Annotated in this window: 42 protein-coding genes and 1 pseudogene; 29 read left to right on the top strand and 14 right to left on the bottom strand. The window is 28.6% G+C overall.

The window, feature by feature from the left end:
- Positions 1 to 154: 154 nt before the first annotated feature.
- Together BHW04_RS09330 and zupT are read right to left on the bottom strand one after the other, a co-directional pair.
- Entirely contained in the window at positions 155 to 988 is an 834-nt protein-coding gene (locus tag BHW04_RS09330) for a GNAT family N-acetyltransferase (RefSeq protein ID WP_302699436.1), read from the bottom strand.
- A 131-nt stretch (positions 989 to 1,119) separates the two neighbouring features.
- A complete protein-coding gene (gene zupT / locus BHW04_RS09325) occupies positions 1,120 to 1,899 on the bottom strand; it encodes a zinc transporter ZupT (protein WP_302699435.1) in 780 nt (259 codons plus the stop codon).
- A gap of 104 nt (positions 1,900 to 2,003) precedes the next feature.
- On the opposite strand from zupT, the gene BHW04_RS09320 reads away from it, so the two are divergent.
- Complete coding sequence (locus BHW04_RS09320) at positions 2,004 to 2,789, top strand: Cof-type HAD-IIB family hydrolase (RefSeq protein ID WP_302699434.1); 786 nt, start codon at positions 2,004 to 2,006, stop codon at positions 2,787 to 2,789.
- 152 nt (positions 2,790 to 2,941) lie between these two features.
- On the opposite strand, the gene BHW04_RS09315 is transcribed toward BHW04_RS09320, so the two are convergent.
- A complete protein-coding gene (locus BHW04_RS09315) occupies positions 2,942 to 3,478 on the bottom strand; it encodes an NUDIX hydrolase (RefSeq protein ID WP_022211658.1) in 537 nt (178 codons plus the stop codon).
- Positions 3,479 to 3,633: 155 nt separating this feature from the next.
- Between BHW04_RS09315 and BHW04_RS09310 the strand changes: the two genes are divergently transcribed.
- The 12 genes from BHW04_RS09310 (at position 3,634) to BHW04_RS09255 (ending at position 17,741) form a co-directional block, all read left to right on the top strand.
- Positions 3,634 to 4,968, top strand: coding sequence for a CoA-disulfide reductase (locus BHW04_RS09310; protein ID WP_302699433.1), 1,335 nt, complete (start codon positions 3,634 to 3,636; stop codon positions 4,966 to 4,968).
- Between the two features lie 168 nt (positions 4,969 to 5,136).
- On the top strand, positions 5,137 to 6,801 hold the full coding sequence (locus BHW04_RS09305; protein WP_302699432.1) for a ribonuclease J: 1,665 nt from the start codon (positions 5,137 to 5,139) through the stop codon (positions 6,799 to 6,801).
- Positions 6,802 to 6,902: 101 nt separating this feature from the next.
- Positions 6,903 to 8,342 carry a DEAD/DEAH box helicase gene (locus BHW04_RS09300; protein WP_302699431.1) on the top strand — a complete coding sequence of 480 codons (1,440 nt, stop codon included), beginning with the start codon at positions 6,903 to 6,905 and terminating at the stop codon, positions 8,340 to 8,342.
- 185 nt (positions 8,343 to 8,527) lie between these two features.
- Entirely contained in the window at positions 8,528 to 9,742 is a 1,215-nt protein-coding gene (locus tag BHW04_RS09295) for an ROK family transcriptional regulator (RefSeq protein ID WP_022211654.1), read from the top strand.
- A gap of 35 nt (positions 9,743 to 9,777) precedes the next feature.
- The gene (gene galT, locus BHW04_RS09290; RefSeq protein ID WP_022211653.1) at positions 9,778 to 11,304 is read left to right on the top strand and encodes a UDP-glucose--hexose-1-phosphate uridylyltransferase; all 1,527 of its coding nucleotides are present in this window, start codon (positions 9,778 to 9,780) and stop codon (positions 11,302 to 11,304) included.
- Between the two features lie 114 nt (positions 11,305 to 11,418).
- Complete coding sequence (locus tag BHW04_RS09285) at positions 11,419 to 12,843, top strand: spore germination protein (protein ID WP_302699430.1); 1,425 nt, start codon at positions 11,419 to 11,421, stop codon at positions 12,841 to 12,843.
- Between the two features lie 106 nt (positions 12,844 to 12,949).
- Complete coding sequence (locus tag BHW04_RS09280) at positions 12,950 to 13,504, top strand: ECF-type riboflavin transporter substrate-binding protein (RefSeq protein ID WP_302699429.1); 555 nt, start codon at positions 12,950 to 12,952, stop codon at positions 13,502 to 13,504.
- A 139-nt stretch (positions 13,505 to 13,643) separates the two neighbouring features.
- Positions 13,644 to 15,350, top strand: a complete 1,707-nt coding sequence (locus BHW04_RS09275; protein ID WP_302623200.1) for an ABC transporter ATP-binding protein — start codon at positions 13,644 to 13,646, stop codon at positions 15,348 to 15,350.
- Positions 15,347 to 16,174 (top strand): energy-coupling factor transporter transmembrane component T family protein, encoded by an 828-nt coding sequence (locus BHW04_RS09270; protein WP_022211649.1) that lies wholly within the window; start codon positions 15,347 to 15,349, stop codon positions 16,172 to 16,174. Before BHW04_RS09275 ends, BHW04_RS09270 begins: the two co-directional genes overlap by 4 nt.
- A gap of 80 nt (positions 16,175 to 16,254) precedes the next feature.
- Complete coding sequence (locus BHW04_RS09265; protein WP_302699428.1) at positions 16,255 to 17,130, top strand: radical SAM/SPASM domain-containing protein; 876 nt, start codon at positions 16,255 to 16,257, stop codon at positions 17,128 to 17,130.
- 77 nt (positions 17,131 to 17,207) lie between these two features.
- Positions 17,208 to 17,366, top strand: a complete 159-nt coding sequence (locus BHW04_RS09260) for a DUF1540 domain-containing protein (protein WP_022211647.1) — start codon at positions 17,208 to 17,210, stop codon at positions 17,364 to 17,366.
- A 219-nt stretch (positions 17,367 to 17,585) separates the two neighbouring features.
- Positions 17,586 to 17,741: a zinc-ribbon domain-containing protein gene (locus BHW04_RS09255; protein WP_186834737.1), complete on the top strand. Its 156-nt coding sequence runs from the start codon at positions 17,586 to 17,588 to the stop codon at positions 17,739 to 17,741.
- Between the two features lie 79 nt (positions 17,742 to 17,820).
- On the opposite strand, the gene BHW04_RS09250 is transcribed toward BHW04_RS09255, so the two are convergent.
- Entirely contained in the window at positions 17,821 to 18,372 is a 552-nt protein-coding gene (locus BHW04_RS09250) for a hypothetical protein (protein ID WP_302631553.1), read from the bottom strand.
- 298 nt (positions 18,373 to 18,670) lie between these two features.
- Here BHW04_RS09250 and pulA point away from each other — a divergent pair, with 298 nt between their 5' ends.
- The 3 genes from pulA (at position 18,671) to BHW04_RS09235 (ending at position 22,725) form a co-directional block, all read left to right on the top strand.
- Positions 18,671 to 20,653, top strand: coding sequence for a type I pullulanase (gene pulA, locus BHW04_RS09245; protein WP_302699427.1), 1,983 nt, complete (start codon positions 18,671 to 18,673; stop codon positions 20,651 to 20,653).
- A gap of 89 nt (positions 20,654 to 20,742) precedes the next feature.
- On the top strand, positions 20,743 to 21,546 hold the full coding sequence (locus BHW04_RS09240) for a DUF4037 domain-containing protein (RefSeq protein ID WP_302699426.1): 804 nt from the start codon (positions 20,743 to 20,745) through the stop codon (positions 21,544 to 21,546).
- A 123-nt stretch (positions 21,547 to 21,669) separates the two neighbouring features.
- Positions 21,670 to 22,725 (top strand): aldose epimerase family protein, encoded by a 1,056-nt coding sequence (locus tag BHW04_RS09235; protein WP_302699425.1) that lies wholly within the window; start codon positions 21,670 to 21,672, stop codon positions 22,723 to 22,725.
- Between the two features lie 75 nt (positions 22,726 to 22,800).
- On the opposite strand, the gene BHW04_RS09230 is transcribed toward BHW04_RS09235, so the two are convergent.
- Genes BHW04_RS09230 through BHW04_RS09215 form a run of 4 tightly spaced genes read right to left on the bottom strand, consistent with a single transcriptional unit; the run spans position 22,801 to position 25,877 of the window.
- Entirely contained in the window at positions 22,801 to 23,247 is a 447-nt protein-coding gene (locus tag BHW04_RS09230; RefSeq protein ID WP_022211642.1) for a Fur family transcriptional regulator, read from the bottom strand.
- Between the two features lie 46 nt (positions 23,248 to 23,293).
- A complete protein-coding gene (locus tag BHW04_RS09225) occupies positions 23,294 to 24,136 on the bottom strand; it encodes a metal ABC transporter permease (RefSeq protein ID WP_302699424.1) in 843 nt (280 codons plus the stop codon).
- A gap of 2 nt (positions 24,137 to 24,138) precedes the next feature.
- Complete coding sequence (locus tag BHW04_RS09220) at positions 24,139 to 24,927, bottom strand: metal ABC transporter ATP-binding protein (protein ID WP_302699423.1); 789 nt, start codon at positions 24,925 to 24,927, stop codon at positions 24,139 to 24,141.
- The gene (locus tag BHW04_RS09215) at positions 24,924 to 25,877 is read right to left on the bottom strand and encodes a metal ABC transporter substrate-binding protein (protein WP_302699422.1); all 954 of its coding nucleotides are present in this window, start codon (positions 25,875 to 25,877) and stop codon (positions 24,924 to 24,926) included. The genes BHW04_RS09220 and BHW04_RS09215 overlap by 4 nt, the downstream gene beginning before the upstream one ends.
- A 229-nt stretch (positions 25,878 to 26,106) precedes the next feature.
- Between BHW04_RS09215 and BHW04_RS09210 the strand changes: the two genes are divergently transcribed.
- A complete protein-coding gene (locus tag BHW04_RS09210; protein ID WP_022211638.1) occupies positions 26,107 to 27,399 on the top strand; it encodes an NCS2 family permease in 1,293 nt (430 codons plus the stop codon).
- A gap of 135 nt (positions 27,400 to 27,534) precedes the next feature.
- Here BHW04_RS09210 and BHW04_RS09205 read toward each other — a convergent pair whose 3' ends face one another.
- Complete coding sequence (locus tag BHW04_RS09205) at positions 27,535 to 27,972, bottom strand: MarR family winged helix-turn-helix transcriptional regulator (protein WP_022211637.1); 438 nt, start codon at positions 27,970 to 27,972, stop codon at positions 27,535 to 27,537.
- A 178-nt stretch (positions 27,973 to 28,150) separates the two neighbouring features.
- On the opposite strand from BHW04_RS09205, the gene BHW04_RS09200 reads away from it, so the two are divergent.
- The 4 genes from BHW04_RS09200 (at position 28,151) to BHW04_RS09185 (ending at position 36,585) form a co-directional block, all read left to right on the top strand.
- Complete coding sequence (locus BHW04_RS09200) at positions 28,151 to 30,403, top strand: ABC transporter ATP-binding protein (RefSeq protein WP_302699421.1); 2,253 nt, start codon at positions 28,151 to 28,153, stop codon at positions 30,401 to 30,403.
- Entirely contained in the window at positions 30,396 to 32,234 is a 1,839-nt protein-coding gene (locus tag BHW04_RS09195; RefSeq protein ID WP_441294424.1) for an ABC transporter ATP-binding protein, read from the top strand. Before BHW04_RS09200 ends, BHW04_RS09195 begins: the two co-directional genes overlap by 8 nt.
- Before the next feature lie 275 nt (positions 32,235 to 32,509).
- A complete protein-coding gene (locus BHW04_RS09190; protein WP_302699420.1) occupies positions 32,510 to 34,660 on the top strand; it encodes a YhgE/Pip domain-containing protein in 2,151 nt (716 codons plus the stop codon).
- Between the two features lie 167 nt (positions 34,661 to 34,827).
- Positions 34,828 to 36,585, top strand: a complete 1,758-nt coding sequence (locus BHW04_RS09185) for a helicase-related protein (protein ID WP_022211633.1) — start codon at positions 34,828 to 34,830, stop codon at positions 36,583 to 36,585.
- Positions 36,586 to 36,686: 101 nt separating this feature from the next.
- On the opposite strand, the gene BHW04_RS09180 is transcribed toward BHW04_RS09185, so the two are convergent.
- From BHW04_RS09180 to BHW04_RS09165, 4 genes are all read right to left on the bottom strand, one after another.
- Positions 36,687 to 36,872, bottom strand: a complete 186-nt coding sequence (locus BHW04_RS09180) for a hypothetical protein (protein WP_022211632.1) — start codon at positions 36,870 to 36,872, stop codon at positions 36,687 to 36,689.
- Positions 36,873 to 37,007: 135 nt separating this feature from the next.
- Positions 37,008 to 38,927 carry a ribosomal protection-like ABC-F family protein gene (gene abc-f / locus BHW04_RS09175; protein WP_022211631.1) on the bottom strand — a complete coding sequence of 640 codons (1,920 nt, stop codon included), beginning with the start codon at positions 38,925 to 38,927 and terminating at the stop codon, positions 37,008 to 37,010.
- 181 nt (positions 38,928 to 39,108) lie between these two features.
- Positions 39,109 to 39,726, bottom strand: a complete 618-nt coding sequence (locus tag BHW04_RS09170) for a DUF4397 domain-containing protein (RefSeq protein WP_186834693.1) — start codon at positions 39,724 to 39,726, stop codon at positions 39,109 to 39,111.
- Positions 39,727 to 39,738: 12 nt separating this feature from the next.
- Positions 39,739 to 40,398: a hypothetical protein gene (locus tag BHW04_RS09165; RefSeq protein WP_302699419.1), complete on the bottom strand. Its 660-nt coding sequence runs from the start codon at positions 40,396 to 40,398 to the stop codon at positions 39,739 to 39,741.
- A gap of 177 nt (positions 40,399 to 40,575) precedes the next feature.
- Between BHW04_RS09165 and BHW04_RS09160 the strand changes: the two genes are divergently transcribed.
- Positions 40,576 to 41,868: an aminotransferase class V-fold PLP-dependent enzyme gene (locus BHW04_RS09160; protein WP_302699418.1), complete on the top strand. Its 1,293-nt coding sequence runs from the start codon at positions 40,576 to 40,578 to the stop codon at positions 41,866 to 41,868.
- 84 nt (positions 41,869 to 41,952) lie between these two features.
- Complete coding sequence (locus BHW04_RS09155) at positions 41,953 to 42,357, top strand: carboxypeptidase-like regulatory domain-containing protein (RefSeq protein WP_022211627.1); 405 nt, start codon at positions 41,953 to 41,955, stop codon at positions 42,355 to 42,357.
- Positions 42,358 to 42,408: 51 nt separating this feature from the next.
- On the opposite strand, the gene BHW04_RS09150 is transcribed toward BHW04_RS09155, so the two are convergent.
- Positions 42,409 to 43,599: a 6-phosphofructokinase gene (locus BHW04_RS09150; protein ID WP_302699417.1), complete on the bottom strand. Its 1,191-nt coding sequence runs from the start codon at positions 43,597 to 43,599 to the stop codon at positions 42,409 to 42,411.
- A gap of 221 nt (positions 43,600 to 43,820) precedes the next feature.
- Here BHW04_RS09150 and BHW04_RS09145 point away from each other — a divergent pair, with 221 nt between their 5' ends.
- From BHW04_RS09145 to BHW04_RS09120, 6 genes and pseudogenes are all read left to right on the top strand, one after another.
- A complete protein-coding gene (locus BHW04_RS09145; RefSeq protein WP_022211625.1) occupies positions 43,821 to 44,375 on the top strand; it encodes a manganese efflux pump MntP in 555 nt (184 codons plus the stop codon).
- Between the two features lie 215 nt (positions 44,376 to 44,590).
- Positions 44,591 to 47,179: a 3'-5' exonuclease gene (locus tag BHW04_RS09140; RefSeq protein WP_302699416.1), complete on the top strand. Its 2,589-nt coding sequence runs from the start codon at positions 44,591 to 44,593 to the stop codon at positions 47,177 to 47,179.
- A 91-nt stretch (positions 47,180 to 47,270) separates the two neighbouring features.
- Positions 47,271 to 48,041 carry a hypothetical protein gene (locus BHW04_RS09135; RefSeq protein WP_302699415.1) on the top strand — a complete coding sequence of 257 codons (771 nt, stop codon included), beginning with the start codon at positions 47,271 to 47,273 and terminating at the stop codon, positions 48,039 to 48,041.
- Between the two features lie 16 nt (positions 48,042 to 48,057).
- Complete coding sequence (locus BHW04_RS09130; protein ID WP_302653068.1) at positions 48,058 to 48,846, top strand: Fic family protein; 789 nt, start codon at positions 48,058 to 48,060, stop codon at positions 48,844 to 48,846.
- A gap of 21 nt (positions 48,847 to 48,867) precedes the next feature.
- Positions 48,868 to 49,152, top strand: coding sequence for a histidine kinase dimerization/phospho-acceptor domain-containing protein (locus BHW04_RS09125; RefSeq protein ID WP_368072957.1), 285 nt, complete (start codon positions 48,868 to 48,870; stop codon positions 49,150 to 49,152).
- Positions 49,153 to 49,184: 32 nt separating this feature from the next.
- Positions 49,185 to 49,467, top strand: a pseudogene (locus BHW04_RS09120) (transposase); the annotation flags it as partial.

The following is a 49,467-nucleotide window of genomic DNA, read 5'->3' as shown; positions in this document are numbered from 1 at the left end:
GAAAAATATAGCATAGAACCGATGTTAGTTCTATGCCTTTTAGAATACTTAAAATTAAATTCCCGAAGGGAGCGTGGCGAAAGCCACTTTTTTATATTAGTATTATACTAAATAATTATTATAAATCAAAAGTGAAAAAATTATTAAGAAAAAATTAAATAATATTTGCGTTGCAGCACTTTTCATAAAATTCAATAGGACCTGCGTTTTTTATAATTACTATTGAATCACCTCTTAGCTTCATATCCCATAGACATTTGTTCAAAAGGATTTTACCAATAGAGTGTTTTCTAAAATCTTTCAGTACACCAATAGGACCAAATATGCTAGTACCTAGAATATCATATGAACTAAAACCAATTATGTGGTCATTAATTAGTACAAGATAAATTGGTATATTATTTGAAGGAAAGATAGATACCAATGAATCAGCCCATATAGAATTAAAATTTTCTTTTACAAAATCATATATTATATATTTATCTTTATTCAGTGCCTTTCTTATAACAAAATTCTTATTTTGTTTATTATTAAATGAATAAATATTTCTTAAGTCAACTAGTAAGTCTTTGGAGGTGTTACAAAACTTTTGTAGATAATGAAGCTCTTCTTTGGTAAGGGCAGCAGTTACTTCACTAGGTATTTTTATTAATGCTTTTAGAACATAAATTTCAGTGAGATACGTTTGTTTTCGTTTATTCATAATTTGCAAGGATTCAGTTAGAATTTCTAAAGTACTGTCACTTATTGTTGTGATGAAAAATTGATTTTTATTCCCTTCAATATTTCTAGGGAGATTTAGAGCCATTTCTTTATACTTATAGAGCTTATGAAGAAAATGGTTATTTAAATCCTTTATGATGCCGGTATTTTCTAAGATCAGAGCTATAAATATATCTATGGGAAATATGACTTTTCGCTCATTTAATGAATTTTCTGTAATATTAAATATTTTAAGAAGCTTATCGGTAATATTAAAATTATTCATAAATTACACCTCTTTTATAATTGATAATGGACTTTTATTCAAAATTATCACAATTTTGTGTCTTGATTATTTATAAAATCAAAGTATTGATAATGGATTTTTATTCAAAATTATCCATTATCAACTATCAATTACAAAAGTATATGGCTTATTGGCATAATGGAAATGCCAAGGAAAATAGATAACAATGATAGTTTTATGTGACCGTATGAGCGTGATGATGGAATAAGTTCTGCCAGTGATATATAAATCATAATGCCACAGACTACAGCAAAAATTATGCCAAGAATAAGTTCATTAATAAATGGTTTTAAGAATAAAAAGGATAAAAATGCTCCTAGTGGTTCAGTCATTCCAGACCAAAAGGAATATTTAATTGCTTTATATCGACTACCAGTTGAAAAATATATAGGCATAGCAATGGCAATACCTTCAGGAATATTATGCAAAGCTATAGCAAAAGCAACAGATATTCCTAGACCAATATCTTGGTATCCAGAAACAAAGGTAGCAATTCCTTCAGGGAAGTTATGTAGCATTAAAGCAATTGTAGATACTAAACCAACCCTTAATAGACCATAGTTTTTATTGGTCTCTTTGAGAGAGTTTTTTTCATCATCAGGTAAGAAACTATCAATTAAAAAAGCAATCAATCCACCAATAAGTAAAAAGAGAATAGACCAAATCACTCCTTGAAATTCCCCATGATATTTAGAGATAGATTCTTCAGCAGTGGGAAATAAATCTGTAAATGATACGGTAATCATAACTCCTGCCGAAAATCCTAAGGAGAATGTTAAAAATTTTTCATTTTTTGTTTTATTAAAGAACACTATGATAGCTCCAATAACTGTAGATAATCCTGCTAAAGTAGATAAAAGTAAAGGAATAAAAGAATATTTATCAATCATTTTAATGTACCCCATTGTAATTTATTACATAAGTATATTATGATTAATATATAAAAAAAAGAAGTTAATAATAAATATTTCGTAAAGATAAAGGAGAGCAGTTTATGATAAAGCTTATTGCATCTGATATGGATGGAACATTAATTAATAGTAGTCACCAAATATCATCAGGAAATTTAAGTGCTATAAGAAGAGCACAAGAATCAGGAATAGAATTTGCTATAGCTACAGGTAGAGATTATTCTATGGTTAAACCATTTTTAGATAAGTATGAGTTGAAATGCGAAGCTATAGCAGTTATAGAAGAAATATTAAAGGAAAGCAGTATAGTTGATATATATACTAGTGAAGGTATTTTTACTACAAAATATTCAAAGGAAGATTTTGATAATGCTGTAAATAGAATTAAAGAATTTAATAAAGAAATGACAAAAGATAATATAATCAAATTATTAACTGAGATAAGAGAAAAAATGATAGAGTTTCATATAGAAGATATTGATAAAATGATAAGTTCAGAAATTGTATTTTATAAGATAATAACTTCTCATAAAGATAAATATATTATAAGAAATTTGAAGAAGAAAATAAATGAAATAGGTGGTTTAGCAGTTGCTTCAACTTCAGAATATGATATAGAAGTAAATGATATACAAGCACAAAAGGGATTAATATTAGCAAAAGTAGCAGAGATGAAGGGCATTGAAAAAGATGAGGTTATGGTCTTAGGAGATAGCTTTAATGATTATTCAATGTTTACTGAATTTAAAAATTCATATGCAATGAAAAATGCAATAGATGAGATAAAGAAAATAGCTACATATGTAACAGAGACAAATAATAATGATGGGGTTGGCAAGGCTATAGAAAAAGTATTAAATATGCAGTAATTTTTATGAGACATTTATAAGGATATATATTAGTAAGACATGGATAAACCATATAGAATACAGATGATGAGCCAAAGGTAGAAAAACTTTAACTTAACAGAAAAGGCAATGGATAATTAAAAAATGGATGATTATAAAGCTTTTACAAGCTTTTAATAATTATCCATTATCATAGTGTATGCTAAAGCCGTTATTGTTTTAGCATCAATTATTTCACCGCTTTTAATCATATTCTTAACTTCTTCAAGAGTAAAAATTTCTACTTCTGTAAACTCATCAAAATCTTCATGTTTTTTTGATAGAGAAAGATTTGTTGCTTTATAAATATAGAGTAATTCATCACAATATCCAGGAACAATAGCAACAGTTCCAAGATGAAATAATGAAGAAGCTTGATAACCTGTTTCTTCTTCTAGCTCTCTATAAGCACAATTTTCAGGAGATTCATCAGAAGATAATTTTCCAGCAGGAATTTCATAAATGACCTTATCAATAGATTTTCTAAATTGTCTTATTAAGATTATGTGATTTTCATCTACAAAAGGAATTATTCCACAAGCACCAGGGTGTTTAATAATATCTCTGTTAGCTTCATTGCCATCAGGCAGTTGAACTTTTACCTTAGTAAATGTTAGATAATCACCTGTATAGACTATTTCTTCACTTAACGTTTTTTCATAAAGATTCATGTAAAAAGACCTCCATAAAATTATATAAAGATTATATCATGTTAGAAAAAATAAGGATATAGAAAATACTCCAAAAGTAAATGTAAAATATGTTGCTATATTTGGGGAAATAGATATAAAATAAATCATAAATATAAAAACGAAGGATGGTGCATATGAAAGTTATAATTATTGGTGGAATTGCGGCTGGAATGAGTGCTGCTGCAAAATTAAAAAGAATGTCACCTAATGATGAGGTAATAGTATATGAAAAAGGAGATATAGTTTCATTTGGAGCTTGTGGACTGCCATATTATGCAGGTGGATTTTTTGATGACTCTAATGAAATGATAGCAAGAACTGCTGAAGAATTTAGAAAAACAGGAATAAACTTATTTACTAATCATGAGGTTTTAGAAGTAGATTTTGATAATAAAAAATTAAGAGTAAAAGATTTAATTCAAAATATGATTATTGAAGAGAGATATGATAAGCTGATGATTGCTAGTGGTGCTTCAAGTATAATTCCACCTATTAAAGGAATAGATTCAGAAAATGTTTTAACACTTAAATCAATGGATGATGGTAATAAATTAAGAGCATTAATGGAAAATGAAAACTTAAAAAGAGTTACAGTAATAGGTGCAGGATTTATTGGTGTTGAAGCCGTAGAAGCAGCTAAAAAGAGAGGAAAAGAAGTAACAGTTGTTCAACTACAAGATAGAATTTTAGCAGAGGTTTTCGATGAAGAAATAACTAATTTATTAGAAGAAGAAATCAGAAAGCATGATGTTAATTTATTATTAGATGAAACTGTTATGGAAATAACTACAGCTGGTAAAGCAACTAATATTAAGACTAATAAAAGAGAGTTTGAAACAGATATAGTTATTGTGGCTACAGGATTTAGGCCAAATACTGCTTTTGTGAAAAATGAAAAATTAGAAATGCTTAAAAATGGTGCAATAGTTGTTGATAAGTATGGAAGAACTTCAATAGAAGATGTATATGCAGCTGGAGATTGTGCAACAATCAATAGTGTAATAACTAATAAGCCTGTGTATGTGCCATTGGCAACTGGTGCTAATAAACTTGGAAGAATTGTTGGAGAAAACTTAGCTGGTGCCAATAATGAATTCCAAGGTTCTCTTGCATCAAGCTGTATAAAGGTTATGGATATGGAAGCAGCTAGAACAGGACTTTCTGAAAAAGAAGTTAAAGCTTTAGGATTTGATTATAAGACTAAGTTTATTACTGATATGAATCATACTAGCTATTATCCAGGACAAACAAAGATATATGTTAAACTAATTTATGATGCTCATACAAAAGTTATTTATGGAGGGCAAGTTGCAGGATACAAAGATGCAGTTCAAAGATGTAATGTAATAGCTACATGTATATTTGCTAAGATGACAACTGCACAATTAGGAATGCTTGACTTAAGTTATGCACCTCCATTCTCAAGAACATGGGATGTATTAAACGTAGCAGGTAATGTAAGTAAATAAAAAGTAGTAGTTAGTATTAATTAATTATTTTAGTATTTGTTATATGTACAGTTGTTTTCTTTCATTGAATATTCATAAAATTAAATATAAAGAATTAAATAATTAATAAAAACAAATAATAAATATAAAGTAAGAATGTTTAGTTATATTAGTTCGAAAGGTGATTATATGATGAAAGAAGGTACAATTAGAATAATTCCACTTGGTGGATTAGGTGAAATAGGGAAAAATATCACAGCCATAGAATATGAAGATGAAATAATAGTAATAGATTGCGGAATAGCTTTTCCAGATGAAGATATGTATGGAGTGGATTTAATAATTCCAGATATAACTTATTTAGTTAATAATAGAAAAAAAGTTAAAGGATTCTTTTTAACCCATGGACATGAGGATCATATAGGAGCTCTGCCATATATACTTAAACAGTTAAATGTTCCAGTATACGGGACAAAACTCACATTAGGTTTAGTAAAATCAAAATTAGAAGAGCATAATATTTTAAATGAAAGCACTCTTATAAATGTTGAAGTAGGAGATATGGTAGCCTTTGATAAGATAAAGATAGAATTTATTAGAGTTACTCATAGTATTGCTGATTCATGTGCATTAGCAATATATACAGAAGTAGGTACAATTCTACATACAGGAGATTTTAAAATTGATTATACTCCTATTGATGGTAAGGTAATAGATCTCCAGAGAATTTCTAATTTAGGTAATGAAGGAGTTTTGTTATTGATGGCAGATAGCACAAATGTTGAAATTCCTGGATATTCGCCATCAGAAAAATCAATAGAAAAGACTTTAAATACTCTTTTTGCCAATAGTAAAGGAAGAATTATAGTTGCTACATTTGCATCTAATATTCATAGAATGCAGCAAATAATACATTTATCTCTTAAGTATAAGAGAAAGGTATCTTTTAGTGGTAGAAGTATGGAAAATATATCAAATGTAGCAAGAGAGTTAGGATACTTACATATACCAGATACAGATATAATAAATTTGGATGATATATCTAAATACTCCAATGAACAAATAACAATAATAACCACAGGAAGCCAAGGAGAGCCTATGGCAGCACTGGCAAGAATAGCTTTTTCAAGCCATAGAAAAATTAGCATAGAGCCCAAAGATACATTTATTATTTCTGCATCCCCCATACCAGGAAACGATAAATTGATATCTAAAGTTATTAATGAATTATTTAGAAGAGGAGCAGAAGTTATTTATGATGATCTAGAGGAAGTACATGTGTCTGGTCATGCTTATAAAGAAGAATTAAAGATGATTCATACCATAGTGAAACCTAAATACTTTATGCCAGTACATGGTGAATATAGGCATTTAAAGCATCATGGAGATTTGGCTGTAGATATGGGAATGCCTAGAAAGAATGTCTTTATTTTAGAAACAGGTCAAGTTTTAGAATTAACTAAAGATAGTTGTAAAAAAGATGGAAAGGTAAGGGCAGGGGCAGTATATGTAGATGGACTAGGAGTAGGTGATGTTGGCAATATAGTACTTAAAGATAGGAGAAATCTAGCACAAGATGGTATGGTTATAATAGTAGTTACCATAGAAAAAGAGACGTTAAGTATTGTTTCAGGACCTGATATTGTTACTAGAGGATTTGTATATGTTAAGGAATCAGAAGAGCTGATAAAAGTTGTAAAATCATTAGCAACAGAAGAGTTAACAAAGTGTTTAGATAAGGAAATAATTGAATGGTATGTATTAAAGGGCAATGTAAAGAGAACTGTAGAAAATTATATTTATGATAGAACTAAAAGAAGACCTACCATTATACCTATAATAATGGAAGTATAATCAATGATAAGGAGTGAAATATTTAAGAAAGATATCTCACTTCTTTTATTTTTAGGTTATACTAGATAGATGAAAATATATTTAATGAAGAGGTAAAGATAGTGGAAAATGGATTTGAAAAATATAAAATAAGTGAAGAAATTAAGAAATCTATAGATGCTATGGGGTATAAGAATCCTTCTGATGTGCAGAAAAGAGTTATTCCTGAAGCATTAGAGGGTAAGGATATAGTGGTGAAATCACAAACAGGTAGTGGAAAGACAGCAGCTTTTGCCATACCAGTATGTGAAAAGGTAATATGGGATAATACTAAGCCGCAAGCCTTGGTATTAACGCCTACAAGAGAACTTGCCATACAAGTTAAAGAAGAAATTCAGAGCTTAGGTAGATTAAAAAGAATAAGAGTGGCAGCTATATTTGGTAAACAGCCTTTTTCAGAGCAGATAAGAGAGTTAAAGCAAAGAACTCATATAGTGGTAGGTACTCCAGGTAGGGTGATTGACCATATTGAAAGAGGGACATTTGACATAACAGGTATAAACATATTAGTAATAGATGAAGCAGATGAAATGCTAAATATGGGCTTTGTTGATCAGGTAAAATCTATTGTTTCAAAACTTAATGATAAAAGACAGACAATGTTATTTTCAGCAACAATGCCAGAGGAAATTCTAGATTTAAGTAATAGTTATATGAATAATCCTGAAAATATTGAAATTAAGGCTCAAAAGCTGATAACTGATAAAATTACCCATGAGTTATATAAAATAAATGAAGAAGATAAATTAAATGAACTGCGTAAGGTATTGATAAAAGAAATACCAGAAGGGGTAGTTGTGTTTTGTAAAACAAAGGAAAATGTAGATAAAGTAGCAGAAAATCTTAAGAGAAAAGGATATTCAGTTGATAAGATACATGGTGGAATGATGCAAAAGGATAGAATGGCTACCATGGAAAGATTTAAAAAAGGATTCTTCAGAATACTTGTGGCTACAGATATTGCAGCAAGAGGAATCGATGTTGAAGGTCTTACTCATGTAATTAATTATGATCTTCCAGTGGAAAAAGAAGCATATGTACATAGAATAGGAAGAACAGGAAGAGCAGGATCTAAAGGAAAGGCCATAAGTTTAGTAAATCAGTATGAAGGTAGACTTTTAGGGCAAATCCAAGAGTACATAGGCTTTGAAATTAATGAGATTGAGCCAATATCAAATAATGAAATAAGAGAAAAAGAAGCAAGTGCCAACAAGCTAAAAACAAATCCTAAGGCTAAAAAAAATAAGACTAAAGAAGTAGAAAAAGCAATCACTAAGATATATTTAAATGGTGGTAAGAAAAAGAAAATAAGAGCAGGAGACATAGTTGGAGCTATTTCGAGAATTGATGGTGTTAATTCAGAAGATATAGGAATTATTGATGTACAAGATATTGCTTCCTATGTGGATATATTAAATGGCAAAGGTAATAAAGTTCTAAATGCTTTAAAGGATATGACCATAAAAGGAAAGAAGCTTAGGGTAGAAAGAGCCAAGAAATAATTATGAATTAGTTAGAGAAAAATAAAGAAGCTAAAAATTTTCAGCTTCTTTATTTTTAGGTTATATGAAAAATTTATTGACAGTTTATTGGAATAAGTATAGAATTTAAGTAAGTAAACAATTTCATGAATATTTTTTTATATACTTTATTAAAATAATTAACAAAGGTTTATGAGGTGGAGATATTGATAAAGGGTAGCTTTGAATTAATGAAACAATTAAATATTTCCGTTGTTTTAAAAGCTGTAATGGGTAATGGAGCTTTATCAAGGGCAGATATTGCAAAGATTACAGGACTTACTCCCGCCACCATAACCAATATTACGAAAGAGCTAATGGAAAGAGGATATCTAGTTCAAAGTAGGATTGGTGAATCAAGTGGAGGAAGGCCACCTATAATCTTAGAATTAGATCCAAATGCTCGCTATATAATAGGTGTTAGCATTGGAGTTGGAAAAATAGAAGTAGTAATAAGTAATATTATAGCTGAGATACTAATTAAAAAATCAGTGGATTTAGAAAATCAAGATAGAAATAAAGATAATGTATTATCAATAATAGTAAATTTAGTAAATGAGATAATAGATGAAAGTGGTATCCATAAAGAAAAGATTATAGGTGTGGGGATTGCTATGCATGGTATAGTAAATTCTTATACAGGTATATCAGAATATTCTCCTTACTATGGTTGGAGAAATATAGATATAAAAAAGGAGTTATCAGAAAAAATAGAGTATCCTATTTTCCTTGATAATGATGTGAGGGCCATAGCTTTAGGAGAAAGTTGGTTTGGCATAGCAAAAAGCAAGGAAAATTTCATAGTGATTAATGTTTCCAATGGTATTGGAGCAGGAATAATTATAGATAATAAACCTTATTATGGAGTTAATTTTAGTGCTGGTGAAATTGGGCATATTTCCGTAAGAAATGATGGAAGAAGATGTAATTGTGGAAATTATGGTTGTTTAGAAACAATTTCTTCTAATAATAGTATAGTAGAAAAAGTAGTAGAGTTATTAAAAAATGATTTTCAAAGTATCTTATTAAAAAAAGGTAGCATTGAAAGGATAACAATTAAGGATATATGTGATGCAGCCAAAGAAAAGGATTCTTTGGCAGTGAATGCAATTGCTGAAGCAGCTATGTATATAGGAATGGTAATTTCTAATTTGATTAACATATTAAACCCAGAATATATAATAATGGTTGGTGAAATATTTAAAGATAATTCTCATGCAATAGAGATTATTGAAGAGGAAGTAAGCAAAAGAGCATTAAAGCTTTCGGCTGAAACTGTGAGGATTACAAAATCTTCATTGGGAGAAGATGCAGCAACCATAGGTGCTGTAACTTTAGTTATTAAAGAATTGTTTGAAGGTGAAAAAATAGTTTTTAATTAAATAATATATGGTATTTAGAACATGGAGGAACAAAAATGGTGAATGTGGCATATGAAATTGAAAGATTAATTAAATTTGCAGTTAGGAAGAAAATGATAACAGTATGGGATATAATTCCTGTAAGAAATTCATTAATGGCTGTTTTAAACGTTGAAGAACCTTTTCAGGGAGAAGTAAAGGATGATGCTCGTGAAACTCCTGTAGAAATATTAGAAAATATTTTAGATTATGCTTATGAAAAAGGAATAATTGAAGAAAATACAACAACTTATAGAGATTTATTAGATGCTAAAATAATGGGATTAGTTATGCCTACAGAAGGACAAGTTGTTAAGAAGTTCTATGAAAAGGCGGAAAAGAATAGTATAGAAAAAGCAACAGATTGGTATTATGATTTAAGTAAATCATCAAATTATATAATGACTGAAAGAGTAAATAAAAACTTATGGTGGCTTGCACCAACAGAATATGGTGATTTAGAGATAACTGTAAATTTATCTAAGCCAGAAAAAGATCCAAAGGAGATAGCTAAGGCTAAGCTGATGAAAGCAGCTACATATCCTAAATGCCTTCTTTGTGTAGAAAATGTAGGGTATCAAGGACGTTTAAATCATCCAGCTAGACAAAATCATAGAGTAATACCTTTAGAGCTTCAAAATAAACAATGGTATATGCAATATTCACCATATGTTTATTATAATGAACATTGTATAGTTTTTAGTGGAAAACATGAACCAATGAAGCTTACAAAAGATTCCTTAACTAGGCTTGTTGAGTTTATTGATAAATTCCCACATTATTTTATAGGATCTAATGCAGATCTTCCAATAGTAGGTGGCTCAATACTTACTCATGATCATTATCAAGGTGGAAGACATAAGTTCCCAATGGAAATGGCAGCTATTGAAAAGACTTATACAAATCATAAATTTGAAGATGTTGAGATTGGAACTGTAAAATGGCCAATGACGGTAGTGAGATTAAGTTCTAATAATAAGGATAGAGTAATAAATGCTGCAATGGAGATATACAATAGTTGGAAGGAATATTCTGATGAAGAAAATGATATTTTAGCATATTCAGGAGATGTTCCTCACAATACAGTTACGCCTATTGCTAGGAGAAATGGTGATGCTTATGAAATGGATATAGTCTTAAGAAATAATAGAACTACTGAAGAATATCCAGATGGAATATTCCATCCTCATGGGGAACTTCATCATATTAAGAAAGAAAATATTGGGTTAATTGAGGTTATGGGATTAGCAGTATTGCCAGGAAGATTACAAAATGAATTAGAATTAATAGCAGATTTATTATGTGACAACACTAAATACAATAAAGAAGAAGCATTAAATAACCCAGCATTAGATAAGCACGTTCCATGGATAGAAGAGCTTATAGAGCAAAATAGAAATGTCTCATTAGAAGAAGCTAGAAGAATAGTGAAAGAGAGTGTTGGACAAATATTTAGTAGAGTTCTTGAAGATGCAGGTGTATTTAAGAGAACTGAAAAAGGACAAAGGGGACTTGAAAAGTTTATAACTGAAAGTATATATTAATGATAAGTGCAGCAAAAAGCTGCACTTTTTTTCAGTGGTAATTGAAAATGGATAATTTAGTTTAAAAATAAGCATACTAAAGATAATACTAAAGATTTAGGGGGTATGCGTAAGATGAAGTTAACTGATGATTTAAATAAAAATATAGAAATCATTGAGAAAAATCTAAATGTAGGAAATACATTTGATATGCTAGCAAGGATAGTAGATGTTCATAATACCAAATTTTATTTATATTATTTAGATGGTTTTATAAAGGACACTAATTTAGAATACGTACGAAGAGATATGTATAATTTAAAAAAAGAAGATTTCAACAGTATAAAAGGTGCCAATGAATTAATTGAAAAGGCTTTGAGCTCCATAGAAGCAAGTACTGATGATGATGTAGATAGCCTTGTTAAAGCAGTATTAAGCGGTCAGACCATAATGCTTGGACCATGGAAAGAGGCTATAGTTCTAGATTTTAGAACATATCCTGCAAGAGGTATTGATGAACCAAATAAGGAAAAGGTATTAAGAGGGGCACATGATGGATTTGTAGAAACAATTGTATTTAATACAGCATTAATTAGAAGAAGGATAAGAGATCCTCATTTAGTTTTTGAAATGCATAGTATTGGTAGTATATCAAAGACAGATGTAGCTGTGGGATATATTTCTGACAAGATTAAGCCAGACGAATTAAAAAAGATAAATGATATGATTGAAAACCTAAATATTAAGTCACTGACTTTAGGTGATCAAAGCTTTGTTGAATCAATAAATAGTAAAAGTTGGGTTACACCATTCCCAAAGATAAGGTATACTGAAAGGCCAGATGTTGCAGCAGCACAGCTAGTAGAAGGAAGTATAATCATAATAATAGATAATACCCCATCCATATTGATTTTACCAACTACAGTATTTAGCTTTTTACAATCAGTAGATGATTACTATCTTCCTGTACTTACTGGTAATTACTTAAAGCTCATTAGAATAGTGGTGCTTATTGCAAATTTATTTTTAACGCCTGTATATGTATTATTAACAGATAATCCAAGCTGGCTAATGAATTTTGCAGGAGGTTTTTTTAGTTTTCTATTACCAAAGGACTCATATAATATACCTATATTTTTTCAATTTATTATTGGTGAATTTGCTATTGATGGATTGAAATTGGCATCGCTTAATACACCAGATTCATTAGGTACTTCATTATCGATAATTGGTGGACTTATATTAGGAGATTATGCTGTCCAGACTGGATGGTTCACACCACAAACTATTCTTTATATGGCAATAGTAGCACTTACTAGCTTTGTTCAACCAAGTGTGGAGTTAAGTTATGCATTTAAATTTACTAGGTTAATACTTCTTTTATTAACAGGAATTTTTGGTACATTAGGTTTTATTGTAGGAATAATAATAAATACAATAATAATAGCTACAACTAAGACAATTACAGGTGATTCATATCTTTATCCATTAATACCATTTAACAGGAGAAAATTATTAAAGCTTATATTTAGATGGAAGAAGGAAGTAGATAATAAATAATTTTGTTAAATAATATAGAATTTTGTTGAATGACATATAATCTTGACGAAGGGGCATTAATAATATATTCTAAGATGTATATGATTATTAGAAGGGGGTAAAGCTTGTGAGTGAAAGTAAATTATCTATAAATACCATTGTATCTATAGGTATAGGGGCAGCAGTATTTATAATTTTAAGTCGTTTTGGTTCTATTCCGACATTTATACCAAACACCAATGTTGAAACAGCATATGCATTTTTAGCATTAATGGCTGTAATTTATGGACCAGTTGCTGGATTATCAATTGGACTTATTGGACATTTATTAAAGGATTTAATTCTTTATGGTTCACCTTGGATAAGCTGGATTATTGCTTCAGGTATAGTTGGATTAGTAATAGGATTATCTAAAAAAAGGCTTAATCTTGAAGATGGTGAGTTTGGAAGAAACAAAATAATAGTATTTAATATATATCAAATAATAGCAAATGCTATTGCATGGTTATTAGTAGCACCGGGATTAGATGTGCTTATTTATGCAGAGCCTGTCAAGAAAGTATTTGTTCAAGGGGCTGTATCTTTTGGATTTAATATATTGATGGTTGGAATACTTGGAAGTATACTTATTGCAACATATACAAAGACGAGAGTTAAAAAGGGAAGCTTACATAAAGAATAGAAATAAAAGGCAAAGAAATATGTTTTTCTGACATAATTCTTTGTCTTTTTACTTTTATCATAATTAAGTTAATGACATATAGCTTAAAATATAGTATATTTGTTAGTGGTAATAAAATAAAATGGAGAAGGAATTTTGTATGAAAAAACCAGCAATTGAATTTAAGGATTTTAGTTTTCAATACAGAGCTCAAGCAAAACCTACATTAAATAATATAAATTTAACTATTTATAAAGGTGAGAAGGTTCTTATTGTAGGGCCGTCAGGTTCTGGTAAAAGTACATTATCGAATTGTATAAATGGACTGGTACCATTTTCTTATAAAGGTGAAATTAAAGGTAGTTTAAAGATAAATGGAAAAGAAACAAAGGAACTTAGCATAGCTAAGATTTCAAATATGGTTGGAACAGTTCTTCAAGATCCAGATAGTCAATTTATAGGGCTGACAGTGGCAGAAGATATAGCTTTTAAATTAGAAAATGACTGTGTAGAGCAAGAAGAAATGAAAAGAAGAGTTCAAATGGTATCAAAGATAGTAGAAATAGATACTCATTTAAATAGTGCTCCACATAGATTATCTGGAGGACAAAAACAAAGAGTAACATTAGCAGGAGCTATGGTAGGAGAAGCTGAGATACTTTTATTTGATGAACCATTAGCAAGCTTAGATCCAGCTACAGGAAAAAGTGCTATTGAGCTTATAGATAAGATTCAAAAGGAAAATAAAAAAACTATAATAATAATTGAGCATAGATTAGAAGATGTATTACATTGCAATGTTGATAGGATAATTGTGGTTAATAATGGGGAAATCGTTAGTGATATAAAACCAAAAGAATTATTAAGTTGCAATTTACTAACTGAATCTGGAATTAGAGAACCTCTATATATTTCTGCATTAAAATATGCTGGTTGTGAGATAAATCCTCAGTGTAGTCCAGAGCATATAGATAAACTAAATGTTGATGTTTTCAAGGAAAAACTTGCTGATTGGTATAAATCACTAAGCAGTGAAGAAACGTCATATGATAATGAGAGTATTTTAAGATTAGAGGACATCAGCTTTGGTTATTCTAAAGAAAAGGAAATACTACATGGTGTATCTTTTGATATAAAGAAAGGTGAAATGGTTAGTATAGTTGGAAAAAATGGTGCTGGAAAATCAACTATATCAAAACTTATTTGTGGATTCTACAAGCCAACCTCTGGAAGAATTTTATTTAAAAATGAAGATATTGCAGGGCAAAGTATAAAAGAAAGAGCAGATAAAATAGGTATAGTAATGCAAAACCCTAATCAAATGATTTCAAAAGCCATGATTTTTGATGAAGTTGCCTTAGGATTAAAAGTGCGAGGTATTCCAGAAGATGAAATTAAAGAAAGAGTATATAATACATTAAAGATATGTGGATTATATGAATTTAGGAATTGGCCAATTTCTGCTTTAAGTTTTGGGCAAAAGAAGCGTGTTACTATAGCTTCTATATTAGTACTTAACCCAGAAGTGATAATATTAGATGAGCCTACAGCAGGGCAAGATTTTAAACACTATACAGAAATTATGGAGTTCTTAAGGGAATTAAATAAAAGTGGAGTTACTATTGTGATGATAACACATGATATGCACTTAATGCTTGAATATACCAATAGAGCAATTGTATTATCCAATGGAAAGAAGCTTGCAGAAGATACGGCAGCCAATATTTTAACTAATGAGAATATCATAAAAGAAGCTAATTTAAAAGAAACTTCATTATATGCATTAGCAGTAAAGAGTGGTATAGAAGACCCAAGGGAATTTGTAAGAAGGTTTATAAATTATGATAGGAGGATAAGGGGAATATGAGCGCAATGCTAGAGTATTCAGAGATAAACTCACCTATACATAAATTAACTGGAGCAACTAAGCTTATATGTCTAGTTATTTGGGCATTAGCATCGATGGTGACTTATGACACAAGAATCCTTGTTGTGATGGTTATTTGTAGCGTAGCCATATTTAAGATATCAAAGGTTGAATTTAAAACTGTATCATTTGTATTTTATTTAATTTTAGTATTTTTACTAATTAATAATATTGCTATATTTTTATTTTCACCTTTAGAGGGAACGTATATTTATGGAAGCAGGACTGATTTGTTCCATATTGCAGGTCAGTATACTATAACTACGCAGCAGTTATTTTATCAATTAAACATAACGTTAAAATATTTTGCAATAATACCTATGGCATTATTATTTATAGTTGCTACAAATCCAAGTGAATTTGCTGCATCTTTAAATAAGATAGGTGTAAATTATAAAATAGCTTATTCAGTGGCTATAGCTTTAAGATATATTCCAGATGTACAAAGAGATTATCAGGAAATATCATTTGCTCAACAAGCAAGAGGAATTGAAATGTCAAATAAAGAAAGCTTATTTAATCGTATAAAGAGTTCAGCGGCTATAATAATGCCACTTGTTTTTTCAAGTTTAGAAAGAATTGAAACCATTAGCTCAGCAATGGAACTAAGAGCTTTTGGTAATGGTAAAAGCCGTACTTGGTATAGTGGAAGAAAGTTTGAAAAACGTGACTATATATCTATATTTTTAGTAAGCATAATATTTATCGTAGCTATAATAATGACAATTAAAAATGGTAGTAGATTTTATAACCCATTTATTTAATGATGAATGATTAGAAAACTCAGCTTCTGCTGGGTTTTCTTATTGTATATTACATGAAAATTATGCAAAGGAGAAAATAAATGAAAAGATTTAAAAAAGTTTATATAGAAATAACTAATGTTTGCAATTTAAGTTGTAACTTTTGCCCTAAGACAGGAAGAAAGCTTCAATTTAGTGATGAAGAAAAGTTTAAAGAAATAATAGAAAAAGTAAAGCCTTATACTGATCATGTATATTTTCACTTAATGGGAGAGCCTCTACTAAATAAAAATTTAGCAAGATTTTTAGAGATTTGTTATGAAAATGGTTTAAAAGTAAATATAACTACCAATGGAACTTTATTAGAAAAAGAAAAAGATAGTCTTATAAATGCCAAGGCATTAAGACAAGTAAATATATCACTTCATAGTTTTGAAGCAAATAAAGTAACTAAAGAACTAGAGGAATATGTATCTGAAGTATTAAATTTTATTAATGAAGCAAAAGAAAATATTATATGTTCTATAAGGTTATGGAATATGGATAACGGAGTTTTAAATTTAAAGGGAAAGAATACTTTAAATGATGATATATTAAAAATGTTGCAAGATGGCTTGAATTCTGAAGTAAATATTAAAGAAGCTTTAAGTAATAAGCCAGGAATAAAGGTAAGTACGAATGTTTATGTAAATAGTGCGGAAAAATTTGAATGGCCTAATATTAATAGAGAAGTTATTAGTGAAAGTGCATTTTGCTATGGGCTAAGAGATCAGATAGGTATCTTAGTGGATGGAACTGTAGTGCCATGTTGTCTTGATAGTGAAGGAAATATCCCTCTAGGAAATATATTTGAGAGCTCCTTAAAAGATATTATTAACTCTCAGAGAGCAAAAGAATTATATGATGGATTTTCTAATAGAAAGGCTATAGAAGAGTTATGTAAGAGATGTGGATATGTAACAAGATATTCAAAATAGAAGATAAATAATACAGTTTTATGGAGAATAATTTCAGCAGTACCTACTAATAATAATCTTGTTAGGAGGTGAGTATTTTGAATATTAATCCAGGAATTAAATGTAGTGTAGATAGTTGTAAGTATAATAATACAAATAAACAATACTGTACATTAGATGTCATTCAAGTAGGAACACATGAAGCAAATCCAAAACAAGTGGAATGTACAGATTGTCAGTCATTTGAACTTAAGTAATAGTATTTGTATTAAATAAAGAAGGAGTGCTGTTTAGCATTCCTTCTGAAGTAAATATTGTAAAAATATGATTAATTTAGTAAAAAAACGTTGTAAAAGCTTTATAAGATGGTATAATTAAACAGTAATAATTAATAAAAAAGATTCTGATGATAATAAATTTCTCCAAGAGTTAGAGAGACATTATTATTTAATTAATCTTTTGAAGTGGAGGAATTAATAATGGATAAGACATTAGTATGTCAAGATTGTGGAAAAGAGTTTATATTTACAGAAGGTGAACAAGCTTTCTACAAAGAAAAAGGTTTTGATAATGAACCAAAGAGATGCGTAGAATGCAGAAGAGCAAGAAAAGCAAACAACAATAATAGATAATTATTGTTTAATTAAGGAAGGCTATAATGATTATTCATTACAGCCTTTTTATTTGCAAATAAAAATATGTAATTATGATCTATTTTAGCTCTTTAAAATAACATTTTAATTTTTCTTCTTCTTCTTTTGTTAATTTATCGCCACATTTTTTCTTTTCAATTAGTTTTTTAAATTCTTCATATTTTTTATCGCCAAGTTTACATTTAAATACTGCATCTCTTAATTCAAATAAAGCTTTTTTATCACTTTCATCAAGGGCAGTTCCTTTTTTTATTTTTTCTTGAATTTCACATAATTTATTTTTTTGATCTGAGTTTAATAATTTAATATTATCTTCAGTCCAAAATTGCATATCAGGACAAACTTCTTTTTTTTGCTCCTTTTCTCCAGAATTTTTATTATCTTTGCAATCTTTTTCAGTTTCTTTCTTTTCTTTTTCACAATCTTTTTTATATTTTTCAGTTTTTTTCTCTTCTTTTTCACAATTATCTTTATGACGCTCATCATCACAAGAACATGGTAGGATATCAGCAGTATCTACTGAAGCAAAAGCTTGAGCTGTAGGCATAATTAATGTTTCGGTAGATACTAATAAAGAAATTAGCATTAAAGATAAAGATTTTTTTTTCATATAAATACCTCCTTGAAAACTTGATGTAAAACAAAAATTATATTTTCTTGTTCCACACTATAGATATAGTATGTGAACTTTAAGTGAATTTTAATATAAAAAATAAAATATTTTTTATATTAAGAATTACATTGTCTTTTTTAGATAAATTATAAATTTAACAAATGAAGCAGTAAAAAAATATAATGTATGATATAATAAAAAAATAAATGGTAAAAAAAGTAAAAATAAAATGTAGACTATAGAAACGATACTTAAAGGCATATTAGGATAAAAGAGTATGAGAGGAATAAATATTATGAAAAGTAATTATTTTGAATCAAAAGAATTTAATGAAAAGTATAATTATGATGGAGAGCTAGGTGTAATATATTCTAAGAATAGTAGCGAATTTAAATTATGGGCACCATTATCAGAAGAAGTTCAGTTAATTTTATATGGGAAAGAGTATAATAACCTAGAGGCTAATAAGACTATTATAAAAATGAATAAAGAAGATAGAGGCGTATGGAGAGTTATAATAGATGAAGATTTAAATGGTGAATATTATAATTATTTAGTTAGAAATAATGGCAAAACATATGAATCAGTGGATCCATATGCAAAAGCTGTTTCCATAAATGGTGAAAAATCAATGGTAATAGATATGGAAATTACTAATCCCACGGGATGGAGTAATGATAAAAGACCTTTACTAAAAGCTGCAACTGATTCAATAATATATGAAGCTCATATAAGAGATTTGACTAAAAATGAAGCTTCAGGAGTGTTGCCAGCATTAAGAGGCAAGTATATAGGTGCTGTTTTAGAAAATAGTAAAATTAAAAATACAAGCATAACTACAGGATTTGACCATTTAAAGGAATTAGGAGTAACTCATATTCATCTAATGCCAGTATTTGATTACGGATCTATTGATGAAAGGTATGATAGTCCTGATAATTATAATTGGGGATATGATCCTCAAAATTATAATGTTCCAGAAGGGTCATACTCTACAAATCCATATGAAGGTTCAGTAAGAATTAGTGAATTTAAAGAAATGGTATATAAATTTCATCAAGCTGGCATTAGAGTAGTTATGGATATGGTTTATAATCATACCTATAATCTAGAATCTCCTTTAAACATCACTGTTCCAGGTTACTATTATAGGCAGGATCAATATGGAAATTATAGCAATGGTTCAGGCTGTGGCAATGAGACTGCATCTGAAAGGTATATGTATAGAAAATATATGATTGATTCTGTCTTATATTGGGTTAAGGAATATCATATTGATGGTTTTAGGTTTGATTTAATGGGTCTTCATGATTTAGAAACTATGAGGATAATTAGAAATGAGTTAAATAAGGTTGATAAATCAATTATTATGTATGGTGAAGGATGGACTTGTTATAATACGCCATTAAATAGTAATGAATCAGCAGTTAAAAATAATATAATAAAATTTGATGATTTACAAATTGCTGCCTTTAGTGATGATGCAAGAGATTCTATAAAAGGTTCAGTTTTTTTAAAAGAAGCTTTGGGCTTTGTTAATGGAGGAGATAATTTTGAAGAGTCTATAAAATATGCAATATGTGCTTCTACAAAGCATGATGAAATAGATTTATCAAAAGTAATTTACTCAAAAGTATTTTGGGCTAATGAGCCATATCAAACAATTACTTATGATTCAGCTCATGATAATAATACTTTGTTTGATAAGCTTAGAATGTCTTGTAAGGATGAAAATGAAGAAGAAATCTTAAAAATGAATAAGTTGGCAGCAGCTATAGTGTTAACATCTCAAGGTATAAGTTTTTTGCATGAAGGTGAAGAGTTTGCAAGAGTTAAGGAAAATTTAGAAGGAGAAATTATAGAAAATAGCTATAATTCTTCAGACTATATAAATGAACTTAAATGGCTTAGAAAACAGAGGTATATTGATTTGTTTAATTATTATAAAGGACTCATTAAGTTAAGAAAGGAATATAAAGCCTTTAGGATGAATAGTAATAAAGAGATACAAAAGAATATATCCTTTATGACTAAAGGTAATGAATTTAATGAAGATCATATAGTAGGTTATATGATTAATACAGAAGATTATGAGGAAAGTTATAGTAAAATAGCTGTAATATTTAATTCTAATAAATATGATGTGGAAGTTTACTTGAATGAAGGTGGGTGGAGTGTGCTTGTAGATAATGAAAAAGCTGATAGCAAAGCTCAATATAAAATAGAAGATTCTATGGTTAAAGTTTCAGCAAGAAGTACCTACATCTTAATAAAGTAATTTCCAATTAAACAGGTTAATGATGAATAGTTAGATTTTAATACCTATTCATTATTAACTTGAATATAATAAAAGCAGGAGTGAGTTTTATGGGAATGAACATGGTGGTATATCAGCTTGTAAATGAGTATAAAAGAATTCCGGAAGTTAAGGCAATTACTTTAGCAGGTTCAGGAGCTAACGGTAGAAAAGACAATTATTCGGATATAGATATAGATATTATAGTATCAAAAGAAATTGATAATGATAGAAGAACACAGATTATTAAGAAAGTTTCAGATTATATGGAAGTAGGCAATGATTATTGGGGAGATGGTGATGAATTTCTTTTAAGAAATTCAGATATACAAGTAGATATAGCATATTTTCAAATAAATTGGATAAAGGATCAAATTTCAAACATATTAGATAGAAATATTGCATGTATAGGATATACAACCTGCTTTTGGCATAACGTAAAAAATGCCGTTATTGTTTATGATAGAGATGGGGTATTTACAGAATTACAAAATAAATGTAAAATAGCCTATCCAGAAAAGTTAAAAAATAATATAGTGAAAAAAAATTATCCTATTTTAAGAAGAGGCTTTTCTTCATATTATAATCAAATAACTAAAGCTCTGAGGAGAAATGATTTAGTTAGTATAAATCATAGGCTATCAGCATTTATAGCAAGCTATTTCGATATATTATTTGCCATCAATGAAATTCCTCATCCTGGAGAAAAAAAGTTAATAGATATAATTGAAAATCAATGTAACATAAAGCCAAAAAATTTTAAAGAAAATTTAGAGAAAGTCTTTATTGAAGGTAATGATAAAATCTTAAAGAATTTAGATATAATTGTGGATAATCTAGAGGTGGTATTGAGAAAAGAAAATATTGATATATAATGATAGGCAGTATTAAGCTGCCTATCTATTTAATAGTATAATAATTAATGAAAATATTTACATTAAAAATATGCAGTGATATAATTAAAAAGTGAAAGTGAGATAAAAGGGGGGAGCAAAACTTTGAGTATAAAAGTAGAAAAAATTAATAAAATTATTGATAATAAAGAAATATACATATATTCATTAAGCAATGAAAACGGATTGACTGCAAGAATAATGAATTATGGTGGAGTTATTTTATCATTAGACATTCCAGATAAAAATGGAGATAAAAGAGATGTAGTTTTAGGCTTTGATTATTTAGATGATTATACAACAAGTACTGTATATTTTGGAGCGTTAGTAGGACGTTGTGCTAACAGAATACAAGAAGCTGTAATAAAAATTGATGGAAAGGAATACAACCTAGTAAAGAATGATGGAAATAATCATCTTCATGGTGGAAAGAAGGGCTTTGATAAACAGGTTTGGAACTCTACAATTAAAGAAGATAAACAAGGTGAATATCTTGAGCTAACTTATTTAAGCAAAGATAAAGAAGAAAATTACCCAGGAAATTTAAATGTTACAGTAAATTACAGATTAAATAATAAAAATGAGCTTGTAATAGAATATAAAGCTAAAAGCGACAAGGATACAGTGGTGAACCTAACTAATCACTCATATTTTAACTTGGCTGGACAAGAGTCAGGAGACATATTAAATCATAAGTTAAAGATATATGGTAGTTATATAACTACAGCTGATGAAGAAAGTATTCCTAGGGGAGAAATTAGAAATATAAAAAATACTCCAATGGACTTTACAGAATTTAGAGTAGTTGGACAAAACATAGATGATGATTATGATCAATTAAACAATGGTCATGGATATGATCATAACTGGATTATAGATGGAGAAGAAGGAAATCTAAATATTGTAGCAGAAGTGATAGAAGATATTTCAGGTATAAAAATGGATGTTTATAGTACAATGCCAGGAGTACAATTTTATACTGGAAACTTTTTAGAAGGACAAAAAGGAAAGAATGGAGTTGTGTATAAAAGAAGAGCTGGTTTATGCTTAGAAACTCAGTATTATCCAAATGCATTAGCAAATCCGGAATTTCCAAGTACTATACTTAAGGCTGGAGAAGAATATAACCACACTACTATTTATAAATTTACTACTAAGTAGTAGATTTATAAATAATAATTGAAAATAAAAAAATGGATTATTATCCCTTATCAATTAAAAAAAGCCATTACGATGCTAATCGTAATGGCTTTTTTTATGCTTTCTACACTCTTTACATATGCCATATATTTCTAGCTTATGTCCTGTTATTTCAAAATCTAAATTATCTTCTAATTCACTTTCATATTTTGAAAGTGGACAATTTTCTAAAGGAAATATTTTTTTGCAGGATGTACAAACTAAATGGTGTTTATGCTTTAATGTATTTATTTCATAAAAAGTTTTGTTAGTATCACCAAGTACATATTTAATTATTAAATTATTATCTGCTAAAGTATCAAGTATTCTATATACAGATGATAAATTTATGGATATGCCTTGTTCTTTTAGCTTTAAAAAGATATCTTCTGCTGTTAAAGGCTGATTTTCAATTTCTAAAACTTCTAAAAGTGAGTTTCTATGCTTTGTAACTTTTAAGCCTTTTTTCTTTAGCGCTGTAGTAAAATCAGTTTTTGTTTGCAAACTTAAATCCTCCAAATTTTTATATAATTATTGCTAATTACTTATATTATATAAACTTTTTCTTTAAAATTAAAGTTATGAAAAATACCACAGAAGAAACTAAAACTATAGTTGCTCCAGTAACTGTATTTAAGTAATAAGATAATATAAGGCCTGTTATACCTGAAAATAATGCAATAATCATAGAAAATAAATTATATTGTCTTACATTTTTAGAAATATTTCTAGCAGAAGCTCCTGGAAGTACTAATAAGGAGTTAATAATAAGAAGTCCTACCCAGCTTACAGTAAGTGTTACAACTACAGCAATAGTACATGTAAATAGGATTTCTATTAATAATGTATTGATACCACGACTATTTGCTAGAGAAGTATTTAAACTAGTTATAAGTAGCTTATTAAAAATAAAATACCATAAAATAATTACTGCTACAAATACAATGATAAGCAGTATTATTTCAGAGCTAGTAATGCTAAGTAAGTCACCAACTAGATATGAAGAAAATTTACTAAGGCTACTAGAATAACTCATAAGTACTAATCCTAAAGCAATGGCTGTAGATGAAAATACTCCAATGATAGTATCGGTGGATGAAGCCCCTTTATTTTTAATTACAGTAATTGCTATGGCAAAGCAAATTGAAAATAATGTTGCACCCCACATTGGATTTAAACCACCAAAAAGAATACCAAGAGCAATTCCAGTAAAAGCACCATGTCCTAAGGAATCAGCAAAGAAGGACATTTTGTTATTAACAACCATAGTACTAAGAAACCCAAAAAGTGGAGTTACTATTAATACTGCCAGTAAGGCATTTTTCATAAAAGTATATGATAGCCATTGAAATGGTAAAAGTGTATCCATCAAGTTATAAATAAAATCAAACATTGTTATAGTCCTCCTGATGTAGATGATTTATCATTGTAATTTAAACTAAAGAGCTTTTTAGTGGCTGGATTATTAAATACTTGAGCAGGAGTGCCTGAACATACTACTGTACCATTAATAAGAGCTACTCTGTCAGAGTACTTATAAACCAAATCAAGATCGTGAGAAACTAAGATAATAGATAAATCATAATTTTTTTTTATTTCCATCAGTATATGATAAAAAAGTTCAGTTCCATTTTGATCTACACCTGAAATAGGTTCGTCCAGTAATAAGATATTAGGTATTGGATCTAAAGCTAAAGCAAGCAAAACCCTCTGCATTTCTCCACCAGATAAGGCTCCCAGTCTTCTGTCAATTAAATGTGAAGCTTTTACTTTACATAGGCTTTCGTAGACTTCATTTCTAATTTTCTTTTTAGGTTTAAAGATAGATGGTCTAGGAGATTTACAAGAAGTAAATAAATCTAAAACACTTATTGGTGAATTAGCATCAAAAGTAAGATATTGAGGTACATAACCAATTATAGGTTGATGAAATGCCACATCATTTGTACCAAGAAATTTTAAGCTTCCTTGATGTTTAATTTCACCTAATAATGCTTTTAAAAGTGTGCTTTTTCCAGCTCCGTTTGGACCAATAAGAGAAGTTAATTCTCCACAATGAATATGGAGATTAACGTTATCTAAAATCTTGTTACTACCAAGGGTTACAGAAAAGTTTTCAATTTTAGTACAGCAAAAGTTCTTACAGCTTTCATTAATGTTAGAAAAGTTATTTTTATTTATCATTTTAAGGCCTCTTTCAAAGTATTTAAATTTTCTTGCATTTTGATAATATAGTCGTTATAGGCTTTTTCATTGGAATCGCCAGTTACAATTGGATCAAGAGTATATATAGAAGCGCCAGTTTCTTTAGCAATTGTGTCAGCAATTTTTGAAGAATATTGAGGTTCTGTAAATAGAGCTTTAATATTTTTTTCATTAATTATTGAAATAATATTTTCTACTTCTTTAGCAGATGGTTCAGAGTCTGGTTCGATTTCTATTACGCCTACAATATTAAGACCAAATTCCTCAGCAAAATAAGGAAAGGCTTCATGAAAAGTTATAATATCTTTATGAGCTATATTGTCTAAAGTTGAGTGCATTTCAGTTTTTAAGTTTTCAAGTTTTGCAATATATTCATTGGCATTATCTTGATATTCATTAGCATGATTTGGATCTAAAGAAGAAAGTTCTTCAGCTATATTAGAAACTTCTTCAATATTCTTAGAGATACTTACCCAAACGTGAGGATTAACATCGTGATCATGATCTTCATGGTCATGGTCTTCTGTGTGATCATCATGCTCTGTATCTTCAATTAAATGAATTCCTTTACTGGCTTCAATTATTTTTAAATCAGAATATTCATCTATAACATCATCTAAAAATGATTCCATTCCTGCACCATTAATTATTAATATATCGGCATTGCTTAAAGTTTTTAAATCTTTTGTAGAAAGACTGTAATCATGAAGGCAACCAGTTTGAGAAGTTGTCATATTTAGAACTTCTACATTTGGAATATCTTTAACTATGTTTAAAGTAGATATATACATTGGATAAAAAGAAGTAACAATGGTTAATTTATTATTAGATTCTGTAGAATTATTAGATTTTGCTGAATTATTGCAGCCTGTAAGAAACAGAGATACTAGAATAATTATGGTTAAAATTTTTGTTAATGTAGTTTTCATTAATATCCTCCTAAATTCAAATAAGAATAGTTTGCATTTGCATATATAATATTATAAACTAAAAAGAGGAATTTTAGAACAAAAAAGTAAAAAATAATAAATAATATAATGATTTTACGAATGATAAACATTAACTATAAATAAATATTCGATAAAACTATTGAAAAAATATAAAAATATGATATTATAATTTAGTATTTAGCGAAATAAAAGAAAAGGAAGATAAAAAATGGAAAGATTTTTTAAACTTAAAGAAAATAATACGAATGTTAGACAAGAAGTTGTAGCAGGGATTACTACATTTATGACAATGGCATACATACTAATAGTAAATCCTACAATTTTATCAGCAGCAGGAATGGATTCAGGGGCTGTTTTTACAGCAACAGCATTATCATCTATAGTGGCAACATTAATTATGGGTATATATGCAAAGTTACCATTTGCTCAAGCTCCAGGTATGGGATTAAATGCTTTTTTTGCATATACAGTAGTATTACAAATGGGATATTCATTTGAGTTTGCACTAACAGCAGTTTTATTAGAAGGTTTAATTTTTATATTGTTAACATTATTTAATGTACGTGAAGCAATAGTTGATTCTATTCCAGTTAATATAAAGAAAGCTATTTCAATAGGAATTGGTTTATTTATAGCTCTATTAGGGCTTGAAGCAGCTGGAGTAGTAATTGGTGATGGAGCTACAATACTAGCATTAGGTGATGTAAGAAATAACACGATTCTTCTATCATTAATTGGTATACTAATCACTGGTATATTAGTAGCAAGAAAAGTTAAAGGTGCATTATTCTTAGGAATGATTATTACAACAATCATTGGTATTCCTATGGGAGTAATTGAGTTACCTAACTCTATAGTAAGTATTCCACCATCAATTAGTTCTACATTTATGAAATTTGAATGGCATAATATTTTTTCATTTGATATGGTAATAGTATTATTCACATTATTATTTATGGATATGTTTGATACAATTGGAACATTGGTAGGAGTGGCTACAAAAGCAAATATGCTTGATGAGAATGGTAGAGTTAAGAACATTAAAAAAGCTTTATTTGCTGATGCAATTGGTACAACAGTAGGAGCTTGTTTAGGAACAAGTACTGTAAGTACTTTTGTTGAAAGTGCATCTGGAGTTGCTGAAGGAGGAAGAACTGGTCTTACAGCAGTATCTACAGCAGGAATGTTCTGTTTAGCATTATTCTTTGCACCATTATTTGGAATGGTTACACCAGCAGTTACAGCGTCAGCTTTAGTTATAGTTGGATTATTTATGATTGAAAATATCAAGGACATAAATTTAGAAGATTATACAGAAGCTATTCCAGCTTTCCTTACAATAATAATGATGCCTTTTGCATATTCTATAGCAGATGGGATTGCCTTTGGAGTGCTATCATATATAGGAATAAAAGCATTTTCTGGAAAAATAAAAGAAATAACAATACCTACATGGATAATTGGAGTAGTGTTCATACTAAAATTTATTTTGATACATTAAAATATATAGAATTAAAAATAGACACATTAGTTGATATAAAACCAACTAATGTGTCTATTTTTATTACTTTAATTTAAATGAAAAAATAATATTTATATATTGCTATATTATTTCAATGAAAGCATATACCTAAAATTATGTTATTTTAGGTATTAAATTTAAAATGTTATCAATTGATTCAGAAAGAAGATTTAATTCAGCTTCATCTAAAACTTTTATTTTATTATAGATGTTATTTTTAACTTGAGCTTCTAAAGATTTAAATAAATTGCATGCTGATTTTGTGTGTTTAATTAATATAACTCTTCTATCATTATCATCACAATATCTTTCAACATAGCCATCGTTTACTAATTTATCAATAATTGGAGTCATATTAGGTTTAGATATTGATAAATCTTTAGCTACTTTTGAAATAGGATTTGCTCCGTTATGTATTAAATAAAATAAAACTTTAGCATGAGATGAAGGAAGATTTAATGATTTTAAAGCATCATTTGGATTAAAAACTCGTCTATTTAGAGATAATAAAAGTATGTATAAATTATTAGGTATATGGTCTATAGAATTCATAAGTTACCTCCTGAGTTTCTTAATATTATCATTATAATCTAATGTATAAAAATTTACAATAAAATAGTGATAAAAATATAATTATTATATAAATATAATAAAATCTATTGACGGAAAAAGGTTATAAAAATATAATAGTTATTAAATAATAAGTTTAATGCATAAGGAGAATAAAGCAATGAAAAAATTACTAAAATATTTAAGGCCTTTTGCAGGAGCTATAATAGTTGCAATAATGCTATTATTTGTTCAAGCAATAAGTGATTTATCACTGCCAAGCTATATGTCTAATATAGTTAATATTGGAATACAGCAAAAGGGTATCGAAGATGCAGTACCAAAAGTAATAAAATCTTCTGAACTAAATAAGTTATTATTATTTACTAATAGTGACGATAAAAAAGTGGTTGAAGATAATTATAAGCTCATAAGGAAAGAAGAATTATCTAATGATGATTATGAAAAATATATAAAACAATATCCAGAGTTAGCCAATGAGGATATATATGTATTAGATACTAAGAGTAAAGATGTAAAAAGGAAATTGAATGAGATTCTAGGTAGACCTATGCTAATAACATCTCTATTTGAAAGTGGAGATGCTACTAAAGTTATGGGGGATTCTGGTAATGTTATGGCTGCACCTGAAGGTGTTGATATGGCAAATATGGATCCTTTCATGATGTTATCTAATATGCCAGAAGAGCAAGTTTTAGAAATTATTAAGGGAATTAATGAAAAATTAGATGAAATGCCTGAAAGTATGGTTACTCAATCAGCAGTTACATATGTTAGGGAACAATATAAAGAGTTAGGTATAGATATTGATAAAGTACAGACAAATTATTTATTTATGGCAGGTGCTAAGATGCTAGGAGTTGCTTTAATAGGAACTATTGCAGCAGTAATAGTTACATTTATAGCAGCAAGAATAGCAGCAGCATTAGGAAGAAATTTAAGAAAAGATGTATTTAATAAGGTTGTAGGTTTCTCCAATGCTGAATTTGATAGATTCTCAACAGCATCACTTATTACAAGAACTACTAACGATATTCAGCAAATTATGATGTTGATAGTTATGGGACTTAGAATAGTATTTTATGCACCTATATTAGGAATAGGTGGTATAGTAAAAGTAGTTAAGAGTGGAGCTGGAATGGGATGGGTTATAGTAGTGGCTGTAGTATCTATCTTATCTTTAGTGGCAGTGTTATTTGTATTTGCAATTCCTAAATTTAAGATGGTACAAAAGCTAGTGGATAAATTAAACCTAGTAACAAGAGAAAGTTTAACAGGAATGCTTGTAATAAGAGCTTTTAGCACAGAAAAGTATGAAGAAGAAAAATTTGAAAGAGCTAACATGAATTTAACAAAGACAAATCTTTTTGTTAATAGAGCAATGTCTATGATGATGCCTTTAATGATGTTCATTATGAATGGAGTAACGCTTTTAATAGTATGGGTAGGTTCTCATAGAGTTGATTCCGGTGTAATGCAAGTTGGAGATATGATGGCATTTATGCAATACGTTATGCAAATAATTATGGCATTTTTGATGATTTCAATGGTATCAGTTATTTTACCAAGAGCATTAGTTTCAGCAGGACGTGTATCAGAAGTTTTAAATACTGATATTGCCATAAAGAATATTGAAAATCCAGTTAGCTTTAAAGTAGAAGAAAAAGGTGAAATTGAATTTAAAAATGTTTCATTCAAATATCCAGGGGCATATGAATATATATTAAAAGATATTAATTTCAAAGCTAAATCTGGAGAAACTACAGCTTTTATAGGAAGCACAGGTAGCGGTAAATCAACACTTATTAATTTAATTCCACGTTTTTATGATGTTACTAGTGGTGAAATTTTAATTGATGGAGAAAATATTAAAAATGTTTCATTACATGACTTAAGAGAAAAAATAGGTTTTGTTCCACAAAAAGGGATGCTTTTTTCAGGGACTATTGAATCTAACTTAAAGTATGGTGGAGAACATATAAGTGATGAATATATGCATAAAGCAGCTGAAATAGCTCAAGCAACAGAATTTATTTCTAGCAAAGAAAGTGGATTTAACACAGAGATTTCTCAAGGTGGTACTAATGTATCAGGAGGGCAAAAACAAAGATTAGCTATTGCTAGAGCACTGGCTAAGAATTCAGAGATATTTATATTTGATGATAGTTTTTCAGCTTTAGACTTTAAGACAGATGCTAAATTAAGAAAAGCTATAAATGAAGAATTAAGTGATAGTACGCTATTAATAGTAGCTCAAAGAATCAGTACAATAATGAATGCTGATCAGATATTAGTGCTAGATGAGGGGAAAGTTGTAGGGAAAGGAACTCACAAAGAGCTTATGGAAAATTGTGAAGTTTATAGACAGATAGCTTTATCACAACTTTCAAAGGAGGAGCTTCAAGATGAGTAATGATCAAAGAAAAATGAGAGGTCCCATGGGAGGACCTATGGGCGGTATAAGAGCTGGTGGTGAAAAAGCCAAAGATTTTAAGAAGACTATGAAATCTTTAATGTCTTATTTAAAGCCTTATAGATTGATGATAATAATAGTAATAATATTTGCCATAGGTTCAGCAGCATTTTCAATTGTAGGACCTAAGATATTAGGAAGGGCAACAACAGCTTTATTTGAAGGTTTAGTTAGCAAAGTTACAGGTCAGGCTGGAGCAGGAATTGATTTTGGATATATAGGACAAATAGTAATAGTATTATTGGTTCTATATGTGATAAGTACTGTTTTTTCATTGATACAAGGTTTTGCAATGTCAGGAATAGCACAAAAGGTTTCTTATAAGATGAGAAAAGAAATATCAGAAAAAATTAATAGAATGCCTTTAAAGTATTTCGATACTAAAACTCATGGAGAAGTGTTATCAAGAGTTACTAATGATGTTGATACAGTAAGCCAGACGCTAAATCAAAGTATGTCACAAATAATAACTTCAGCAACAACTTTAATTGGTGTACTTATTATGATGTTTTCAATCAATTGGGTAATGACATTGGTAGCATTATTAATAATACCAGTATCCTTAGGGCTTATATCAGTAGTTGTTAAGAAATCACAAAGATACTTTAAAAGTCAACAAGAATATTTAGGACATGTAAATGGTCAAGTTGAAGAAGTGTACTCAGGACACAATATAGTAAAGGCCTTTAATTCAGAAGAAAGAGAAATTAATACATTTAATGATTTAAATGATACTCTTTATAAGAGTGCTTGGAAATCTCAATTTTTATCAGGGCTTATGCAACCAATAATGATGTTTGTTGGGAATTTAGGATATGTTTTAGTATCAATTATTGGGGGATTTTTAGCCATCAAAGGATCTATAGAAGTGGGTGATATTCAAGCTTTTATCCAATATGTGAGATCTTTTACACAACCTATAGCACAAACAGCACAAATTGCTAATGTTCTTCAATCTACAGCAGCTGCCGCTGAAAGAGTTTTTGAATTCTTAGATGAAGAGGAAGAAGTTAAAGATGTGGAAAATCCTATAAGTACTAAAGAAATTATTGGTGAAGTGGAATTTAACCATGTACATTTTGGATATAATCCAGAAAAAACAATAATTAATGATTTTACAGCAAAGGTTAAACCTGGGCAAAGAGTGGCTATAGTAGGACCTACAGGAGCTGGTAAGACTACTATGGTTAAGCTGTTAATGAGATTCTATGAAGTTAATGAAGGAAATATAACTATAGATGGACATAATATAAAGGACTTCAGTAGAAGCGATTTAAGAAAGATGTTTGGTATGGTATTACAAGATACTTGGTTATTTAATGGTAGTATAATGGATAACTTGAGATATGGAAGATTAGATGCCACTGATGAAGAGGTTAAAAGAGCTGCTAAAGCAGCCCATGTGGATTCATTTATCAAGACACTGCCAGATGGATATAATATGGAATTGAATGAAGAAGCAAGTAATGTATCACAAGGACAAAAACAACTTATTACCATAGCAAGAGCAATACTTGCAGATCCTAAAATACTTATTCTTGATGAGGCTACAAGTTCTGTTGATACAAGAACAGAAGTGCTTATACAAAAAGCTATGGATAAATTAATGGAAGGAAGAACAAGTTTTATTATAGCCCATAGATTATCTACTATAAGAGATGCAGATTTAATATTAGTTATGAAAGACGGAGATATTATTGAACAAGGAAACCATCATGAATTATTAGAAAAAGACGGATTCTACGCATCGCTATATAATAGTCAATTTTAAAATAATATTATTATAATAATATTTCTTGATAATATTTAACAATTTCAGCTATAAATATGAACAGATATTTAAAGAATGTTCACGTTTTTAGACCAAGTAGTATAAAAATGTAAAAAGACATATTTTTAGAACATAATTAAATATAATGGTCATAAAAGAAGAAATTTGCCCTAATATGAGGTTTGAAGAGTTTGGCTAAAAATTATACTATATATAAATAAAAAGGATTGGATAAATATTATTATATGACTTAAGATGAGAAAGGGGCAAACAAGGTGAATAATATTTTTAAAATTTACAAAGATGATATTAAAAAAATATTTACTAATTATGCAGCACTAATAGTATTTATAGCACTTTCTATATTACCTTCTTTATATGCCTGGTTTAATATTAAGGCAAGTTGGGATCCATATGGTAAAGAAGCAACTAGTCAAATAAAAATAGGTGTAGTAAATAAGGATAAAGGTGCAGAGCTTAAAGGTGAATTTAAAAACATAGGAAATCAGATTATAGATCAGCTAAAAGAAAATGATGTCATGGGATGGCAATTTGTAAGTGAAAAAGAAGCTGTAAAAGCCGTTGAGGAAGGTAGTTATTATGCAATGATTACTATTCCAGAAGAATTTTCTGAAGATATATTATCATTAATAAGTGATGATATTAAAAAAGGAAAAATTATTTATACTGTTAATGAAAAGGTAAATGCAATAGCGCCGAAGATTACTGTTAAAGGTGCAACAGCAGTACAAGAAAATGTTAATAAAACAGTTATAGAAACGGTAAGTGATATAGTTCTTTCAACAGCGAAAGATTTAGGAATAGAAGTTGAAGGACAGCTACCTAAGTTAGATAATTTATATGATAAACTTGTGGAAATTCAATCTAAATTTAAAGATTTATATGAAACAACAGATTTAGCTTATGATGGAGTAAATAAAGTAGCTGATTTAGTAACAAATCTTCAAAATGATATTCCATTAATTACTGATACTTTAAATAGTACAAAAGGATTAGCAACAAATTTAATTGATTTTATAACTACATCTCAAGGAGAGATAAATAATATAGCACCAACAATTAAAACAGATATTGGTTTGGTAAAAGATTTAGCAGATGAAGTATCATCTTATGTAGATGTGGTAATTAATGCTATAAAAACTAATGGTGAAAATGTAAAAGTATTATTAGAAAATTTAAGTACTAAAGTAAGTAGTCTTAAAGAATATGTTACATCTATAAGAGTATTAGTAGAGAAGATAAATGGTCAATCACAAAATGGAGCATTATCTGGAGTTCTTAGTCAATTAGAAACAGCTGAAAATAATTTAAATCAGTTATATAATGAAATTGAAAGTATAAGGAATTTACTTGATAATGGAAATGTATTAGACACATCAAAACTTGAAAATGCAAAAACTGTATTAAATGATGTAAGTAATATTGCAGGAAATTTATATGAAAAATTTGATACAGAAATATTAGGAAATATAAATACAATATTAAATACAGCTAATGATAGTGCAAAAGGTGCATTAGAAATATTACAAAGAGCACAAGATAAGCTACCACAAGTAGAAGAAATATTGACAACTGTATCTGCTTTATGTAATAAAGGTAATGAAGGAATTAAATATGCAAAAGATAATCTTCCAAGAGCAGAAGAGATTGTAAATGAGGTAACTTCTAAGGTAGCTAAAATAAAAGATAGTAGCGATTTAAAAGATTTATTAAAACTAATAGCGAATAATGTTGAAGAGCGTTCTAATTATCTTACTTCACCAGTAGAGTTAGAAGAAAATTCTTTATATCCTATGAGAAATTATGGTACTGCTATGACTCCATTTTATTCAGTATTAGCTCTTTGGGTAGGTATGACTTTATTAGTATCTATGTTTAGTGTTGAGGCACATGGTGAATATAATCATATGGAAGTATATTTTGGAAAACTATTATTATTCCTTACAATAGGAATGACACAAGCTTTAATAGTATCATTAGGTGATTTATATTTATTAAAGATATATTGTGTAAATCCAGCATTATTTGTAACAGGAATTTTATTTACTAGTGTAGTATTTGTAGCTATAGTTTATTCATTAGTATCTGTATTTGGTAATGTTGGTAAGGTAACTGCAATAATATTACTTGTTTTACAAGTTGCAGGTTCAGGAGGAACATTCCCTATACAACTTACACCTAAGTTCTTCCAGATAATAAATCCATTTTTACCATTTACTTATGCTATTTCATTTGCTAGAGAAGCAATAGGAGGAGTAGTTCAATCAGTACTTGTAAAAGATATAGTTATAATGTTAATTTATATAGTAGTATCAATACTTATTTCAATATTCTTAAAGAAGCCAATAAATAATCTTCTAAGTGGATTCACTAAAAAGTTCCATGAAAGTGGATTAGGAGAGTAGTAATAAATAGTAGTAAAAATAAAAGTGCTAGATACAAAATTGTGTATCTAGTGCTTTTTTTAATAAAATTAAGAATTAAAGAATAAATTCCATGAAATGATAAAAGATATGGACAGGAATATGTTAAAATAAATTATAAGGATACTTTTGGAAGGGAGCTTAAATTCATGAAAAAAAATGCTGCTCAAAGGGAGTTTAAAAAGTTAAAAGGGCAAATAGCAAATATTGAGGACATAATAAAGCATTCTAAGGCAGGAGCTTTAGTAGAGCAAGAAACGGCTCTTAGAAAGAAACTTAAAACCTTGAAGGAAATGGAAAATCAAGGATTTAGGGAGTATAAAGAAGTAGTAATGAAGTATGAAGAAGCTTTAGAAGAAGCAGCTAAAAAGCTTTTAGAAGATTATAATAAAAAGAATAAAACAACATTTGATTTCTATGATGTAATTGCTGGAAATTATAATTCATTTCTTAACTCTGGATTTATGACAGTACTTACTAAGCTTCATATTCCTAAAATAGTAGGTGAAGAATTTGAAAAGAATTTTCCTGAAAATCCTAAGGAAGAATATAAGTTAGCAAGAGCAATAAAAAGAAAAATTATAATTCATTTAGGAGATACAAATACTGGAAAGACTTATAATGCTATTGAGCGTTTAAAAAGTGCAAAGAAAGGAATATATCTATCACCACTTAGAATTCTTGCTTTAGAAAATTATGAAAAGCTTAATAATGAAGGCGTTCCTTGTGATTTAATCACTGGCGAGGAAGAAATAATAAATGAGAATTCTACTCATGTTTCATGCACTATTGAAAAAGTAAATTTAAATGAAGAATATGATATAGCTGTTATTGATGAAATACAGATGATTGGTGATAGTAGGAGGGGAATGGCTTGGAGTAGGGCTTTATTAGGGTTAAGATGTAAAGAGATACATGTATGTGGAGCTTTAAATACCAAGGAGTTATTAGAAAAAATCTTAACTGATTGCAATGATGATTATGAAATAAATGAATATACAAGAAATACTCCATTGGAAGTTGAATATAATAACTTTAGCTACAATGATACTAAAGAAGGAGATGCTATTGTGGTATTTTCTAAGAAGAGAGTTTTAGAAATAGCACAAAGCTATTCAGAGAAGGGCATTAAAGCAAGTATTATCTATGGAGATTTGCCACCAGAAGTTAGAAAAATGCAGTATGCAGAATTCTTAAATAAAGAAACTAAAGTATTAGTAACTACTGATGCCATAGGAATGGGGGTAAATTTACCAATAAGAAGAATTATTTTTATGTCAGTTTCTAAATATGATGGAGAGGAAGTTAGAGAACTTACATCACAGGAAGTAAAACAAGTGGCAGGAAGAGCTGGAAGAAAGGGAATATATGATGTAGGTTATGTAGCAGCTGTAGGTGGAACACAAGATTTACTTAAAGAAAAGTTAGAGATGAAGGATAAGCCTATAGAGAAGGCTGTTATAGGCCCATCAGATGCCATATTAAAGATAAAGAACTTACCATTAAATCAAAAATTAGCATTATGGAAGGATAGAGAAGAAAGCTTAGATTATTATACAAAGATGGATATAAGTGAATATTTATTAATACTTGAGAGAATTAAAAAGTATAAGTTAAAGGAAGTAGAACAGTGGAATTTAATAAGAGTTCCTTTTGATGTGTCTAGAGATGATTTAATGGAATTATTCTTATATTATGTAGATGAACTATTTGTATTAAAATACAAAGAATTAACAAAACCTCAATGTTTTGTAGGAAACTTAGATGATTTAGAAATATATTATCAGAAGATTAATATGTATTATTCATTTTCTAAGGTATTTAATTTGGATTTTGATGTGGAATGGGTCTATAATGAAAGAAGGAGAGTAAGTGAAGACATAAATGATATTCTAGTAAGAATTTAAATTAATTAAAAGTAAATGCATTAAGATACAATGATTTATCTTAATGCATTTTATTTTTAAAATTACATTTTATATGTAAAATATTAAGTTTAGAATAATTATTAGATTCTTTTTATATAATCTAATAGTTCTTCTTCAGTTGAAGTTTCAATTAATTCGTCATTAATATAAGCAACAAATTTTTGTCCGCATTGACCGATGCATCCAACTTCAACATTTTCATCACCAACAATTGTTTTAATGGCATCGATATCAACATTAGAACAATATCTGCATATTCTTATCATAGAAAGCACCCCCTAAATATTATTTTTCTTTAGTAATAATTTTTGCTTACTATATGCCTTAAGCAAGATTATATTATAACTAAATAAAAAAAAATTCAAGTGTTTTTTATGTGATAAATAAAAAAATGCTGAAATTTATTCAGCAAGTTTTTCCCATTCTTCATAAAGAGATTCCAGCTTACTTTCAGCTGAGCGTATTTCTTTATTAACCCTATTGCTTTCTTCAGGGTTAGAATAGACGCTTTCTAGGCATAGTTGATTTTGAAGTTCTTCTAAAGTTTCTTCTAATTCGCTAATACTTTTTTCTATATTTTTAATTTGAAGTTTTAATGCCTTTGCTTCTTTATCAGCTTCTCTTTTTTTCTTTTTTTCTTCTTTTATTTGTGTTTTTGTTTTACCAGCAGCTAATTCCTCATATTTATGGAAGCGGTTGGGGTTTTCCTTCTTTTCTTGATAATAGCTATAATTACCAAGGTATTCAGTAATTCCACCTTCCGTAAGTTCTAAAATACGATTTATAACCTTATTTAAGAAATATCTATCATGAGATATGATCATTAATGTGCCATCATATTGAAGGATGGCATCTTCTAGTGCTTCTCTAGATAGTATATCTAAATGATTTGTAGGCTCATCAAGTAAAAGCAAGTTTGACTTAGAAAGCATAAGTTTTAATAAGTTAATTCTACATTTTTCTCCACCACTTAATTTACTTATTTCTTTAAAAACATCATCACCAGTAAATAAGAATGAGGCAAGTACACTTCTAAGCTTAGCTGTAGTCATATTAGGGAATTCATCCCAAACTTCATCTAAAATAGTTTTTGACATGTCAAGACTAGACTGCTCTTGATCATAATAACCTACATTTACATTGGTACCTAATACTTTTAATCCGCAATCAGGTTCAATTTTATCCATTATTATTTTAAATAATGTTGTTTTTCCTCTACCATTTTCACCTATTAAAGCTACTTTTTCTCCACGTTTTAAATCTAATGAAAGATTTGTAAAAAGCATCTTATCACTATAGGATTTCTTCAAGTTTTCAATATGTAAAACATCATATCCGCTTTTAACTTGAGCTTCAAATTTTATCTTAGAGCTTTCTTTATCAGTAGGAGGAGCATCAATCTTATCCATTTTTTCTAGGGCTTTTTCTCTACTTTCTGCAGCTCTAATGCTTTTTTCACGATTGAAAGAACGGAATTTTTCAATTATAGCTTCCTGTCTTTTAATTTCTGCTTGTTGAAGATCATATGCTTTTTGTAAAGCTTCATATTTTTTCTTTCTTTGTTCAAGATATTTAGTATATGGAACATTATAAGTTTCAACGCTTCCACCGATTACTTCAAAAGTTTTATTTGTTACAGAATCAAGAAAGAATCTATCGTGGGAGATAACTAGCACAGTTCCTTTATAGCTTTTTAAGTATTCCTCTAACCAAGTTATTGCTTCTAAATCAAGATGGTTGGTAGGCTCATCAAGAAGTAGTATATCTGGTTTTCTTAAAAGAAGCTTACATAAAGCTACTCTTGTTTTTTGGCCACCACTTAGAGTAGATATTTCTTTATCAAAAAGTTCTTCTACAAAACCAAGTCCATTTAACACTCTAGATATTTCACCTTTATAAATATAACCACCTTTATGTGAATAGATGTCTTGAAGAGTAGTATAATCTTTTATTAATTTATCATGATAAGCTGCATTGCTAGCATCATAAGGCTCGTTCATTTTAACTTCTAAAGTAGCTAATCTATTTTCAATATTTAATAATTCTTCAAAGACAGATAAGGTTTCTTCATATATTGTTTTTGAAGAATCAAGAGATAAATTTTGTGATAAGTATCCAAGATTACTGGTTTTATCTATAAATACTTCACCAGAATCTTGGGAAAGCTCTTTAGTTATTATTTTAAAAAGAGTTGATTTACCTTCGCCGTTTGGGCCTATTACACCAACTTTATCTCCTTCATTTATAGAGAATGTAATGTTTTTTAATATATCTCTAATACCATAACTTTTACATATATCTTTACAACTTAAAACTATCATTATATTTAACCTCCATATTAAGTAGAGTCGTAATTATTATACTATAATAAGAAATTTAAAGCTATTGTAAAAGTAAAGTAATAATCTAAGGTGGAAAAATAATTAATGAATATTTATGAAAAATAAAATTTAGGAACTGTGTTATTTGAATATTTAATTCAATTACAACAGTTCCTAAGTTTTATTGGTAGTCTACAGTAAGAAGATATCCCAGTTTTGGAGTATCATTAAATAGACCAATTATATAAATGGTATAGAAGTTGCCATTATCAAAAGAAATATTATTTATATATTTTTTAACGCTTTCATCTGAAGCAATGGTAACTTGTAAATTATAAATTCCAGAAGAAATCATATAGTAGCCTGTAGTTTCCAAATATTCCACACTATTAAAAAGCTCCGTATTGTTAGGCAACGAAAGGCTAAGCAATGGAGAATTAGGAGAAAGATTCATAAACCTAAGGAAAGTAGATATTTTGGTGGAAGGAACATTATCATCTTTAAGCCTAAAAAGATATAAGTTATCTTGTAATGTAACCACTGATATTGTGTAATTTGCACCATGAGTGATTGCTATATCTTGAGAAAGTAATGGTTTATCATAAGTACATGCAGCATATAATTGGAATTGGTAGCTACCAGCTGGTAGAGCAGAATATTTAGTCAGTTGGCTAAAGGATACATTTCTAGCAATGAGATTACCATTGGCATATATATCAATAGCAGTAGCAGTTGGAACAGCATGAAGTATTCTAATATTAGAATCAATAACAGGTGCATTTCTATTAAATAAACTCATTTAATCACCTACTTATTTATGTTCTAAAGTTATTTTAATAATTTTTTTAATTATTAAGGATGCAATAGGAAGTGGTATTCTGTAGGCTTTTAAGGTAGAAAGAATAGCAGAATTATCAGTTTTTATGCATTTAAATATATCATCAATTTCCTTATTAGAAACAGAATCCCTAGAGTCATCACCAGAGAATGATAAGTCAAAATTTCTTAAAATATCTAATGGATTTATAGAAGGAAGATAGTAACTTATATTGCGAGAATCGTTAGTATTATATGAATATAAATTATCAGAAGATGTTTCAGATGGAAATTCATTATTTAAGATATTTTCATTAAGTGACGTAATAGGTATAGTATTGCTGGTATCCATTGAAGGAATATTATTAGGATAAGGCATTGGTGGATAATATCCTGTGGTGTTATTGGAATTTAAAGTAGAATTAAGCAATGATGAATTAGTCATTAATGGACTATATTTAGATGAAGTTAATCCTAGAGGAGGGAAGCCTATATAAATATTATTACAATCACTATTTATGGAAATCCCATCTAAAGTATTTGGTGGAGTAATTGAATTTAGCTTCTCGTTGCCTATATTCAAGGAAGGATTAATATCTAAAGGTGTAAATTTTAAATCATCATTATTATTATTTTTTACTTTTTTCTTCTCCATTTTCATTTTTATCCTCCAGAAATAATTTATTAATAATGTATGAAAAAAATAATTTATCTGTTACTTAAGTTTATGAATGAGGCTTTATCCTTAGAAGTTTATAATAAAAATATAATAAAAATAGGTAGTAGCAATGTCAAATTAGAATGAATAGTATGTAAGGGAGGGGAGAATGTCATGCGTAGAGATAATATAGATGAAATTAGAAAATTATTTATAGGTTTAGACAATAAGATTGTAATTAATGGAAAAAAACAAATTATTCCTATAAATTTCGATAATGCCGCTACTACTCCAGTTTTAAAAAAAGTTATGAGAGCTGTATTAAAAGCTAGTGAAAATTATGGATCTATTGCTCGTGGCGATGGACAAAAATCACAGTATAGTAGCGATTTATATGAGGAATGTAGAAGATACGTTATAGATTATTTTAATGCACCTCTAAATAAATATACAGCTATATTTGTAAGTAATACCACTGAAGGAATTAATAAATTGTCTAATATTTTAATTGAAAATAAAGATGATATAGTAATAACCAGCAGAATGGAGCATCATTCTAATGACCTTCCCTGGAGAGATAAGTGTGATTTGAAATATATAGAAGTTGATGAAAAAGGTCGCATAATCATGGAAGAGTTAGAAGAAATGTTTAATATTTATAAAGAAAGAATAAAGTATGTAACTATTACAGGTGCTTCTAATGTTTCTGGATATATTACTGATATAAGAAAGGTAGCTAAATTAGCTCATAAATATGGAGCAAAGGTTATAATTGATGGAGCTCAATTAGTACCACATAGGGAAGTAAATATGTGTGGAGAAGAAGATGATGATTATATAGACTTTTTAATATTTTCAGCACATAAGGTATATGCACCATTTGGTAGTGGTGCAATAATAGGTTTGAGGGATGAAATAGAGAAGTATCCACCGGATACCAAAGGTGGAGGAACTGTAGAGAGAGTTTTAGATGATCATTTAATATGGCTATCTACACCTGAGAAAAATGAAGCAGGAAGTCCAAATTTTTTCGGTGCAGTTGCATTAATGCAGGCTTTAAAAGAAATGAATAAAATTGGACTTGGGTTAATTGAAAATAATGAAAAGAAATTGCTGAAAATGTTGATTGATGGAATGAAAAATTTTCCAAGAGTAATTCTGTATGGTGACAATGAAAATATCGAAGATAGATTAGGGATAATGGTGTTTAATATAGATAGATTAGGATATGAGATGGTTGGAGAATATTTAGCTAGTATTAGAGGTATTGCAGTAAGACAGGGAGGATTTTGTGCACATCCGTATACACGAAGGCTACTTGGTATAAAGAGTGATGAAATAGAAGAATATATTGCAAGAAATGGTATGCCAGGAATGGTAAGGGTTAGCTTAGGAGCATATAATTCAGAAAAAGAAGTAAATATATTTTTAGAAACTATAGAATATATATGTAAAAAATGTTTGTAAATAATAATATATTTATTGCATTAAATTCACCCTTTTTGTAAATTTATCATACTTTATAGTATAACAACTTAGGAGGGAAATGTTATGAGCGGAAGAATAGGTAGTTGTACTTTTTCAACTGGGTGCAATCAGCAAATAAATGCTATAGCAAGAATAGAAAATGAAGATAGATGTGCAATATTAGGTACTGTAGTTAATAATTCTGGAAGAGCAATAGCAGATGCTGTAGTTGTATTATTAAAAGTTACTGATAGATGTTCAATTCCAACACCAATAACTCATACTTTTACAGATAGATATGGCCAGTTTGTATTTGGACCTTTATGCCCTAATACAACTTATATGCTAAAGATATATAAAGATGATATTAATGTAGATAATATCAATCTAATTTGTAATTGCCAAGTTGGTTCATGTTTAGGAAACAACAATTGCTGTTCTAATAGAAGCAGAGAGGGCTATAGAAAATCTGAAGATACTATTTTATAGAAATAAGTAAATAAAAGGCTCCAGTAATTAAACTAGAGCCTTTTGTTTATATTATTTATTAAATACCTTGAACTCTGGAAGAGGAGAAATTAGTGGTAGTAAATATTTAAGAGCTTGTGGTTCTATATGATTTCCCTTATCATTAATCCAGTCAGTTGGAAAGTATTTAATATTATTAGCAACTTTATCAGCTTCAATAAGTGAATAAGAAGTTTCATAGGGTTCATTAGAAGTTCTTTCAATTGTAACCATGTATCCACACTTTCCAGTAAGTGAATATTTTAATGCTTCATATCCAGCCTCATAAGCTTCCTTTAAATCTATTTCTGAAGAACAATGCATTGCACATCTTTGCAGTACGCCAAGCTCTAAAGACTTTACTCTTTTTGTTATGCCTGCATTTATAATAAGCTTCTTTAAGTAATTACCTACGCCACCTAATTGAGCATGCCCAAATTTATCATTGGCATCTGCTTGAATTTCAGAAATGAATTTTCCTTTTTTATCTTTGATACCTTCAGAAACAACTATGTATACTTGGTTTTGTTCTTTAAATTTATCTGTAACATCTTTTAAAAATATTTCAATATCAAAAGTTCTTTCTGGAAGATAAATAAAATCTGCAACTGACTTGCCATTCATTTGTGCTAATGCTCCAGCAGCAGCTAACCAGCCAGTATCTCTTCCCATGGTTTCTAATATGAATATACCATTGTTAGTATATACAGAAGAATCTAAATATGTTTCTAAAACTGAATTTGCAATAAATTGTGCAGCACTTCCAAAACCAGGAGTGTGATCTGTATACATTAAATCATTATCTATAGTTTTAGGAATACCTATAAATGTAATATCTATGCCAGTTTCTTTTGCATATCTACTAAGTTTGGCAGTGGTATCCATAGAGTCATTGCCACCTACATAGAAAAACGCTTTTATATCATTAGCCTTTAGTATGTCCAATAACTTGTCATATTCTTCAGTTGATTCATCTAAATCTTTCATTTTATATCTACATGAACCTAAGCCAGAAGATGGAGTAAATCTAAATTTATTAATTTCTTCATCGCTATGAGAAGTTAAGTCAATTATATTACCGTTTAAAATACCTTCAATTCCATTTAATCCTGCAAAAACCTTATTGTATGCTTTTAATTCTTTGTTTGCATTATAAAGTCCTACTACGCTTGAGTTTATTACAGAAGTCGGACCACCTGATTGTGCTATGATACAATTTGTCATTAAAATACACTCCTTTTCTATATATGCTATACTATTTAAAGTTAATTCGTAATACAATATATACTATACAACAAAAAATAGATAAATAAAAGTATTATTTTTATAACAAAATACAATATAATGTAAAAAAGTAAAAGTAAAATGAAAATATGTATCCAAGTAACATATGTAAAAATATTAGATAATACAATGTTATATAAGTATAATTTAGGAGTGTGCATATGAATATTAAAGATATTCTTATAGTTGGAGTAGCTTTGGCTATGGATGCATTTGGTATAACTATAAGTATTGGATTAAATAAACATGTAAATAGAAGCAAAAAAATAGGTTTCATTATATCTTTTGCATTATTTCAATTTTTATTTTTCTTTAGTGGCGCTATTATGGGCTTTTTATTTGAAAAATATATTACTGCAATTCCAAATATTATTGGAGGAATAGCCATAGGTATAGTAGGGGTAATGATGATAAGAGAGGGCTTTGAAAAAAATGAAAATGAAGATTTGGTTTTAAAAAATATTATGTATTTAATTTTAGGTGTCTCAGTAAGTATAGATGCCTTGGTAGTAGGATTTACTACAATAGGAACTACAATATCTTACGAAATAATTTTTCTTGATTCTATTTTTGTAGGAATCATAACTCTTATTATATGCACTGCAGGATTTTATTTTTGTCGTTTTATAAGAAGGATAAGTTTTGTTACTAAATATGCAGATTTTTTTGGAGGAATAATACTTATTTTATTTGCAATAAAAATGATATTCTTTTAAATAAAGAAATAATAAAATTTTTCTTTTATTGACACAAAATTGTAACAAAAACACTATAGGACTATTAACAATAGGAGCATTAATTATGTTAATGGATTATAGAAAAATATTACTGGAAAATAACACTTCCAGTAATATTTTTTATAATTTTATCTGTAGTTTATTTAATTTTAGATATAATTAAATGTAGTATATATTTTTTTGGAGGTGTTTTTGTGGCACTAAATAGAGAGCAACTTACAGTTATTAATGAATTAAGTGAAAATATTATGCTTTTAGCTTCTGCAGGAACAGGTAAGACTGAAACTTTAGCAAGAAGAGTTGCTAATATAATAGAAACTAAGAAGGCGCCTGGTGATGAAATATTATGTATTACCTTCACAAATAAGGCTTGTAAGGAAATGAAGGAAAGAGTGGAGCAGATTGTTGGTGCTGAAGGAAATAAGGTTAAGGTAAGCACTTTCCATAGTTTTTGCTTTGATATTATTAAGCAACAAGCTAAAAAGAGGACAGATATATTTACTGATTTTGTGGTTTTTGATGAAGATGATTGTATAGAAATAATAAAGACATGTAATTATTTTAACTTTCCTATTCCATTAATTCAAAGATTTTTAGATTTTATAAAGTTAGAAAGAGCAAGAAGAGATATTTATTCAGAAGATGAAAAAAAAGATTATGAAGAAGTAGTAAAGTTATCTTTTAAAGAAAATGAAGAGAAAATAAATAGTTTATGTTCAGATAGAGGTAATATAAATTTAAATTTAAAAAAATTTCTTAAGGAAAAAGGTCATATACTTATTAATAGTTATAATGGGACGTTACGTAATAATCATGCTGTTGATTTTGCCGATATAATTGTTAGTGTAAAAGAGCTATTTAAAGATGAACAGTTGATAGAGGCATTAAAAATCAAATATAAATATATAAATATCGATGAAGTACAAGATACTAGTTTATTGGAATATTCAATAATAGAAAAGATATTTGCCAATAACAATATTTTAATTTGTGGAGATATTTTTCAAACCATATATAAATGGAGAGGGTCAGAACCTGATAAGATATTTGACAAGTTTAAAAACAAATATAAACCAAAGGAAATTATCTTTGTAAAAAATTATAGGGCAACTAAGAATCTTACAGAGGCATCTTTATCATATTTAAAAAATGCCTTTGAAAATGAAGTAAATGAAATATATAAAGAAGAAATAAAGGCTTTTACGGAAGCTGAAGGTGAAAAGATTAAATATAAAGCTTTAAATAGCTCCATGGAAGAAGCAAGATTCATTGTGGATGAAATAAGAAGGCTACAAGCTAAAGGTGAAGATTTAAATAAGATAGCAGTACTAACAAGAGATAATAGATATAATGTTGAGCTTAGCAGAAACATTGAGAATATATTATCTAGAGAAGGAGCAGATTTTTCTTTTGCCTTAGTGGATCAGTTTAGATTCTTTAGAAGGCAGGAAATAAAAGATATTATTGCTTTTTTAAAGCTTATTGGCAATAAGAATGATGCAATTAGTTTAAAAAGAATTGTAAAAAGACTACCTACTGGTGTAGGAGATAAGGCTTTTGAGGCTATAGAATCTGATGAGTATAAATCAATAGGCATAAGCCTTTGTGATTATATTGATGAAAATACTGTTTTATTTGGTGAGAAATACGGGTTTTTAATCAATGAATTTGAAAATAATAATATTATTGTCTTTGATGTGGAAAGCACTGGTGTTGATGTTACTGAAGATGAAATAATTCAAATAGCTGCCATAAAGATAAATAAATATGGTGAGGTTACAGAAAAATTTGAAAAGTTCTTAAAGAATAAGAAGTCAGTAAAATCATCGGAGCATGTTCATGGCTTTAGTGATAAATTCTTAAGGGAAAATGGAGAAGATAAAGAAGTTGTATTAAAAGAGTTTATAGAATTTTCAAAAGATGCAATAATTGTAGGGCATAATGTACAATTTGATATAAATATATTAACTAGTGAATTAAGTAGATTAAATTTAGGAAAAGTAAAATTTAAAGGCTTTTTTGATACCTTAGATATTTATAAGAGATTTTATTCCAATTTACCTAATCATAAATTAGATACATTAAGCAGGATTTTTGAAACTGTTAACAAACCAAGCCATGATGCTATGGATGATATTTTAGCCACAAAAGAACTTTTAGTGATGGCAATAAAAAATAAGATAAAACCTACATCACTAGAGAGAATTGCTCATATGTCAAAGCATATGAAGGCTTTTACAGCTATAAGAAATAAGTTAAATGCTTTATTTATTAAGGCTGAATCTTTAAGACCATGTGATATTGTGGCTGAAGTTATTAATGGGTTTAGTATAAAGACCTTATATCCAGGAGAAGAGGGACGTGAAAAAATAGAGCGTCTGAGGGATTTTTATATGCTTTTAAAGGAGTTAGATGAAGAAGAAAAGAGCAATAGGGATGCTCTTATGGAAATAATTAAGATCACTGCATTATCTAATGGCGATTTAGAAGCACTTATTATAAATAGAAGCAAATTTCCTAAGATACCTATAATTACAGTGCATCAGTCAAAGGGACTAGAATATGATACGGTATTTTTAGCAGGACTAAAGGAAAATACTTTCCCTTCATATATGTCAGTGAAAGCAAATAATATTGATGAAGAAAAAAGGACTTTTTATGTTGCTATCACTAGAGCAAAGAAAAGGCTTTATATGACATGCAGTCTTGAAGGAGCTTATGGAAGAAGAGGAGAAGAAAGTAGATTCATAAAGCTAATAGATGATAAATACTTAAGCAATTAAAAATTGAAAATGAAAAATTAAAAATTAATGATGCAACTCCTAAGGCGTTGCTTAAGTTTAAAAGAAGAAAGATAAGTAAATAAGGTGTAAAATGAGCAAGATAAGTAAAGCAATAGATTTGTTAAAGACAAAATATAAAATGGCAATGAAACAAAAAGTATATCAGGGTGAAAAATATAAAGTTAAGTATATATTGGAGGAAAATAAAAATTCAGAAGTTTTATTAATTCTTTTTACTTCATGTACAGCTAAAGGTCAAAAGGCAAGATATAATTATATGAGAACCGTTGAAAAGTATGATGTCAATAAGCTTTTTATCTTAGATGATTTTGGCTTTGATGGACGAGGGGCATATTATTTAGGAAAAGATAAGGATTTTAAGATTGTAGAAGATGTACAAGGTTTGATAAATAGCATTTGCAATAAGATAAAGCCTAAAAAAGAAGTTTATATAGGTTCAAGCAAAGGTGCTTATGGAGCATTATATTTTGCTTTAGATAGAAAGAACACTTATGTTATTGCAGGGGCTCCTCAGTATATGTTAGGTAATTATTTAAATTTACCAGGTCATAAAGAAATTTTAGAATATATTATGGGAAATACATGTGAAGATTCCATAGAGTATTTAAATGTACTTATGAAGAAAAAATTAGAAGAAAGCACTAAAAATAATACTAAGATATTCTTGCATTATTCCAGTGAAGAGGAAACTTATGAAAGTGATTTAAAGCCCTTGGTTAATGAGCTTAATAAATTAAATTATGATTGTGAGTTTGATGTGATGAAATATAATAGTCATGCCGAACTTACAAATTATTTTCCTAAATATATTCGAAATTGCATAGAAGAAATAATATTATGATAGGGAGGTTAGTAAGATGTCAGAGGATTTTAAAGCTAGAGATGTTCAGTTTTTTACTAGTTTTAAAAAAGTAAAATTTAAAAGTTATAATGTGAAAAATTGTAGGCTTTCGCAAGATGAAATGATTAAGATTATAGAAACATACAGATATAGGCCATTTAATGATAGAATTGCATATTTAGAAGTATATACCTCTAATAAAATAGAAGGTAATACCTTAACAAAAGGGCAAACAAAAGCTGTACTTGAAGGAATTGCTCAAGATGCTGATTTAAGATCACAAACTGAAGTAATACAATTAAATAGGGCTATAAGAGATAATTTTTCTATAAATAATGATTTAAGTTTAGAACTTATCTGTAGAATTCATAAAGATATAACATTTAATACATTAGAAAATAGTGAATGGGAAGGAAAAATTAGAAGTAGTCAGGTATATATTTCAAATAGCCTAATTACTCCACCGCTAGCAGAAAAGGTTAAAGAGCAGTTAAATGAAGCTATAGATAGATTTAATAATAGTGATAAAGAGTTAATAGATATTTTTAAATTTAAGTTAGATTTTGTAAGAGTACATCCATTCATGGATGGTAATGGTAGGTTATCAAGGCTTATTATGAATGGTCTTTTAACTGCTAAGAGTTATCCAAGAATAATTATTAGAAACCAAGATAAAGGTTTTTACTATGATGCAATAGAAGATTCATTAAAAGTTGGTAAATATGATGCATGGCTTAAGTTTATGTTAACATATATGAAATTTATGTGTGAGTTAGAGGATACGTTTTTATTAGATATAGAATAAGGATTTTAAAGAATAAAGTGAATTTTAAAAGATATAATCAATGATATTTCTCATCAATTAAAGACTCCTCTTGTGGTACTTATATCTTATAATGATATATTGAAAAATCATGAAAGCATGTCAATAGAAGATAAAGATATATTTATTGATTTAAGTTCTAAGCAGTTAGATAGAATGGAATGGCTTATTAAAACCTTATTAAAATATGCCAGAATAGAAAGTAATGTAGTGAAATATAATAAAGATACAATACAATTAAATAATAGAGGCACAGAATGGCACTATTACACTGAAAAGTTAGTTTAATGAAGGAACTACGTTTTATATAACATTTTTAAAAAAACATAAATAAAACTCAAAGAGTTAGGAAGTTAGAAAAGAAATTATTAAGAGAGCAAAAAAGACTTTCAAGGAAATATGAAAGTTTAAAAATAAGAAATAAAAAAGAGAAGGGAGAAGCTACTAGACAAAATATCCAAAAACAAATAGCTAAGGTACAAATACTTTATCAAAGACTTAACAATATAAGAACTGATTATATAAATAAAGTTGTAAGTAATGTGGTGAGAAACAAACCATCTTATATTACGATAGAAGATTTAAATGTTAAAGGAATGATGA

The sequence above is a fragment of the Clostridium sp. 29_15 genome (genome assembly GCF_001916075.1).
In the GTDB taxonomy this organism is placed as follows: Bacteria; Bacillota; Clostridia; order Clostridiales; family Clostridiaceae; genus Clostridium; species Clostridium lentum.
The sequence above is the reverse complement of the archived record's forward strand: the minus strand, read 5'-3'. Positions and strand labels throughout refer to the sequence as shown.

Excerpts from the sequence above, each read along its gene's own strand:
- BHW04_RS09330 (WP_302699436.1), bottom strand. The coding sequence starts at position 988 with ATGAATAATTTTAATATTACCGATAAGCTTCTTAAAATATTTAATATT.
- zupT (WP_302699435.1), bottom strand. The coding sequence starts at position 1,899 with ATGATTGATAAATATTCTTTTATTCCTTTACTTTTATCTACTTTAGCA.
- BHW04_RS09320 (WP_302699434.1), top strand. The coding sequence starts at position 2,004 with ATGATAAAGCTTATTGCATCTGATATGGATGGAACATTAATTAATAGT.
- BHW04_RS09315 (WP_022211658.1), bottom strand. The coding sequence starts at position 3,478 with ATGAATCTTTATGAAAAAACGTTAAGTGAAGAAATAGTCTATACAGGT.
- BHW04_RS09310 (WP_302699433.1), top strand. The coding sequence starts at position 3,634 with ATGAAAGTTATAATTATTGGTGGAATTGCGGCTGGAATGAGTGCTGCT.
- BHW04_RS09305 (WP_302699432.1), top strand. The coding sequence starts at position 5,137 with ATGATGAAAGAAGGTACAATTAGAATAATTCCACTTGGTGGATTAGGT.
- galT (WP_022211653.1), top strand. The coding sequence starts at position 9,778 with ATGGTGAATGTGGCATATGAAATTGAAAGATTAATTAAATTTGCAGTT.
- BHW04_RS09285 (WP_302699430.1), top strand. The coding sequence starts at position 11,419 with ATGAAGTTAACTGATGATTTAAATAAAAATATAGAAATCATTGAGAAA.
- BHW04_RS09275 (WP_302623200.1), top strand. The coding sequence starts at position 13,644 with ATGAAAAAACCAGCAATTGAATTTAAGGATTTTAGTTTTCAATACAGA.
- BHW04_RS09270 (WP_022211649.1), top strand. The coding sequence starts at position 15,347 with ATGAGCGCAATGCTAGAGTATTCAGAGATAAACTCACCTATACATAAA.
- BHW04_RS09265 (WP_302699428.1), top strand. The coding sequence starts at position 16,255 with ATGAAAAGATTTAAAAAAGTTTATATAGAAATAACTAATGTTTGCAAT.
- BHW04_RS09250 (WP_302631553.1), bottom strand. The coding sequence starts at position 18,372 with ATGAAAAAAAAATCTTTATCTTTAATGCTAATTTCTTTATTAGTATCT.
- pulA (WP_302699427.1), top strand. The coding sequence starts at position 18,671 with ATGAAAAGTAATTATTTTGAATCAAAAGAATTTAATGAAAAGTATAAT.
- BHW04_RS09240 (WP_302699426.1), top strand. The coding sequence starts at position 20,743 with ATGGGAATGAACATGGTGGTATATCAGCTTGTAAATGAGTATAAAAGA.
- BHW04_RS09225 (WP_302699424.1), bottom strand. The coding sequence starts at position 24,136 with ATGTTTGATTTTATTTATAACTTGATGGATACACTTTTACCATTTCAA.
- BHW04_RS09220 (WP_302699423.1), bottom strand. The coding sequence starts at position 24,927 with ATGATAAATAAAAATAACTTTTCTAACATTAATGAAAGCTGTAAGAAC.
- BHW04_RS09215 (WP_302699422.1), bottom strand. The coding sequence starts at position 25,877 with ATGAAAACTACATTAACAAAAATTTTAACCATAATTATTCTAGTATCT.
- BHW04_RS09210 (WP_022211638.1), top strand. The coding sequence starts at position 26,107 with ATGGAAAGATTTTTTAAACTTAAAGAAAATAATACGAATGTTAGACAA.
- BHW04_RS09205 (WP_022211637.1), bottom strand. The coding sequence starts at position 27,972 with ATGAATTCTATAGACCATATACCTAATAATTTATACATACTTTTATTA.
- BHW04_RS09200 (WP_302699421.1), top strand. The coding sequence starts at position 28,151 with ATGAAAAAATTACTAAAATATTTAAGGCCTTTTGCAGGAGCTATAATA.
- BHW04_RS09195 (WP_441294424.1), top strand. The coding sequence starts at position 30,396 with ATGAGTAATGATCAAAGAAAAATGAGAGGTCCCATGGGAGGACCTATG.
- BHW04_RS09185 (WP_022211633.1), top strand. The coding sequence starts at position 34,828 with ATGAAAAAAAATGCTGCTCAAAGGGAGTTTAAAAAGTTAAAAGGGCAA.
- BHW04_RS09180 (WP_022211632.1), bottom strand. The coding sequence starts at position 36,872 with ATGATAAGAATATGCAGATATTGTTCTAATGTTGATATCGATGCCATT.
- abc-f (WP_022211631.1), bottom strand. The coding sequence starts at position 38,927 with ATGATAGTTTTAAGTTGTAAAGATATATGTAAAAGTTATGGTATTAGA.
- BHW04_RS09170 (WP_186834693.1), bottom strand. The coding sequence starts at position 39,726 with ATGAGTTTATTTAATAGAAATGCACCTGTTATTGATTCTAATATTAGA.
- BHW04_RS09165 (WP_302699419.1), bottom strand. The coding sequence starts at position 40,398 with ATGGAGAAGAAAAAAGTAAAAAATAATAATAATGATGATTTAAAATTT.
- BHW04_RS09160 (WP_302699418.1), top strand. The coding sequence starts at position 40,576 with ATGCGTAGAGATAATATAGATGAAATTAGAAAATTATTTATAGGTTTA.
- BHW04_RS09155 (WP_022211627.1), top strand. The coding sequence starts at position 41,953 with ATGAGCGGAAGAATAGGTAGTTGTACTTTTTCAACTGGGTGCAATCAG.
- BHW04_RS09150 (WP_302699417.1), bottom strand. The coding sequence starts at position 43,599 with ATGACAAATTGTATCATAGCACAATCAGGTGGTCCGACTTCTGTAATA.
- BHW04_RS09145 (WP_022211625.1), top strand. The coding sequence starts at position 43,821 with ATGAATATTAAAGATATTCTTATAGTTGGAGTAGCTTTGGCTATGGAT.
- BHW04_RS09135 (WP_302699415.1), top strand. The coding sequence starts at position 47,271 with ATGAGCAAGATAAGTAAAGCAATAGATTTGTTAAAGACAAAATATAAA.
- BHW04_RS09130 (WP_302653068.1), top strand. The coding sequence starts at position 48,058 with ATGTCAGAGGATTTTAAAGCTAGAGATGTTCAGTTTTTTACTAGTTTT.